The sequence below is a fragment of the Bacteroides sp. AF39-16AC genome, from assembly GCF_003602735.1.
Taxonomy (GTDB): Bacteria; Bacteroidota; Bacteroidia; order Bacteroidales; family Bacteroidaceae; genus Bacteroides; species Bacteroides uniformis.
In genome coordinates this window covers 5,801-63,471 of record NZ_QTLN01000001.1, presented here as the reverse complement: position 1 = coordinate 63,471, position 57,671 = coordinate 5,801, and the positions used below count along the sequence as shown (strand labels likewise).

Here is a 57,671-nt window from a genome sequence, read left to right as displayed (position 1 = left end):
ACAGCTGAAAGAACTGGTGGAATGTGCGCGGCGGAACGAAGTGCTTTTCTATTGGGCTATCCATCCGGGAAAGGACATTCGCTGGAATACGGAAGACCGTGATTTGTTGATGGAAAAGTTCGAAAGCATGTATCGTTTGGGGATAAGGGCCTTTGCCGTTTTCTTTGATGATATTTCCGGCGAAGGGACATCGGCGGAGAAGCAGGTGGAGCTGTTGAATGATATTTATCATAACTTCGTCAAAGTGAAAGGGGATGTTGCTCCGTTGCTGATGTGTCCTACGGAGTACAACCGTCTGTGGACTAAGCTCGAGGGAGGTTATCTCGCGACGCTGGGCGGCAAGCTTCATCCGGACATAGGCATCTTGTGGACGGGCGATAAAGTGGTGGCTTGTATTGATAAGCCTACGATGCAGTTTGTCAATCCGCTGTTGAAGCGCAAAGCATTCATTTGGTGGAATTTCCCCGTGTCCGACTATGTGCGCGACCGCCTTTTGCTGGGGGCTGTCTATGGCAATGGGACAGATATCGATGACGATATAAGTGCTTTTATATCCAACCCTATGGAACATGCCGAGGCTTCAAAAATCGCCCTTTTCAGTATAGCCGATTATGCTTGGAACATGGATGCCTACAAGAGTGATGCATCGTGGAGAAGAGCTGTCCGGTACCTGATGCCCGGCCATGCCGCAGCTCTTCAGGTCTTTGCCTCACACAATTCCGACCTTGGCGGGAACGAACATGATTTCCGTCGTGAAGAGTCAGAACAGATTCGTCCTGCTTTGGAACGGTTGCTGGATGCTTATTGCCGCGAAGGAAAGCGGGAGGTCGCCGCTGCATCGGCTGTAACCGAGGAATGCGAACGTATGATTGCTTCTGCCGACCTGCTGCTGGCTTCCGATGAAAATCCGGCATTAATCAAGGAAATAAGTCCTTGGCTGATGCAGTTTAAGTTGCTGGGTGAATTTGGAAGAGAAGTGCTGTGCATGTTGGCGGCACAGTGTGACGGCAAAAAGACGGAACTGGAGAAAGCCGCTTCTCATGCCAAGGCCCTCCAGGTATTGATGAAGAAAATAGACGCCACTTACAACCAGAACGGATTCCAGCCGGGTGTAAAGACCGGAAGCTGCCATCTGAAACCTGCTTTCGACCGGTTGTATCAGGAGGTGGTTCAACGTACCGGTAAATAGGGGGTGTCTTTTAATCCCGTTTTCGGATTGCTTTTTTAGTAAAATGCAAACGATAGCCTGCCTTTAAGTTTCGCAAGCCCGACTTCTTATGTTGACAAGGTATTCGTAGTCTGCTACGGAAGTGAGCTTGTGAAACTTGAGTAAACCAAATGGAATAAAAGCGTTTTTTTTATTCTTCACTTCCTTCACCTTTTCCTTCAATCCCTCTATTCATAGGCTTTTCCGGTGAAACCGGTTTAATTCTGTGTTCGCTCTCGCGTTTATGTTTCGGGAGTTGTCAATTGCCGGCGGCGAACTTCACTGTAACCGATTTGCAGCATCATTGCAAATTGGTTGCAGCGCTACTGCAAGTTAGTTGCAGCGCCACTGCAAAACTGTTGCAGCGTCACTGCAAAACTATTGCAGCGTTACTGCAAGTATGGTTGCAGTGTTACTGCAAAACTATTGCAGCGTTACTGCAAGTATGGTTGCAGTGTTACTGCAAAACTATTGCAGAATTTTGCAGTAATTATCTGTTGATTTATACATAGTTATATTATAGTGAAACAGATTTGAACTGCAGATGTTTTTGGAGTTGTCGGGAATTGGAAGTGCGAAGAAAAGAGGTTTCATCGGGAAAGCGGCATAGGGTAAAACCGGTTTCACCGGAAAAGCTTGTGGATAGGCAGGTTGAGGGAAAAGGTGAAGGTGGTGAAGGATGAAAACAAACTGTTCAAAACGCATGAATGAGCGGATATTTGCCTTTTTTGAAGAGCAATTATCCTTTTTTAATCTTTTTTGCAGGTAAGTTTGCAGCAAAATTTTTTTAATTAATTCTTAAATACATTCGTATTATGAAAAAGCATGAAACGCTTTTGGTAAGCACAATCCTGAACGGAACATACCGTGGCCGCCGTTTTCTCCAGATGGTGGGAATGGTAGGACTGTTCTCATTCGGTTCGGTTCAGGGCTTACACGCAGAAGCAGTAAATCCTCCAGCAGATGGAACGGAAGTGGTACAACAAAAGAAGAATGTGACCGGAGTGGTGAAAGACAAGACCGGTGAACCGGTCATTGGTGCCAACGTGATAGTGAAAGGCACTACGTCGGGTGTGATAACGGATATAGACGGACGCTTTACGATTTCTGCCGGAGCAGGGCAGGTGATAGAGGTGTCGTTTATCGGTTTCAAGACATATGCTTTTCCGGTAGACTCGAAGTCGGAATATACCGTCGTTCTTCAGGACGATGCCGAGTTGCTGGAAGAAGTGGTGGTTGTGGGATATGGTTCACAATTGAAGCGCTCGGTGACGGGTGCCATCTCTTCCGTAAAGTCCGAGGAGCTTGAAGCGCCCAATGCGGTAAGTGCCGACAATCTGCTGCAAGGCAAGGTGGCCGGTCTTACTATTACGCAGAACTCTGCACAGCCCGGTTCGGGAATGAGTGTGAACATTCGTGGAAAACTTTCTCCCAACGGTTCGAATTCTCCGCTTTACGTCATTGACGGGGTAGTGATAAGCAGTACCGGAAACAAGGCTTCCAGCGGAGGTCCAAATTTGCCGAGCTTGCACGATGGATCCGACCGAAGCCCGCTGGCTACACTGAACCCCAATGACATCCTTTCCATCGACGTGATGAAGGATGCCAGTGCAGCTGCCATTTACGGTTCGTCTGCCGCTAATGGTGTGATTTTGATTACAACTAAGAAAGGTCAGGCCGGGAAGCCTCGTATTTCGTACAATGGCTCTTTTTCCGTGCAGGGTATCAAGAAGTACTATGATGTGCTTAATGCTCAAGAGTATATGACTAATGTCAACCTTTCCAGAATGGAGAATTTTCTTTATCGTGGCAATTTCTTCCCTTACGGGCCGGAACCTGCTCCTGCATCGGGATGGGCGGAAGCGTTTACGGCTGAAGAGATACGCAATGCAAAGACTTACGACCATGTGGACGAAATTACGCGTACCGGTTTTATTCATAATCATAATGTGGCCATTAATGCCGGTTCGGAGAAGTTTAAATTCTATGCTTCGTTTAATTACTATGATCAGAATTCTATTCTGAAAATCAGTGATTTGCAGCGTTTCAGCGGCCGCTTCAATTTTGAGGCCAATTTCAATAAGTACGTTACTCTGAATGTGGCAAGTATGTATTCGCATTTGTCTTCAAACAATCCGTCATCAGGACATACGCGGATGAACCGTAATGAAGCGGTACAGACCAATGCAGCCATTTTCTTTCCATCAAATATGCCGCTGTATGATGAGGAGGGAAAGTTGACTACCTCTATTTCTCCTCTGACACCTAACCCTGCTACTTGGTTTCATATCAAGAACCAGACGGTGACAAAACGTTTGATGTTTTCGCCCAATCTGGAAGTGAAATTCCTGCCGTGGCTCAAAGCAAATGTACAGTTGAGTGTGGACAAGACAGACGAGAATCGTGAGATTTTCGGTTCTACCAAAGGTAAACTGCCTGCACAAGTAGAGGATAACTATGGTGGTTTCTCCAATGCATTCAACGATAACTACGGTATTGAAGAGTATCTGACCTTCGACAAGGATATCGCTAACGGTCATCACTTGAATGCAGTTGTGGGTACGGGATATTACGTTACTACTTCCAGATCTCACAACGTGATGGGGTACAATTTCCCTACGGACGTGTATGAGAATAACAACATTGGTTCTACATCCGATCTTGAGAGGACCAATTTGGGCTCGTGGAAGACTTGGCGTAACAAGCTTTCTTTCTTCGGCCGTCTGAACTATACGTTTAAGAACCGTTACATTTTGGGAGTTACGCTCCGTAACGACGGCTCTTCCGTATTTGCCGATAATCACAAGTGGGGATGGTTTCCCGGTGCCTCTGCAGCATGGATTATCTCTGAAGAGAAATTCATGAAAGACTTTGATGTCTTGAGTTTCCTGAAATTGAGAGTCGGTTACGGTACATCGGGTAATGAAAGTATCTTGACCGGCGGTACTTATCCGCTGACTACGTATGGCAACGCATGGTCGGGAGATTATTACTATTTCGGCGGGGTTTATCATAAGGGTATTATTCAGAAGGAGCAGGGTAATCCTGATTTGAAGTGGGAAACGGACATCACGGTAAATGCCGGTATCGATTTTGGATTCTTCGATGACCGTCTGACCGGTAGTGTAGATTACTACGTGCGCACAGCCAAGGACTTGCTCAATTTCACTCCGCTTCCTGTGACCGGCATGGTGGGCAATATAGCCAAGAATGTAGGTTCTACCCGAAGCAAGGGTATCGAAGTGGCATTGAAAGGTACTATCATAGACAAGAAGGACTGGACATTGACAGCTTATGCCAATGTATCCCACAATCGTTCCAAATGGGTGGAACGCAATCCCGAAGTGGCTATTTCTCCTTGGTTGGATGAAAAAGATGATATCAGCCCGATTTATGGCTGGAAGACGAACGGTATCTTCCATTCTTTGGAAGAGATACAAGCCTACACCTCTAATGGCAAAGTGCTTCAGCCGGATGCCAAACCGGGTAACCTGAAGTATGTAGATGTCAACGGTGACGGTGTGATGGATGACGGCGATATCGTGAAATTGGGTACTTGGGACCCGAAAGCCAACTTCGGTCTGGGTGCCAGCCTGCGCTTCAGAAACTGGATGCTGGATATTGATACGTATGGTGTGCTGGGCAAAAAAGCATACGACTCCTGGAACTTCAGAGGTATCGGAGACGATAATACCAGTGTACGCGTGAAAGACGTATGGACCTCCTACAACCCTACCGGTTGGTATCCGGGCATTGCTGCGGATGTGACTGGCGGAAACAACAAGACCGGTACGCATGACTTTACGCTGAAGAACGTACACTTCTGGCGTTTCAAGGATATCAAGCTGACTTATATGCTGCCTGAGAAGTTCCTGAAGAGAAACAAGATTGCTTCGGATGCTTCCGTATTCGTGGATTTGCAGAATACGTTGATGCTGACCAATTACGAGGGTCTGGACCCGGAAATGGAAATCAACTGCGCACCGTTCCCCATTCCGTTTACAGTCGTATTGGGTGTTAACATTAATTTCTAAACTAAAATACCAAGAAGAGATGAAAACAAAAAAGATAATCAGTTGGGCGGTTGCCTTGTGCATGGGTGTGATGCTCCACTCATGCGACTTGGACCAAAAAGTATTTTCGAGCCTGACAAATTCAAACTTCCCACAGACGGTGGAAGACATAGATGCATTGGTAATAGGCATGTATGCCAATTTCAAGGCCAATTCCGGTGGTGTGTATGATGGCTCTAACGATGGTTGGACCATGCCCATCTACGCCTCCGGTGACGGCTGGTGGGCTTACTCGGAATTCACTTCGGACGAAATGATGCACCAGAGCAACCAGACTTATAAATTCAATTGGTCCGGTGCATGGGATACCTACGGAACATACTCCATTAGCCGTAATATTACCCGTTGTACATTCATTCTGGATCAGCTGGAGAAAGTCGGCGGCCTGCCGGAAGCGGCAAAAGCACAGAAGATTGCCGAGGTAAAGACTTTGCGTGCTTGGTTGATGTTCTGCTTTTATGATTTGTATGGACCGGTATCATGTGTGCTTGAACCGGAGGGATTGAGCAACATCGTTTATACGCCGCGTCCTACGAAAGAAGTCTATTTCAATCGCATGGTAAGCGACTTGCAGGAGGCATTGCCGTATCTTTATGACAAAACGAATGGTACGGAAAATTGGGGTCGCGTGAATAAAGGGATTGCCACTATGCTGCTGATGAAAGCATATATGAACGACCACCAATATGACAAGGCGTTACCTTATGCCGAGAGTATGAAGACGATGGGGTATACGCTTTCTGAAGACTATAAGGATGTTTTCTCCAATGAAATGAATGATGAGACGGTATGGGCCGTTCCGGGTGGAGAACTGGCCGGAAATGAGTATGCTTATTATCTTTTCCCGCCCAATTGCATCACTTTCGGCAAGAATTTCGAGCACAAAGCTTGTCCGACTCATCGCTGGGGAGGCTATCTGATGCCATGGGATTTCTATGACACGTATGACAAGGCGGATGCCCGTTTGGAAGTGATTGCCGATTCTTATAAGGATGCGGACGGTACACTTTATACCCGTCCAGGAGGAGGTGGTGCAAGCGATGACCGTATCCAGCAGGGCGCCATTCCGGTGAAGTATTTGGTGGCCCCGGAGAAGTATGCCAGTGGCAATACGCATATCGTGGCTTTCCGTTATGCGGACGTACTCCTCTCTCTGGCCGAAATAGAGAACGAGCTGAACGGACCTACGGACAAGGCACTGGGCTATCTGAAACAGATTACCGACCGTGTGGGCGTCACGCATACCATTCCGGCAGATATACAATCCAGCAAGGAGAAGTTTAAAGAATTCCTGCTGATGGAAAGAGGGCGCGAGCTCTTTATGGAAGGCTGGCGTCGTCAGGACCTGATACGCTTCGGTAAATACATCGAGTTTGCCAGAAATCGCGGATGTACCGCAGCCAAGGACCACATGGTATTGTTCCCCATTCCGCCGAAAGTGATTACCGAGTCGGGCGGGGTGATTGAACAAAACCCCGGATATTGATAAGGCAGGATGATGATTGGATGCAAACAGTAAGAATCTCCTTCCGTATTCTGTTCTCCGGAAAAGATTGCGGGGGGAGATTTGTCTTTTTTATATGCACTTCGTCTTTTTTGGGAATAAGGTATAAAAAGATTACAAGATGGATTGTTTTCAGGCAAGGTCGTATAATGAGGGTACCTCAGTCGTATACTTAGGTTATCTCACTATACGACTGAGATACCCTAAGTATACGACTGAGATAGGATAATACGTAAATGGTTGATACTTAGTTGTTTGTGGAATGCTGGATTGCATGTATATAAATTCGGACAAAAAGACTGTTTGCACTTGCATGTTTTTTATGGATATTATCAAAATATGGATATACGATGAATTATAGAGTATTGTTGTTAGGACTGTGTGCCTGGGCCTCTTTGCCGGTTCTGGGGCAGGAGAGCAGGGTAGAGGACATCCGCATTGGCGGTTTTGTAGGCGGACGCATCCATACCTGCATCGAGCAGCGGGTGAAATCGCAGGATGTGGAGCATCTGGTAGAGCCTTTCCGTCATCGCGGGGAGACAAGCCTTTGGCAGTCCGAATTCTTTGGGAAGTGGCTGCTGGGGGCCATTTCGTCTTACGAGTATTGCAAGGACCCTGCGTTGCTGGAGCAGATAAAGACCGGCGTGCGGAGTTTCATGCAGACCCAGACTCCGGAAGGCTACATAGGCAACTACAGTCCCGAAGCCCGGCTGACCAACTGGGACATCTGGGGCAGGAAATATTCGGCACTTGCCTTGGTGGCATACTATCGCCTGACCGGCGACAAGGCGGCATTGCAGACCGCTATGCGTTCGGTGGATTACCTGATGAAGCAGTTGCACGAACAGCACGTCGACATTGCCCGTACCGGCAATTACTTTGGCATGGCAAGTTGTTCCATCCTGGAACCGGTGGTCTATCTGTATGACATTACCCGCGAGAGACGCTACCTCGACTTTGCCAAAAGCATCGTGGCGGGCATCGAGCGGGAGGGCAGTTCGCAACTCATAGCCAAAGCGCTGAAAGATGTGCCGGTATCGCGACGTTCGGCTTATCCGGCATCGTGGTGGTCGTTCGAAAACGGGCAGAAGGCTTACGAGATGATGTCCTGCTACGAAGGTCTGATAGAACTGGGGCGTGTGCTGGACGACCCTCTTTACAAGGAAGCCGCCGAGCGTACGGCCGGGAGTATCCGGCGCGACGAGATAAACATTGCCGGTTCGGGTGCGGCCTTCGAGTGCTGGTATGGAGGCAAGGACAAGCAGACTCTGCCGGCTTATCATACGATGGAGACTTGCGTGACGTTCACCTACATGCAGTTCTGCAGCCGTTTGTGGCGCGACACGGGCAATCCGCTCTACGTCGAGGAGTTTGAACGGACGATGTACAATGCCTTGTTCGCCTCGATGAAACACGACGGAGGACAGATTTCCAAGTACAGTCCGTTGGAAGGACGCAGACAGCCGGGTGAGGAGCAATGCGGCATGCACATCAACTGCTGCAATGCCAATGGTCCCCGGGGATTCGCCCTGATTCCGAAGATGGCGGTGGCGACTAAAGAAGACGGTATATTCCTCAATCTCTATGTGCCGATGGAAGCTACGGTGAAGACGGGCAGGAAGAATGCAGTGGCCCTGAAGGTGGAGACCGGTTATCCCGTAAACGGAAAGGTAAGCATCGGAGTGGAACCGCAGAGGGACGAACGCTTTAAACTCTCCTTGCGCATCCCTTCGCAGGTAGACGGGGCGAAGGCCTTTGTCAACGGGCAAGAGCAGGAAGTGCTGCACCTGGGCGGTTATCTCTGCCTGGACCGTATATGGAAGCGAGGCGATGAAGTGACATTGGAATTCGACCTTCAAACCAAAGTTGTGGAGAGCCATAACCACCAGGCAGTGGTGCGCGGTCCGCTGGTATTTGCTCGCGACAGCCGTTTCGACGACGGCGATGTGGATGAGTGTGCCGTCATCAAGAGCGATGAGCGGGGTGTGGTGCAGGCCGCAGTACACGAGAATATGTCCGGTTCATTTGCCTGGATTACGTTGGAAGTTCCCGCTGTGCTGGGCACCGACCTGGAAGATGCCGCCAACAAGACGGCCAAGCCCGTACGCTTCTGTGACTTTGCCTCTGCGGGCAACGACTGGGCCCCGAAAGGCCGCTACAAGGTATGGATTCCGCAAACCCTGCACATGATGACGGAACCTTACCGGAAATATTGATGGAAAAACAGGTAGAAATTCCTTTATAGAGATAAAATATGAGCTATAACAAGAAAATGAATCTGTGCATCGGCCTTCTGCTGGTTCTTCTGACGGCTTGCCAGGGAGCGAAAAAGGAAGTAGAGACACAAACACCCCGCATATCGGTCAGTGAGTATACCATGTTGCATGAGGTAGTAAAGATAAAGCTGGACAACGTTGCTCCGGACATGGAGATGACGGTGGATTTCGGAGACGGAACCGTGGAAACGGGCAGGAACGACGGACTCCTGACGCACGCCTATGCCAAGGAGGGGGATTACACCATCAAGGCGCAGACGGCAACCGGAACATTGACTGCCGGTATACATGTCTGCGACTTGCCGGCGCTCAGCGTTGCCATGCGGCGGTTCAAAGACCCCTCGTACAAGAAGGTGTGGGTCATGGCCCACCGGGCGCATACGCAGGACAAGACCATTCCCGAGAATTCTCTCAGTGCAATAGAGGCTGCCGTGGCCGCCGGCGCTGAAATTCTGGAGTGCGACGTCAGGCATACAAAAGATGGTGTTCTCGTGGTATGTCACGACGAGACCATCGACGCCACTACCACCGGACAAGGCCGGATTGCCGACATGACCTATGACGAAATCCTGCAGTACAACCTGAAAGACCGTGCCGGAAAACCCACCGATGAGAAGATGCCCACATTGGAAGAGTATCTGACCGCCGTACGCGGACGGGCGTATGTAGACATCGACAAATGTACCGGACAAGGTATCTTCGGGAAAGTGGCGGACGTGGTGTGCCGGACGGGTATGATGGAAGCCGTATTCTTCTATAGTGGTGTGGAAGAGGGTACCCGTGAGGTGCTCGGTGTGGTGGAGGATGCCAACGTCTATCCTTGGGTAGGAGGGCACAAGTTGCTGGAGGGATTGCCGCGTACGTTTTTCGTGCAGACATCGTATGCCACCGAAGGCAGAAGCCCCTCTTTGGGCGATTCGGTAGAGTTGGGCATGATTCCCTCCGTCTGCCTGCTGTGGGTGCTCGACCAGGCCATACCCGAATATGCGCTGGACGACAGGCAACTTGACGAACTGTTTGACATATTCCCCACTGTGCGGATGATTCAGACGGACGTGCCTGCCGAGTTGATTGCAGCCTTGGAGAAGAAGGGATTAAGATGAAAAATCAACAAGTGTTTTGAAATATATGAAGAAGATACTGTTTTTGTGCTTCGGGCTTGTGGTCAGCGTTTCATTGACGGCGCAATTACCCGAAAGGAATGCCGGCAACCTGAAAAAATACAAAGCGATATGCCGGCAGCATATTTATAAGAATATGAAGGGTATGTACCGGCAACCGGTCGGTGCGTTGAAGTATCCCTTCCTCGTGCCCGGCAGCGGGCAGTATGCCAACCAGTTGTGGGACTGGGATTCATGGCTGAGCGACATAGCCCTGCGGCAAATCATCGTGGAAAACGGCACCAGTGACGACCGTGAGGAACTGATTGCCTACGAGAAAGGCTGTATTCTCAACTTCCTCAGCTATGGCGGAGGCGACGGGTGGATTCCCATTTGCATCTTTGACAATACGGAAGAGCGCTGGCAGTTGCTGCAGAAAATCAATCCCTGGAAGACCAATATGCACAAACCCGTCCTGGCGCAGCATGCTGCTTTTGTAGTGGAGCAGACGGGCGGTGATGCCGAATGGCTGCGTGAGGGGTTTTATAACTTGCAGACGTTTGTGGGCAAGTACCTCAATTACCATCGCCACAAGGCCACCGGATTGCTCTATTGGGAAAACGATGAAATGATTGGCGTGGACAATGACCCGAGTACCTTCTACCGTCCTCACGGAAGCTCGGGCTCCATCTTCCTCAATGCCTTGATGTATAGGGAACTGCTTGCCATGGCTTATCTGGCAAGACAGCTCCGCATGCCCGATCTGGAAAATCGGTTCACCCGCGAAGCGGAGGAACTGAAAGAAGATATCCGCAAGCATTGCTGGGACCCTCGCGACGGCTTCTACTACAGTGTAGACCTTAACCTGCTTCCGGTGGAAAAGCCCGCTACGCCGGGCTTTCATTACCACACCGGACAACCCCGTACTTACGACTGCCTGATACAACGTTTCAGTGTGTGGAGCGGCTTCATGGCGTTGTGGGCCGGAATTGCCACTCCCGAGCAGGCGCGCGAAATCGTGGAACGGCAATATCGCGATTCCCGTTTGTTCAATGCGGCGGCAGGTGTGCGTTCCCTTTCTCCATTGGAGAAAATGTACGACGTGCGTGCCAGCGGCAATCCTTCTTCCTGGCAAGGACCGGTATGGATATGCGTCAACTACTTTGTTTTCCGGGGACTGCTCCGCTACGGCTATACGGAAGATGCCCGGGAGTTGGCGGAGAAGACCGTGTTGCTGCTGGGACGCGACTATGAGCGTTTCGGTGCGTTGCACGAATATTACATGCCCGACAACGGCGAGCCCATCCTCAACAAGGGCTTCCAGAACTGGAACTTGCTGGTGCTGAACATGGCTGCCTGGCTGGACGGTAAAGAGACGGTGAATGAATTTTAATTTTTATCAAGCAAGAGTATGAAACATTTGTTACTGGCCTGTATCATGGCCGTAATCTGTCTTCCCGCTTCGGGAGAAAACAATAAGAAGTCTAAACCGGGCGGCGCTTCCCTTAAAGTGCTTTGCCTGGGAAATTCCATTACACGGCATGAATATAAGGCTGATATCGAATGGTTCTCGGAGTGGGGCATGGCAGCTTCGAAGGAAGAGAACGACTATTGCCACCAGTTGCAGAAGCTGCTCTGCGCAGAACATCCCGGCACGGTGGTTACCCCGCTCAACATCGCTTACTGGGAACGCAATCTGACGTGCGATATTGATTCATTGATAGGTTCGGCTGTTCGCGGCAAAGACCTTGTCGTGATTCGTCTGGGTGAGAATGTGCAGGATAAGCAGGCGTTCCGTTCGGGCATTCTCCGCCTGGTGGAATATTGCAAACAGAAAGCGGGCAGGGTGGTCATCACCGGTTGCTTTTGGGAAGATGCCGAGAAGGAGCGTGCCATTATTCATGCCGCCCGTACCCACGGTATTTCCTTTATTCCGATTGACTGGATAGACCGTCTGTATGATTCGCGTCCCAAGGTGGGCGATACCCTCTATGATGTGGAAGGAAAGCCTTATACCGTGACCAAGGAGTTTATTATTGCCCACCCTGACGACCGAGGCATGCGAAAGATAGCCGAGGCGATATTCGACACTTTGCGATGATGCTTTCTTGAATGTGACGCCAGGGAGCCGCATTGTTCGGGACTTGATTGATATGAATTGGTTTATAGATTATTGGTATGGAAAATTTGAAAAATATTTTGTGGCTCTGTCTGGCAGGACTGTTATTGGCTGCACTGCCCGCTGCCGCCGGGCAGATTGTTGTGTCCACCCCTTCCTTCGCATTGGTGCTTGATGCTCCGGTAGGAGGCGAACTAAGGTATCTCTACTACGGAACCGGATTATCGGAGGATGATTTGCGGCAGATGAATGTGGCAGGTACGTGCCATCATGTTGCTTATCCTTCTTATGGAATAGGATGGCCCGGTGAATCCGCTCTCCGTATCAGACATGCCGATGGGGCGATAGCCACCCGGCTTTATGTGCAGGATGTGGAAGTGAGGCAAGAGCCGGATGCTATGCTCACCCTTGTGAAACTGAAGGATTGTGTTTATCCCTTCTACGTCAATCTCTGCTACAAGGCATATCGCGATGTGGATGTGATTGAAACCTGGACTGAATTCAGCCATTCGGAGAAGACTCCGGTAACGCTCCTTCAATTTGCTTCGTCTTATCTTCCTCTCCGCAGAGGCGATGTGTGGCTTTCCAGCCTCTACGGTGGGTGGGGCAACGAGGCAAGGTTGCTTCAGGAACCTTTAAAACCCGGCATCAGGCTGATAAAGAATATCGATGGCGTACGCAATTCGCATACTGCTCATGCCGAAGTAATGTTTTCGCTGGACGGGAAACCACAGGAAAACACAGGGCGTACTATCGGCGCAGCCCTTTGCTATACCGGTGACTATAGGCTGAAAATCAATACGGATGACGGCGATTATCACCACTTCTTTGCTGGTATGGATGAGGAAGGTGCTTCCTTCAGGCTGAAAAAAGGCGAGGTATTCCGTACTCCCCCGTTGGCGCTCACCTACTCGGAAGAGGGATTGGGCGGCGCAAGCCGTAATTTCCATAAATGGGGACGGAAACATAAACTGGCCAATGGAGACAAGCCCCGCAAGATACTGCTGAACAGTTGGGAAGGTGTTTATTTCGACATTAATCAGAAGGATATGGAGCAGATGATGGCAGACATAGCCTTGATGGGAGGCGAACTCTTTGTGATGGATGATGGCTGGTTTGGCGACAAGCATCCGCGTGATATTGACAACGCCGGGCTGGGGGACTGGGTGGTGAACCCGAAGAAACTGCCTGACGGCATTGCCGGACTATTGCGTGATGCCGCGAAACATAATATTGGTTTCGGCATCTGGATTGAACCCGAAATGATTAACACACGCAGCGAACTATACGAGAAGCATCCCGACTGGGTGATGAAAGTCCCCGGACAAGACTTCATTACGGCGCGCGGTGGCACGCAGGCGGTGCTTGACCTTACCAACCCCCAGGTGCGGGATTTCATTTTTTATACGGTGGATACCTTGCTGGCCCGTTATCCGGAAATAGAATATATCAAGTGGGATGCCAATATGCCGGTGCTGAACCACGGTTCTGTCCATTTGGACAAGGACGAGCAAAGCCATCTGAGTATTCTTTATCATCAGGGATTTGAGGATGTGTGCCGACGCATCCGTAGAAAATATCCTGATGTGACGATTCAGGCGTGTGCCAGTGGAGGCGGTCGTGTCAATTACGGCTATTTGCCCTATTTTGATGAATTCTGGACCAGCGATAATACAGATGCCTTGCAACGCGTTTATATCCAGTGGGGAACGTCCTATTTCTTTCCTGCTATCGCTATGGGATCGCATATCAGCGCTGCGCCCAACCATCAGACGCATCGCAGCTTGCCCTTGAAATATCGCATTGATGTGGCAATGAGCGGAAGGCTCGGTATGGAGATACAACCCCGGAATATGACGGATGAAGAGAAGAATCTTTGCCGTGAGGCGATTGCTGCTTACAAAGAGATTCGTCCGGTGGTGCAGTTTGGTGAACTTTATCGGCTGGTGTCACCGTATGACGGTCAGGGGGTAGCCTCATTGTTGTATGCCAGCGAAGATAAGTCGAAAGCCGTCTTCTATTGGTGGAAGCTAGAACAGTTTGTCAACCAGCAGTTGCCGCGTGTCAGGATGGCGGGATTGGATGCGGGGAAACAATACCGTATTCGTGAGCTGAACCGCATTGACAATGTCCCTCTCTCCTTTGAAGGAAAGGTACTGAGTGGCTCTTTCCTGATGAGCCACGGACTGGAGATTCCCGGAGAACATAGGGTGGATGCAGATAAAATGAGTGATTATGCCAGTCGGATATTGTATCTGGAAGAGGTGAACCATTAAAATATTAGAAATATGAAAGTTGGATATTTTGCAGTTGTACTGCTTGCATGCTTCCTGCAGGCTTGTTCTTCGTTTGTGGGAAAGGATAGCACGGAGATGGACGGTTTTGTGACCGGACTGATGGACCGGATGACTGTACGGGAGAAACTGGGCCAGTTGAACCTGCCCTCGGGAGGCGATTTAGTGACTGGTACGGTGATGAACGGCGAACTCACGGAAATGATACGGAAGCAGGAAATCACGGGCTTCTTCAATGTGAAGGGAGTACGGAAAATCAGAGAGATGCAACGTATTGCCGTGGAGGAAACCCGTTTGAAGATTCCCTTGATTGTAGGAGCGGATGTCATACACGGTTATGAGACAATATTCCCCATACCGCTTGCCATGTCGTGTAGCTGGGACACTGTCGCCATCCGACGGATGACACGCGTAGCGGCTACTGAGGCCAGTGCCGATGGAATCTGCTGGAATTTCAGTCCGATGGTGGATATCTGCCGCGATGCCCGTTGGGGACGCATTGCCGAGGGGAACGGTGAAGACCCTTACTTGGGCGCTTTGATGGCGAGGGCATACGTACATGGCTATCAGGGCGATGCTATGAAGGCTAATAATGAAATACTGGCCTGTGTCAAGCATTTTGCACTGTATGGTGCTTCCGAGGCGGGACGTGATTATAATACGGTGGACATGAGCAGATTGAGCATGTACAACAATTATCTGGCTCCCTATAAAGCAGTCGTTGAGGCGGGTGTGGGGAGCGTGATGAGCGCGTTCAACCTTGTGGATGGCATTCCTGCCACTGCCAATAAGTGGCTGCTGACCGATCTTCTTCGTAACGAGTGGGGATTTGGCGGTATGGTCGTTACCGATTATTATTCCATCGGAGAGATGAAAACTTATGGCGTGGCCGACAAGAAAGAGGCTTCCGTGCTTGCTCTGAAGGCAGGAACGGACATGGATATGGTAACCGCCGGTTTTCTGGATACTTTGGAGTCGGCATTGGAGGAAGGACTCATTTCTGAAACTGATATTGACCGTGCCTGTCGTAGGGTGCTTGAGACTAAGTATAGAATGGGACTTTTTGACAATCCCTACAAATACTGCGACACGGTACGTGCGGAGAAGGAAATATTTACGCCCGAGCACCGCAAGGAAGCGCGTGAGGTGGCACGTGAAACCTTCGTGCTGATGAAGAACGAGGGAAGTCTGCTTCCTCTTTCTGTGGATAAGAAGATAGCGCTGATAGGACCTATGGCCGATGCCCGCAACAATATGTGCGGCATGTGGAGTCTGACTTGTGTTCCTTCCGACCACCGTTCCCTGCTCGATGGGATGCGCGACGCGATGAAGGGCAGGGGCGAAGTCTTTCATGCCAAAGGCAGCAATATCTATTACGAGGAGGAAATGGAGAAAGGCGCCGTCGGCTTCCGTCCTTTGGAGCGTGGAGACAATGGGAAATTACTTCGGGAGGCGTTGCAGGTGGCTGCCCGTGCGGATGTGATTGTTGCCGCTTTGGGTGAGTGTGCGGATATGTCGGGTGAATCGGCCTCACGTACGGAACTGGAACTGCCGGATGCGCAGCAAGCGTTGCTGAAAGAACTGGTGAAGACGGGAAAGCCGGTGGTGCTGTTATTGTTTACGGGACGTCCGTTGGTGCTTAATTGGGAAACGGCACATGTTCCTGCTATACTGAACGTATGGTTTGCGGGCAGTGAGGCGGGCGATGCCATAGCCGACGTATTGTTTGGGCACGCCGTGCCTGCCGGAAAGCTCACTACCAGTTTCCCACGTGCCGTAGGACAGATGCCGTTATACTATAACCATTTGAGTGCCAGTCGCCCCGATCCGCAAGATGGGGTGTTCAACCGCTACCAGAGTAACTATATTGACCAAAGTAATGAACCGCTTTATCCTTTCGGGTTCGGGCTGAGCTATACGACTTTTGAGTATGGCGATATGCGGCTTGGTTCGGAATGCCTTCCCAAGAACGGAGAACTGGCGGTTTCTGTGGAGGTCACCAATTCCGGTACTTGTGACGGTACGGAAATCGTACAGCTCTATCTGCGTGATGTGATGGCTGAGGTGGCACGTCCCGTCAAGGAACTGAAAGCTTTCCGGCGCATCTTATTGAAGAAGGGGGAAAAGCGGGAAGTGGTGTTCACGTTGACAGAGGAGGACTTGAAATACTACCATTCGGACTTGCAATACGGGTATGATCCGGGTGAGTTTCAAGTGATGGTCGGTCCTAACAGCCGTGATGTCCAGACGAAGGTGTTCAAAGCTGAGTAGTTTTTTTAATCTGAAGAAATGGAATCATGAAAGAAAAGAAATATGGTTTGATTATTCTTTGTGGCTTTCTGCTGTATGCTTTCCTGCCGCTCCGGGCGGGAAAGCGAGTGGGGCAGGGAAGTGACATTGTTTCTGTCATTAAGCATGGCATTCGGAACGATGGGGCTGTGATAGGCTCTGAACTGAATGAACTTGTAACGAGAAGTTACGGGAAGACATTGTATTTCCCCGCCGGCATATATAATCTGTCGGAACCCGTTGTCCTTCCCTACGACTATACGAAGAACGTGAACATCCTCTTTGATAAAAATGCGCTGATAAAGACCGATTTACCGATGGAAGCACTGTTGAAAGTCGGTTATTCGGAGATGACAACGCCCGATGTTACTCATCGGCGCTTCTCTTATGTCGAAGGAGGAATGTTCGACTGTTCTAACGTGGACAACGGGATTATGGTCAACGGTTTAAAGCAGCTGGTTTCCCTGAAATACATCAGTCTGTTTAAGGGGCGCAACACACATATCCGCATCGGCGTTACCGACGACTTCAGAGGAACGGGAAGCAGTGACACCAAAATAGACAATGTGACCATACAAGGCATTTCGTCCAACGAAGAGGTATATGGTATCTATATAGACCAAGCCTGCTGTGACTGTAAGATTTCCAATACCTTTATATACAGTACGAAGTATGGACTCGTGACAAAGTCGGCAGGACATATTTTGAATAACCTGCATATTCTCTCCATGCACACCACTGGCGGTCTGGACTTGGGGTTGAAAGGTTTCCGTTCTACGGAAGGGATACGTGTGGAAGCGGATGGCTTTTTCATTTTTAACGAGGTGTATTATGACACGGTGGACCGTGGCATTGTGGTTGCGGCAGACAGGAATCCTACGTTGGTGCTGGACAAGAACATCTTCTATTCCTATTTGCCGGATTTCGGGACTTCTTTCCTCTATCGGGACCATAAGGCGGCGACTCCGTTTCAAGCGAAGATGTCGAACTGTATCATCGAAGTGGCAAAGCAGGGTTATAAGATCTTTGATGTCAGTCCTGAGGCTATAAAGAATGATGTGGAGGGGAATTTTTCGTTTGTGAATTGTGCAATGAGAAATTCTCACTTGTTAAGTCCTTTCGATTTCTCCCTGATGCAACGCATAAGGGAAAAAAGATGTGATGCGCTGTCCGCACCGGAGCAGGCAGCAGGTGGTCTACAGGCAGTGGATAGCTTGCAGTGGTACGTTTTGGGAGCCGTGTTCGCTTCTCCGTATCGTAATCTGTTAAAGTTGGATTTGGCAAAAGATGGTGTGGCAGAACTGGATTTGCTCTTTGCAGGAGGGGAACCCGAAATACATAGCAGGATGCTTAAAAGCCCGGATAGAACTTCCTTCCAGCTGGGATATGTTGTTAAGGACGAATATTGTATCTTACTGTTGAGAACGCCCCGAGGAAAAGTGTATCCTGCTATTTGTGATGTGTTGGGAAATAGTTGTTTTTTGGCGACTCCTTCCAAAGATAGATATTATAAACCGGAAGATTATGGGGTAGACCAGGACCCCGTCATTCTGCATTGAATTTGTGTAATGGAAGAGCAGGTAATATAGAGCGTGAGCGATGTGTTACTTAAGATACAGTGTCATTTTACTTAACGGTAAAATGACACTGTAAATGCCTGATAAAGGTGTTTATTATTTGAAAAACAATTAGATTATCAGCGTGCTGGCTTTTTAGAATCTGTATCCATATCCCAGCATGATTGCCACATTGTCATCTTTGGCAAACATAAACCTGGCTTCTGCATTCAGATAACTCCGTTCGGAGATGGGTAATGTGATACCTCCTCCCAAATTGAAAGCGAATTTGGTAGAGTTGCTCCGGTCCATTTCCATTTCTTTCCCGTCTATCTCAACACTCTTTTTGCCATAGAAGTTGTTCTGCATGCCGATACCTGCAAGGGGATAGACCGAAAATCCTTGGCCGTCTTCTTTAAAGTTGAATACATAATGGAAATTCACGCTTACATCCAGTCCGGTAACTTTGTCTTTAGGAAAGTAGAACGTTACATCCGGAGCAATCCGGAGATTATTCGCTATCGCGTAACGTCCTTGTACTCCCAAACCGAACCTCTCATAGTTCGTTTGATAACCGATGTTGCCCATCAAAGAGCCTTCACCTTTAACTGTTTGGGCATTTATGCCCACAGATGCCAATGCAATCATGGCCAGCAAGAATAATTTTTTCATAATTAAGGCATTTAGTTAATAAAATATTTATTTAAAAGAAGAATGATCTCCTTTTAATGGAAACAACAAACGTTTGCTTACATTTGTTTGCTATATATTGTTACATATACAAAGACTTTTGATGTTAATATACGAGCGCTTTTCTCAATTTTTTATAAAGCAAAAAATGATGTTAATTCCGTTTTTATGCCTCGAACCATTTTTTTTAATGCTGTGTTTTTAGTATATGGCAGGGATTAAAGTTGGTTACATTTGAATTGCCAGTTTGTAGAGAAAGGAGCAAGTGGTATATTACATTGTCGTAACTGACTGAACCTGCATTGTTACGAAAGGATAAAATATCAGGATTGTTTCATTATTAAAATCTACAGCCATGAAAAGTCTAAGTTTTGATTTGCGGGTCAGGCTAATAGCCAGTTCTGTCATCGGGGCAATAGTTTATTTCTTTTCAAGTTCCCGCAGGTAGGTAAAGTGATAATAAAATAAAGGATCGCAGGATATGCCTTTATATTGGAAATAAGCGGATGATATATCTATCTATATATTTACATGTAAATCTCAGAACTGAGTGTGTTACTTTAAAAAATAGTTTATGTATTTTTTATGGTACATTGTTATCGGGATCGCTTCTCTGTCTTATAACAGAAAGAAAATTGAACTTTAATTATTTTAATCGTTTAAAACCAACTTAATTATGGAAAATAGAAATTCTAGTTTATGGATCGGCCTGGGAATAGGTACGGTCATCGGTACTCTGGCTTATCGTTTCTCACGTACTTCAAAAGCCAAGAAATTGAAGGAAAAAGTATGTAACGTTTTTCATAAGATAACCGGTCAGACGGAAGACCTGTTAGATGAAGCTAAGGAAAAAGTGGCGGATACCGGAAAAGTTGTAGTGGATAAGGTAGCCGATAAAGTTCAAGATGGCGCTGATGCTGTAAAGGACGCATTGAAAGATGCGAAGAAAGATGTCAAACAAGGAGCTGAAAAGGCCAAGACAGAAATAAAGGAAGGGTATGAAGATGTAAAAAAAGAAGCAAGTAAAAAACTTGATTGATTTTTTTATATATCATTCTGTTAGTAGTAATATCTTATATAAAGAAGAATTATGATTGGATTTGTAATATGGATTATAGGATTGGTCTTAACTATCAAAGCTGCTCTAGAGATATGGCGTATTCATGCGCCGGCGGAAAGAAGGTTAATAGCCATTATCCTGGTAGTTTTGACCAGTTGGGTAGGATTGTTGTTCTATTACTTTTATGGTAAGCCTCGTATGGCACAGTGGCTGGGGACCGGTCTTGAAAGGTATTGATGGTCACATAGCTGTTTATGCTGAATAGATAGGAATATCCCAAAATAAAAATGTGTTGGTTGATAGAAGTGACCGATTTATTTTTGTTTTGGGATGTTTGTATAGGAGTATACAAAGGTAATGTCAAAAGTATATGAGACTTGTCATTATGATAATATTTTAGGCACGGATTACGCGGGGTAAATTAAAACCGTGAAATCCGTACCTAAAAGAATGCACAGAGAGAGAGGTCTTTTCTTCTTGTCTGTCTTACCAATATTTTTCGATTCTATCATAGCCGAAAACGTGACTACGTTCATCTTTAATATCTTGCAGCTTATGACAAATTATTTGCGCTCCGATCATGCTGAAAGTGATTCCGTTTCCGCCATATCCCAGATCGAAAAATATTCGTTCCTTGCCGGGCCAATTGCCGATGAAAGGTAGCCCGTCTTTGGTGCTACTGAAGGTACCGCACCATGCCATTTCTGTTTTGAAAGGGATATCGGGGAATAGTTTTCTGATTTTTCTCTCCAAGATACGGATTTTCTTTCTGAGTAGTGAGTCACGGTGTTCTGGATCGCTGAACTTTTCATCCTCACCACCTACAATAATACGGTTTCCGTCGGTGGTACGGATATAAAGATATGGATCGGCTGTTTCCCAGATCAGGCAATGTTCCGGCCAGAGATATTCGGGGGCTACCGGATGTGATATGAGTGCATAAGTAGAAGTCAAATCCATAATTTTCTGGGGAAGGAATTGTCCGGCCTCAAATCCGGTGGCTACGATTGCATATCCGCACTTAATTTTATTTCCTTTGTCTGTTATCATGATACAGCCATCAGATGTTTCAGTGCACTTTTTTATGTTGGTATGGGTAAAGACCTTCAGATCGTTCTCCTTCATATGATAGGTGAGCAGTCCGGTTGCAGCTCTGTAGGCATCCATCTGTGCGGATGTTTCATTCACCAGGGCATTGCCGGGCACTTTCACCTTATATCGTTTTCTGATTTCTTGTTTCTTGAGCAGATTGACCGGCAATTCATGCTTTTGCCGTATTTCGTATTCTTGTTCCAGAAGTTTGTTGTCTGCCGAGCTGCTGGCATAAAAGATGCTGGACAATTGCTCAAATCCGGCATCGACACCTGTTTCCTTTAGTACTTTCTTTATATCAGAAATGGATTGCAGGCATGCATGATAGGCAGTTGTGGCGTTTTCTTCGCTGATGATTTTTGCCATCCGGCAGAGGGGTACGTCTATTTCATATTGTAGTAAAGCGGTACTTGCAGCAGAGCTTCCGGTTGCGATGCTGCGTTTGTCAATCACGCAACATTCTATTCCGGCACGACACAATTCGTGTGCCATCAAAGCGCCTGTTATACCCGAACCTACGATGACGATATCTGTTGACAGATCATCCTCCAAAGGGTGGAAATAGTCCAATAGGGAATTTCTGACGATCCAATAGGGTAAACCTGAATGTAAGTCCATAATATATTTTGTTAATTCCCCCTTACTTTCTTCCTGTTGAGAAACAGGAGTGAAGTAAGGGGGGGAGTGAGAAATGGGAAAGCCGTTTTATTGAAATTTGCTTTCCGTTTACGGTAGTAGATTATTTGCCTTCTTCGATAGTACAAATGCTGACACGGTTCCAGTCCGGTTCGGAGAACATATCACCGATTCCTTGTCCTTCGGCGGTAATGCGGGTGTCGTTAATCTTGTATTTTTTTACAAGTATGGACTTCACAGCTTGAGCACGTGCTTTTGCCAGTTTCTCATTGAAAGCGAGGTTACCTTCGGGAGAGGCATATCCTTTGATGACGACTTTAGCTTCAGGATGTTTTTTCATGTAAATGGCTACACGTTCCACATTAGGCAGTTGGGAAGCATCAACCACGGACTTTCCTTGTCTGAAGGTAATGATGGATTCTGGAATGCGGTTGGTTTTTACCACGGTTTCTATGTTGGCAGCTTGGGTTCTGCAATCTGCCAGCTCCTTTTGTAAGTTGTTGGCCTGTTGTACGGCATTGCTCAGTTGCATGTCCTTGTCGCTCAGTTGTGATCGCAGACGGTTGACTGCATTATTTAGCTCGCCTACTTCTACTGGGTCGTAAGGCTTCACTGTTGTGAAATGATGTGAGCCGTTGCTACACATGAAATGGTAGGTCAGTCCGGCAGTCAGTTCAAAAGTGGCATTGTTGGCGTTGAAACGGCTTTTAGTTTTGCTGAAGTCTCCTTGCATATCATATACGATAGCTGGTTTGATACCGAGTGTCCATGCTTTTTCCTCACCTAGGTTGAAGTTCAAGTTTAGACCAAGGCGTGTAGACCAGGAATTTGTATCACCGGGGCCATTCTGATAGTAATGTAGCCAGCCGATACCTGTCAGAGTCTCGATTTCAAAAATGCGTGGTTCGCCCATATAACCTCCAAAGAGATTCATCAGGTTGACTTTACCGAGTAAGCTCACTTCGGAAGCATCAAATGCAGTTTTGCTGGCTGAGGTATTTACATATCCCATACCTTGAATACCTAGACCGAATATAGGAGTAAGTTGTTTTCCGATTCCGAATCCGAAGGCCGGTCGGGCATTTTTTAAGAAGGAGCTGTGAGTCAAAGGGGTTACAGCACCAGCTTTCAGTTCAATAGACCAGTTGTCACCAGGGCGTGTGCCTTCAAGGGCCGTACGGTCATTTTGCGCATGCATGGTAAGAATACTCATGCTTAGTGCTAAAACAAAGATAGATTTTTTCATAATTAAATAAATTAATAGTGATACAATAAATATGTCACACACGTTGTACTGTCTGTTGTGTAGTTATGACTGTGCATAATCTAATGAATTACTTTGTCATAACCTTTGTTTAAAAAACAGCCCGTTAAAAAGGATGGTTCGAAAAATAGAAATGGATTTAACATCTATTTAAGAAGTCGGATGGTACCAGAAGCCTGTATTGGCAGTGAAAGCACATCATAGATATATAAGGTGCAAATTCTTGGATTTATATATAACGGCATCAAATATAACTTTATATATACATGCGTTTTTTAACACAAATATCTGTTGAAATGACAAATATTCATCAAACAAATATTCTTTCAATGCTGTTTTTTTATAGAGATACAAATCATAGTATTAATTAAAAACCTGACAATTATGAAAAAATTAAGTTTCGCAGGACTGAAGGGTAGAGTGTCCTGGGGCAGTGTTTTCGGCGGTGTCATGACTGTATTGGCAATATCCGTGTTACTGTCTATTTTAAATTCAAGTATTGGTTTGTTTATGTTTGATCCATTATCAGATCACCCGGTTGCGGGCATCGGCACTGCTGTTGGAATCGGATCCGCTATCATTCTGGTTGCCGGCATGGCTGCAGGAGGCTTTGTGGCCGGGAAACTGGCCGGTATGGACGGAATGATACACGGATTTCTGGTCTGGGCGACCACACTGATTGTGGCTGTGGTACTGGGAATTTTTCTGGCTGTCGGTGCGGCAAAAATGACGGTGAATACTCTTGGAGCGGTCTCGTCCGTTACGGGCAGCGTTTTGTCTGGAACAGGTGATACCGTTGGAAACGGAGTTGCTGCATTATCAGAAGACGCAAAGGAACTGTTCGGAGAAATCGATTTTAATGCAACCCTGAAAGAAGGGAATATACCGCAGAATATCCGTACCGCACTTCTAAAAAGCGACGTGAAGGAACTTCAGCCGGATTACCTGCAGAAGCAACTGGCGGAAGTGAAGGATGACCTGGAAGCGTCCGTAAAAAAAATAGTACGTTCCCCACAACAAGCGGATGAGAGCATTGACAGTTTCCTTGACCGATTGAAACAACGTACAGAAAATATCAGCAAAAATATAGACCGGAATGATTTGGCTAAAGCTATAGCAAACAACACCAATATGTCAAAAGCAGAAGCAAATAAAACTATTGACCAATATATGAACCTGCTGGAAAATGCACGTATGGAAGCCGGCAAACAGATAGACAAACTGGAGGTGACCCTGAAGAAAGCTGCACAGGAATGGAAAGAAATCAAGCATGAGGCACTCGTGGCTGCCGATAAGGCAACGGATGCCGCAGCGAGGTCCGCACTGATTTCGTTCCTTGCAATTCTCTCCGGAGCGGTATTGTGCTGTATTGCAGGTGCCTACGGTAGCAGGAAGACCCAAGAAAGGGTGGATATCTGACAGTATTTCATTAAATCAAGTAAGAAGTTCGGTCCCCCAAACAGTATGACAGGTTGATGTCATTTTTAAGCATGTTATATCTTTTCTGAAATCGGGCCAACTGATATCCGCATTATAAAAGGCAATGACTAACTTGCATTGCCTTTTTAAATTTAAACTATTTTTATTATTTTTGCGGGTAACATTTAACTTAACACACTTTTACTACAAATGACATACTTTCAGATTTTAAAGAGGGTGCTTTTTCTGTTCCCTTTACTAATAGCCACTTTTACTACTTGCAAGGGTCAAATTTATAAATACCTGGGCATAGAGGACGGACTAAGCAACCGGAGAATTTTCCGCATCCAGAAAGGCGGGCACGGGTACATGTGGTTCCTTACCCAGGAAGGGATAGACCGTTATGACGGAAGCAAGATTAAACATTATGCCGTCTTTGACGGAAGTATGGAGGTGGCGCCGCAAATCAACCTGAACTGGCTATATACCGACAGCAGGCACAGGCTGTGGGTTGTGGGTAGAAAAGGACGCATATTCCGGTACGACACCGCCCGTGACCGTTTTGTTATGACCTACAAGCTTAACGGCCTGCAGGATGACGTAACATCAGGCACCGTCAATTGTACCTATATGGACAGTAATGACCGTATCTGGCTCTGCCATGGTGACAGTATTATACGCTATGATACCCGCGCAGGCACTACGGACAGAATAGACTCCCCTGCCTCGAACGATATTACTGCAATCACGCAGACCGACAGTACAAACTTTTTTATAGGGACATCAAACGGGTTACTGCAAACCATAGAAAAGGAAGGTGTCCTGGAAACTGTGGTCGGAACATATACTGACAGTATCTGTATACCGGTAAGTGAGCTTTATTTCCACCAAGATTCAAAGAAACTGTTCATAGGAACCTTCAAGGAAGGAATTATAGCATACGGAATGAACACGACTTCAACCATCATCGCGGACGGTCCGCTACAGAACGTGGCAATCAAACGAATCACCCCCTTTGGAAAGCGGCAACTGCTGGTAGCCACGGGAGGCAGGGGAGTATACAAGATTGACGTTGATTCTCTCTCCGCCCGGCCTTATATAACCGCCGACTACAGCAATTATAACGGTATGAACGGGAACAACATCAATGATATTTATGTGGATGGAGACGGACGGATATGGATGGCCAATTATCCTACCGGGATTACAATACGCAACGACCGTTACAGAAGTTACAAATGGCTCAAGCATTCACCGGGCAACAACAGTTCGCTGGCCAATAACCAGGTCCATGATGTAGTCCGGGACGGCGAGGGTGACCTGTGGTTCGCCACCAGCAACGGGATCAGCCTGCTTCACAGCGCAACCGGTCAGTGGACTTCCTTCCTTAGCAGTTCCGAGCACTTGAAAGGCGATGACAATAATATCTTCCTGAGCCTCTGTGAGGTATTACCCGGCATTATCTGGGCAGGTGGGTATACATCAGGTATATACAGGATTGACAAGAAGAAAGGCACGGTGGAATACATCTCACCTTCCTCCCTGGCAGGAATAAGCCCTGACCAATATATCAGTGACATAATAAAGGACTCCGGAGGGGATATATGGTCAGGCGGATACTGTAATCTCAAACGCATCAACCCTGAAAGCGGTGACATACGACTCTACCCGGGACTGGGGTCCATTACCGCCATACTGGAAAAGGACGCGGAACACATCTGGGTAGGTACAACTATGGGATTATACCTGTTGGACAAGCTCCGGGGAGATTACCGCCGCATAGATTTCCCGGTCGAGACAGTCCATGTCAGTACTTTGTATCAGGCTGCGGACAGCACACTATATGTGGGGACCAGAGGAGCGGGACTGCTTGTATATGACGGTGCAAACGATAAATTTATACATCAGTACCACATGGAAAACTGTGCCCTTGTTTCTGATAACATTTATATTGTCATTCCAAGACCGGATGGCAGCTTGCTGCTCGGTACGGAAAACAGCATAGTTACTTTCCTGTGTGAAGACCGGACTTTCCAAAACTGGACGGCGGAACAAGGATTGATGAGCGTATGCTTCAATGCCGGCGCTGCAACCCAGTATGGGGACAGTCTTGTGTTCGGAAGCAATGATGGCATCGTCATATTCCCGGTTGACTTGCAGATTCCCGTTCCACAGTTCTCACAGATGCTCCTGAGGGATTTTGCAGTCTCTTCATGTCCGGTCTATCCCGGTGAGGAAGGGTCACCGTTAAAAAAGGATATTGACGGTAATTACAAACTTGAACTGGCTTATGACCAGAGCAGCTTCTCCCTGGAAGCAATATCCATCAACTATGATTATCCTTCAAACATTCTGTACTCATGGAAATTGGAAGGCGCCTATAACGGCTGGAGCCACCCGTTGCAGGACGGGCAGATACAGGTCACCGGTCTTTCCCCAGGCAAGTACATCCTGCGTATCTGTGCCATATCCAACGAAGAAAAATACAAAGTTTATGAGGAGAAAAGTATTGAAGTGGTTGTCGCCCGTCCACCATGGGCGAGCGCATGGGCCATAGCGGGATATGCACTTCTTGCCATATCAGCCGTTACAATAGCAGTCAGGATCGTCATGTTGCGCAGACAAAAAAGGCTATCGGAGGAAAAGACACGCTTCTTCATAAATACCGCCCATGATATCCGTACTCCCCTCACCCTGATAAAAGCTCCTTTGGAAGAAGTGGTGGAAAGGCGGCAGGTAAAAGAGGAAGGGACGGATAACGTGGGAGTGGCCTTGAGAAGCGTGAATAACCTCCTGCAATTAGTTACCGACCTGATCAATTTCGAAAGGGCGGACGTTTACACCTCACAATTGTATGTTGGCGAATATGAGCTGCACAGCTACCTGGAAAGTACTTGCGAAACTTTCCGGACATATGCGTCACAGAAAAACGTCAACCTCTCATGTGAAAGTAAGTTCCCTTTTATGAATGTCTGGTTTGACAGGGACAAAATGGATTCTATACTGAAGAATCTATTGTCAAATGCCTTGAAATATACTCCCCGAAATGGTAATGTCCATGTTTGTGCCTACACTGAACAGAATACATGGAGCATAGAGGTAAGTGATACGGGGATCGGAATTCCCGCCGGGGAGAGGAAATATCTGGGCGGAAGGTTTTTCAGGGGCAGCAATGCCGTTAATCAGAAAGTGCCGGGAAGCGGAATCGGCCTGATGCTGGTCTGCAAACTGGTTCGCTTGCATAAGGGAAGGATCATTATATCAAGCACGGAAGGGGAAGGTACCTGTGTACGTGTTACATTCCCCATGGGAAACAGGCATTTGCGCAAGGCACGTTTCATAACAGTGGCAAAGACGGAAGATGCAGCCCCGCCACAACCGGAAACGTGTTCTGTCGAACTGCGCATGGAAACGATGAAAAATGGCAAAAGTTCATCACGTATTCTTGTAGTGGAGGACAACGATGACTTGCGGGGATACATTGAGAGACTCTTGGGACAGGACTACCACGTCCAATCATGCACAAACGGACGCGACGCGTTGGTCGTGGCAAGGGAATATAACCCGGACCTGATCCTTTCGGATGTCATGATGCCGGAGATGGGCGGTGATGAACTATGTGCAGCCATCAAGTCGGACATTGAAACCTCCCATATTCCGGTTATCCTGCTGACGGCACTCAGCGATGAGAAAAATATGCTCAAGGGGTTGGACAAGGGAGCCGATGCATATATAACCAAGCCTTTCAGTGTGAATGTGCTCAAGGCGAACATCAGGAGCATACTGCGCAACCGGATATTGCTCCGAAAAACATATGCCGGACTAAAATCTGGTACCGGCCCGTTACCTGAAGGATGCAGTAACGCATTGGACTGGAAATTCATTGCCACCGTGAGAGAATGTGTTATGGAACATATTACCAGTCCTGATTTCAACGTGGACACCCTCTGTGAAATCCAGCACATGAGCCGTTCGAGTTTCTTCAACAAGCTCAAGACATTGACAGGATACGCACCGGCCGACTACATCCGTTCCATCCGCCTGCAACATGCGGCAAACCTGCTAATCCAGGAAAGGTGCACGATAATAGAAGTTGCGGATGCAACCGGATTCAGTGATGCAAAATATTTCAGGGAAGTATTCAGGAAACATTATGGTGTAAGCCCTAGTGAATACCGCAAAGTAGCAATGGGAACGCATCCGAAAGAAAGCCTATCCGATTATCGGTGCCATGGGGGAGGAAGTGTGGGAAGCCGTTGATGAGTTGATAAAAAACAGAGAGAGTACTATCGACTTGATACTGGTCGTTACATCAGGTAGGGTGAATGCTTAGGGTGGGTTCCACACTATTGTCAATATGATTACGTGATTACTCCGATCACGGTGGATAAGATGGTCATGCGGAGCGGCCTCTCTTCCTCGACCATCGTGTTGGACTATGTGTAGAACTGGCATGAATAGACAATCATATTGAGTGAAAGAGGTATGGAAAAATATTGAAAATCCGGGCAGCCGCATAGGGATTGCCCGACTTTTTTAAGATGGATATTCAGGTGTGGGGTTGGCAGGTCAGTCCACGGGCTCGCCGCCATAGCGAAGGCGGCAGATAGCCTCGTGGATTTCACACATGATATGCAGCCGTAGCCGCTTGCTGATATGTTGGCTGTCGGAACGCATGAAGAGTTTTTGAACGATTTGACCGTACACTTTTTGGACGAGAAACGAAAACCAAAGGAATTAAGACTCCATGAGGTGGCACCGTTGGACGCGAAATTTCGGGCGGAAATCGGGGACTGCAAGACCGCCTCACCGGATATATTCCGATACGGGATTTGCACGAAGCGGTGCGACATGGCACCCACACTGAGAAAGTTCAACAGGCTGGGAGACTTGCGACTGGTCTGTGCGCCGCTTCTCAATGAGCGATGGATTGTCTCGCCGCCGGTTGCGCGACCGGATAATGCCCGGTTCCCGCCGCCGGAAGTGAAGACGAGGATACCGTTTAAAAAGAAAAAACAGAGTATGAACATTTAACTCTTTGATATATGGAAAATGAACAGAATGGAACGCTAAAAGACGGCAGTGTATATGTAGTCATGGGATTATGTTACAGAGATTCCAGCGTCTGTCGGAAGTGGTGTATTGCCTGTGAAATGAAACAGAACCGTTCTCGAAGGATGATACCTATACCCGCCGGCTCACTCCGGAAATGTGGGAGGAAATAAAGTTATCACCCGTAGTGGTGGCTGATATGCTGGATGATTTGAGGCACGGGAACAAGTTCTATACGGGCGTTGAAACGGATAAGGGGGGCTTCTTTTCAGCCGGAACTATGAAGGGAACCACCAATATGGGGCCTTTATGGAGGAGAATATCGAGAGATGTTTCTTTGAGCCGGACTTTGAAGGAAAGTCGCTGACCGTGTATGAACTTCGGGGATGGCCTTCGCTGATGGCGGGGAAGATAAACCTCTGTTATGATGATAACGATACCCTGTTACTATTGGAGAAGATTCCACCGGATGCCTTCCTTGATAAATCGGCTCTTAAAAGCGTACAGACAGAGGTGTATGACCTTTCACTCACGTGGGAGAATTATGCCCGGCTGCCGGACAATGAGAAGGGGCTTGGCCTGTTCCAGAGCGTGGATAACTATGACCGGATGACCTTGCTTCATATCATGGACAAGGGTTATCCGAGGGACGGACTGATGGATGAGTATCCTGATAATTTCAGTTTCTATGAGAAATTTGAAAGGATAGAAAGAGCATTACTGGGCCGGAACAGATGGAATGTTTATGACGAGATGCAGGACAGAGCAAAGAAACTGGTCGGAAAACTGTTGCGCGAGCAATTTTCCGATACACGGCAGAAGGTGGAGATAAAGGAAAAAGTAGTTTTACGGAACAGTAAAAGTATAAGGATATAAGGGATAACGGAAAACAAGTGAGGGTTGGAAGGCGCATTGCCGGCGGATGTCGGTGATGTGCCTTTCACCTTTATATCGGGATTCTGAAAGTTTTTACTTTGAGTAAATATGGGGAAAGAAATGACATGACAATATTTCAGGGTATGTTTTAGGGGACAATGTACGCCAATGGGTGACTTTGATTCCGGAAGTTTTGTCGGATGTGGAAATGTGCTTTACTTTGCTTCACAAATAGTAAAATCATAAATCAAATTTATTATGGAGTTAGTTGTAATTGAGAAAAATGCGTATTTACGGTTAAAACAGCAGGTTGAGGATTTATTCACACAGATTGAAGCTGTTAAAAAGAAATTTGGAATTGTTGAAAAGGAAAAATGAATGGATGCCCAGGAGGTTTGCTTGGCTTTGAATATCTCCAAACGAACTTTGCAAAGCTATAGGGAATACGGAATTATTCCGTGTTCTTTTATAGGTGGCAAATATATGTATAAAGAGAGTGATTTGGTCAGAGTATTAACTCAAAAAGCAAGATAACATATGGATGGAGTAATCACAAAGCAGTCAGAAGAGTACATAATGATGATGAGGATACTTAAGAAATGTTCTAAAGAGGTACTTGAATTTCAAGATTTGCCTGTTCCTATCGCCAATGAGGTTTATATGACTGGTGAACAGGTATGTGGCGTGTTGCATATATCAAGCAGAACTTTGCAAAAGTTACGTGATGAAAAGGGGATAGCTTATACTGTTATAGGTGGTAAGTTTCTTTATCCTCTTTCTAAAATTGCAATTGTTATTGGAAGAAAATTATAAAAGTTATGTTCGTTAAATCAAGCGTTTGATTTGTATTTATGCCATTTTTTTACTACCTTTGTAAAAGGAAGAGTGTAACAGGAAGAAAGTTGCAGCATATTTGCGGTGAATTATTCGGTGTCATAGGAGTAGAGGCTTTTGGTAAGATGCTGATAATGAGTAGGGGAAATAAAAGTTAATCGTTCCCTGTCTCTCCGCAGAGCTCCAAAGACAAAAAGGATTCAAAGTATGACAAATCCCGTAAAACCTTGATTTTACGGGATTTTTTATTTCTCTTCTCGGACATCTATCAGTAATTCGGGTTATATAATCAGTAATCTGGATACCTATGTAATAATAATACCCGCTACTTTTGTATCGCTATAACAATTGGATTTATATGTTTCAACTAAATAATATATCGTATGAAAAGATTGGTGTTGTTTATGATGGCAGTTATGCTGTTGTCTATTACTGTTAACGCACAGAAAAAAGGTGGTAAGACACTGGTAGCTTATTTCTCGGCAACGGGAACAACGGCAAGGGCTGCCAAGTTGGTGGCAGAAGCTGTTGATGGGACCCTCTACGAAATACAGCCTGCGAAAAAGTACACGGCTGCTGATTTGGACTGGCACGACAAAGCTTCGCGCAGCAGTGTGGAGATGTCGGATTCCAAATCACGTCCTGCATTGTATTCTAAATTGGGAAGTCTCGCGGAGTATGATACCATTTATATAGGTTTTCCTATTTGGTGGAATTTGGCTCCAAGAATCATCAATACATTTATAGAAAGCGGTGATTTTGCAGGTAAAACGGTTATTCCATTCGCCACTTCGGGAAGCAGCAGTATTTCTAATGCAGAAAAGGAATTGCAGACGAATTACCCCGGCATAAACTGGGGAAAAGGCAGGCTGCTGAATGGAGCGAGCCGGGAAACTGTCAAGCAATGGATTAAGAAATGAATTTCCAACCGAAACTTAAAGAAGTAGAGATGAAGAACATGGTAAAAAACATATGTGCGGCGATGGTTATTAGCCTTTGTGCTGCAGGACATTTGTCTGCAACAGAAAATAATCCTAATAATGATAATAAATTTATGGAAGAGAATTTGAATCTGACTCAAGAGTGGGACAAGACATTCCCACAGAGTGATAAAGTAGACCATAAAAAGATAACTTTCCACAACCGTTACGGCATTACACTTGCCGCCGATTTGTATGTACCCAAGAATGTGACGGGTAAATTGCCTGCCATTGCCATCAGTGGCCCATTTGGTGCCGTGAAGGAACAAGCTTCGGGCTTGTATGCGCAGACATTGGCAGAACGTGGATTCCTGACGATTGCTTTCGATCCATCCTATACGGGAGAAAGTAGCGGCCAGCCCCGTTATGTGGCTTCGCCGGACATCAATACGGAAGATTTCAGTGCAGCGGTCGATTATCTTTCCACCCGTGACGATGTAGATGCAGAGCGCATCGGCATTCTCGGTATTTGTGGATGGGGAGGCATGGCGCTTAATGCAGCGGCTATCGATACTCGCATCAAGGCTACAGTTACGGCAACCATGTACGACATGAGCCGGGTCAATGCTAACGGTTATTTCGATTCTATGAATGCCGATGCACGGCATGAATTGCGGCGCCAGCTTAATGCTCAGCGTACGGAGGATTATAGAAACGGTACATTTGCTCTTGGAGGAGGTGTAGTAGACCCGTTGCCTGCCGATGCTCCACAATTTGTGAAGGACTACCATGCCTATTATAAAACACCGCGCGGCTATCATAAGCGGTCACTCAACTCTAACCACGGATGGAACAAGACTTCACCGCTTTCGTTCATCAATATGCCTATCCTTTCATATAGTGATGAAATCCGTAGTGCAGTGTTGATGCTGCACGGTGAGAAGGCCCATTCACGTTATTTCAGTGAAGATGCTTTTAAAAAGTTGCAGGGTGATAATAAGGAACTGCTGATTATTCCCGGTGCAAACCATGTAGACTTGTATGACAATATAGAGGTAATTCCATTCGGCAAAATAGAGAGATTCTTCAATGAAAATCTTCGATGACCGCCTTTAATGTGTTAGGAACCGGACGTACTTTTCTTTAGCCTGGTTCAGCAACTCCTCTTTCAGGCAGATGTCTTTCCGGAAAAGCGAATGCTCCGGGAAGATTTCTTTTTTCTTGGACGCCTTGTTCCAATTTCCTACTACATGCCCCTTATAGAGAAGTACCGGAAAGAACAATCCGTTGTTGGTGAAAGCTTTGGAATAGTCCTCTTTGGGTAGGACGTCCGTCCGGTCCTTGTATCCTATCAGGTATTCATCGTAGGAGGGAAGAAGGTGCAGGTTACCGGTCGCCTTTCCAGATGTCCGGCAGGAGTCATGGATGTACCATGTCTGGCTGTTCCATTGTTCGGACATCAGTTCCGGTTCTATCAGAGAAATGGCTTGCCTTGCTTCCGTTAAAGGCAAACCAGACCACCAGGAGAAGTCTTGCAGGGTAGCAGGGGCATGGCTGCGGAAATAGGCTGTAGCCAGGCGGGCCAGCGCTTCTTCTTTCGTCAGTTCGGGGGTAGGTGGAACTCTTTCGTCCAGAAGGGCATAGGTGTGTTGCCGTCCATGGCATTCTCCGCTGCACACAATTCCTTCGACTTCGGCACGCGACATAAAGCGGGTCATGTGGTAGTTGTCTGCAAGCAGTCCCGAACGTTCAAAATGTTCCGCAATCTCTTGTTTCGTCAGGCTTCGCTTCCCGCTGAGGATATTCCCAAGTATGGTGTAGCTTCTGTCATATTGCTGTTCCGTGATTTCCAGACCATGTCCTTTTGCATAAGAATCATTGGCAGATTTGATGCGTTGTGCAGAGAGTTTCAGCATCCAACGAATGTCTTCTGCTGCTACCAGGTGCCATGTGGGACGCATTACGTGGGTTCTCAGTATTTCCCCTTGATGCAGGGCTTTTTCCACGGCTTGAATTCCCGGTGACTTCAGCCGCATACCTACGGCCCATTTCACCATTGTATAGTCTTGTGCCTGCATGGCGCCCATCCAGGAGACCAGTTCTTTCGGGTGGCCGAAGAGTGGAGTGGACAGTTGCTGGTTCTGTAAGCGTATTTCAGGGATTCTCATGTCGGTATGGTATTCGTTTGTATCAATAGGAATCGCAAAGATAAGAAAAGCAGGTCATCGCAGGGTATATCGTGTCCGCAATTATATTCTTTTGTTTCTTTTAACAGCTACTAATATAGCTATCTTTTATTTTTGCAACACACAAATTTGGAAAATATTCATAATTAAACAACCATAAGAACTTTTTTATGACTATGAGAACAAATTGTATTTTATTGTTAGTTATTTTGTTGGGAGCCTTTCCCTTAAATCGTGTACATGCCGATGAATCTGGAAGCATAATTCTGTACACTCCTTACACAAAAATTTCCGTGACGCCCGGAGCGTCCATTGATTACAGCATTGATTTGATTAACAACACGGACGGGGTTACAAATGCAAATCTCTCGGTCAGCGGATTGCCGGGCAGTTGGAAGCATGAAATCAAGTCAGGCGGCTGGACCCTCAGCCAGCTTTCTGTACTGTCCAAGGAAAAGAAAACGTTCAATTTGAAAGTGGAAGTTCCTCTAAAAGTAAATAAAGGAAGTTATCATTTCACAGTATTTGCCGGAGAAACCAAACTGCCGCTGGAGGTGATCGTGGCCCAGAAAGGAACTTACCAGACCGAGTTCACTACCGACCAGCCCAATATGCAGGGCAATTCCAAGTCCACCTTTACCTTCAATGCCACTTTGAAAAACCAGACGGCCGACCAGCAGCTGTATGCGCTGATGGCCAATGCCCCCAGAGGCTGGAGTGTCGTGTTCAAGCCTAACTATAAGCAGGCCACTTCTGCCCAGGTGGAAGCGAACAGCAGCCAGAATGTGAGTATAGAGATTGTCCCTCCCGCCAATGTGGAAGCCGGCAATTACAAGATTCCGGTACGTGCGGCTACTGGTACGACTTCTGCCGACTTGGAGCTGGAAGTTGTTGTCACGGGTTCCTACGAGATGGAATTGTCCACGCCCAGAGGATTGTTGAGTACCGAAATCACAGCAGGAGATGTGAAGCGTATCGAGTTGGTGGTCCGGAATACCGGTTCTTCATTGTTGAAAGATATCCAGCTTTCTGCCAATAAGCCCGTGGACTGGGAAGTGTCTTTTGAGCCTTCGAAGATTGATATGCTGAAGGCGGGGGAAACGGCCAATGTCGTAGCTACCATGAAAGCATCCAAAAAGGCATTGCCCGGAGATTATGTGGCTACCATGACGGCCAAAACTCCTGAAGTGAATACAGACGCCCAATTCCGCATTGCCGTGAAAACCCCGATGATATGGGGATGGGTGGGCGTTTTGATAATAATCGTTGCCATAGGTGCCGTATGCTATCTGTTCCGTAAATATGGAAGGAGGTGAGCATGGACGAGCGAGTGATTGCATTGACAGACTTGACCAAGCAGTATGGGCGCTTCACTGCCGTAGACCGCATTTGCCTGACTATCCGTAAAGGGGAGATTTTCGGATTATTGGGGCCAAACGGCGCCGGCAAGTCAACTACCATCCTGATGATGCTGGGACTGACGGAACCCACTTCCGGCTCTGTGGAGATTTGCGGTATCGACTCTACCAGGCATCCTATCGAGGTAAAGCGGAAAATAGGCTATCTGCCCGAAGATGTGGGGTTTTATGATGACATGACCGGTCCGGAAAACCTTATATATACTGCGCGTCTCAATGGCATTTCGGATGCCGAAGCGAAAGTCAAGGCGCTGGAGCTGATGGAGCATGTGGGGCTTGCCGGACAGATGAAAAAGAAGACCGGGAAATATTCGCGCGGTATGCGCCAGCGATTGGGGCTGGCAGACGTGCTTATCAAAAATCCGGAAATTATAATCCTGGATGAACCTACTTCGGGAATAGACCCTGCCGGTGTTCAGGAGTTCATCGAGCTCATTAGGCAGTTGAGCCGGAAGGAGGGACTGACCGTCTTGTTCTCTTCCCACCACCTGGACCAGGTGCAGAAAGTTTGCGACCGCGTGGGACTGTTCAACAGTGGGAAGCTGGTCACCTTGATTGATATGTCTGATTTGAAGGACAAGCATCAGGAATTATCTGATATTTATAACCATTATATGGAGGAAGGAGGAGAAAGGCATGAATAAAGTCAATTATCCTTTTCGGGTAGTCGTCAACAAGGAAATATCCGACCATGTGAAAAGTTGGCGGTTCATTATCTTGATGGGAATCATTTTGCTTACGTGCATGGGCTCACTCTATACCTCGCTTACCAACATAGGTGCCGCCATCAAGCCCAATGACCCGGACGGTTCGTTCCTTTTCTTGAAGTTGTTCACAGCCTCGGATGGCACATTGCCTTCTTTTGTGCAGTTTATCAACTTTCTGGGGCCGTTGTTGGGGATTGCGCTGGGATTCGATGCTATAAATTCGGAACAGAACAAGGGGACGTTGAGCCGTATGCTGTCACAGCCTGTTCATCGTGATTGCATTATCAATGCCAAGTTCGTGGCTGCATTGATTGTGATAGGTATCATGCTGTTTGTACTGGGATTCCTCGTAATGGGCTGCGGGTTGATAGCGATAGGCATTCCTCCCACAGCAGAAGAATTTTGGAGGATTGTATTCTTTCTCATAATCAGTGTGTTCTATGTGGCATTCTGGCTGAATCTGGCCATTCTGTTTTCGCTTTGCTTCCGTCAGGCGGCCACCTCGGCATTGGCTTCGGTGGCGGTATGGTTGTTTTTCAGCGTGTTCTATACGATGATTGTCAATCTGGTTGCCAAGGCATTGAGCCCTTCGCAGCTGGCATCTCCTTATCAGATAGTCAGTTACCAGAAATTTATTCTCGGTCTGATGCGTCTGGCACCTAGCGAACTGTTCAATGAGGCGACCACAACGCTGCTGATGCCTTCCGTCAGAAGTTTGGGGCCGCTTACTATGGAGCAGGTTCAGGGGGCCATTCCCAGTCCGCTGCCATTGGGACAGAGTCTTTTGGTGGTGTGGCCGCAGCTCACCGGACTGATTGCAGCTACTGTCATCTGTTTTGCTCTTTCGTATGTCATATTTATGAGACGGGAAGTCAGATCACGGTAATGATAAGTATGTTTTATTGAGTGTTGAAAGTCCGTTCCGGCATTGGTTGCTTGAACGGACTTTTAATATTATTTGCCCGAACATTTGGTAATTCCAAAAACTTCCCTTACTTTTGCGCCCCGAACAAGGAGAGGTGCTCGAGTGGTTGAAGAGGCACGCCTGGAAAGCGTGTATACCCCTAAAGGGTATCGGGGGTTCGAATCCCCCTCTCTCCGCAACAGTTCTGAATAAGATGGAAAACTAGCGGGTAAAGGTCTACAAATCTATGATTTGTAGACCTTTTTTGCTTGTACTCCGTTTGCTTTGAAAGACTTGGAAACTATGTCTTTGTAAATTAATTATAGATAATGAAAGCTGGATGACATCTCCTTTCATAATAAGGCGATGGGATAATGCATTGCCACTGCAAAGCAAGTGCATGCTTTTTGCAGTGCTACTGCATTCAGCTTTGCAGTGGCGCTGCAACACATATGCAGTGTCACTGCAGCATATATGCAGTAGCGCTGCAACACGTTTGCAGTCACACTGCAGCAGATGTGCAGCGACGCTGACCCGGTAGGTGTGTACGGGATTGTATCATGTTTCGTTAAGAAGATATTATAAAGTATCCTTTGAATGTCGTATTTTTGTCTATCCGTAATTTAGAGTAGTCAAAGAAAACTATGAAACACACTCGTATGAAACTAAAAACAGCGGTAAAGAACCTTCATGAAGGCTGGAAATTCCGGCAGGCGAGACTGACCAATTGGTATCCGGCTACAGTTCCGGGAGTAGTCCACACGGACTTACTGCAGAACAAGATTATTGAAGACCCGTTTTTCCGGTTGAACGAACGGGGATTGCAATGGATTGACAAGGAAGACTGGGTTTATGAAACTTGCTTTACTCTTGCTGCCGACATGATGCGGAAAGAGAATATGGAGCTTGTGTTCGAGGGGCTGGATACTTACGCTGACGTTTATTTGAATGATGAATGTATACTGAAAGCGGACAATATGTTTCGCCGCTGGTCTATCCCCGTTAGGCAGTACATCAGGGAGGAGAATAATATATTGAAGGTGTACTTCCATTCGCCGGTAAAGATAGACGTCCCCAAATGGGATGCACTTCCCTACCAGTATCCGGCATCCAATGACCAGTCTGAAAACGGGGGCTTGTTCAACAAGAAGATAAGCATTTTTGCCCGTAAGGCGGGTTATCATTATGGCTGGGACTGGGGCCCACGTCTGGTTACCTCCGGCATCTGGCGTCCGGTGTATATCAGGGCTTGGAGCGATTTGAGAATCAACGATGTGTTTATCGAGCAGAAGGAAGTCGGTGCAGGCAGGGCCGTGATTGCCGGACATGTGGAGCTGGATGCCGATAAGGATATGAATGGAGTGTTGGTCACGATAACGGATGAGGTTACTGGAAGAGTGCTTGGCGAGTGGCAAGCGGATTTGAAGCGAGGCACCAATCAGGTGACCGTTGATTTTGTCCTTCACAAGCCGAAGCTGTGGTGGAGTAATGGACTGGGGGAGCCTTTCCTTTATCGTTTCCGTACGGATATCATTGCAGGTGGGGAATTGTTGGACTCTAAAACCGAAAGGGTGGGCATACGCTCTTTGAAGGTGGTGCATCAGCCGGATAAGGACGGGCATACTTTCTATATAGAGCTGAACGGGCGTCCGGTTTTTGCCAAAGGAGCCAATTACATCCCTTCGGATAACTTCCTGCCGCGCGTCACTCCCGAGAATTATAAAAGGACGATTCTCGATGCCGCCGGTGTAAACATGAATATGTTGCGCGTCTGGGGTGGAGGTATCTATGAGAACGATGTCTTCTATGATTTGTGTGATGAGTATGGAATCATGATTTGGCAGGACTTCATGTTTGCCTGCAGCATGTATCCGGCAGAAGGCGCCCTACTCGATAATATCCACCAGGAGGCGGTGGACAATGTGAAACGTTTGCGCAATCATGCCTGCATTGCTTTGTGGTGTGGAAATAATGAATGCCAGGATGCCTGGCTGGGCTGGGGCTGGAAGTGCGAGATAGAACGGCAGAACAAGGAATATGCCGACAAGATTTGGGCACAGTACCGGCAGCAGTATCATGTCACCTTACCCGGGGTGGTCAAGGAGTATGCACCCGGAACCTTCTATTGGCCTTCTTCTCCGTTCGCATTCGAGGGAGAGATGTCCGGTACTACTGACGGGGACCGTCACTATTGGAGTGTCTGGCATGGTAAAGCACCCATTTCTGATTATGACAGCGAGAAATCCCGCTTTTTCAGCGAGTACGGTTTTCAGTCTTTTCCAGAGTTCGAGTCCGTCAAGCGCTATGCTCCTTACCCCGAAGACTGGGATATACGTTCCGAGGTGATGATGTCCCATCAGCGTGGTGGCGACCATGCCAACGGGCTGATTGAGACTTACCTGTTGAATGAATATAAAAAACCGCGTGATTTCCGGGCATTCCTTTATATGAACCATGTGCTGCAGGGAGATGCCATCAAGACGGCCATCGAGTCGCACCGCCGCCAGATGCCGTATAATATGGGGACGCTTTTCTGGCAGCACAACGACTGTTGGCCCGTAGCTTCCTGGGCGAGCCGTGACTATTACGGACGCTGGAAGGCGCAGCACTATTATGTCCGCAAGGCCTATGATGACATCCTGATTTCTTCGGTAGTGGAGGGGGATGATTTGATAGTATATGCAGTGTCCGACCGCTTGGAGAATACTTCCGGCCGGCTGCAGCTCCAGGTCTGCCAGTTCGACGGAACCGTGGTTCATCACTGGGACAAGTCTGTCGGCATCTCCGGTAATGACAGCCGTGTCTGTTTTTCCGCACCGCTTGCCAAGTTGCTGGAGGGGGCAGATAGAGGAACGGTATATGTCCGCGTAGACTATACGGACAAATCGGGCAGGGTGTACCATAACAACTACTGTCTGAGCAAGCAGAAGGATATGGATTATCCGAAGGTGGATTTGCAGACTGAAGTCCATTCCATTGAAGGTGGATATGAAGTGATGGTTTCGTCAGACAAGTTTGCCCGTGCCGTATGCTTGTCCGTTGCCGACAATGAAAGTGTGTATAGCGACAATTATTTTGATGTCCAGCCGAAGAGCAGCGTGCAGGTGCAGGTCAGGACGCGATTGTCTGCCGAAGCGTTCAACGGTTCGTTGAGGCTGACTTGCCTGAACAATGAATTCTGATACTCGCCATCTGGACGTTGGCATGCTTCTTCCGTCCGGATGTTTTTTACATAAAGATAATATGCTGCTTCAGTATAGCTGATATTTGTGTCCTCAGCTGATTGGCATTGATAGGTTTAGCCATATATGCGTCGAAGCCGTTTTCCATGACCTGCTGTTCATCAGAAGCATAGGCAAAGGCGGTGACGGCTATGATGGGGACTTGTGTAGAGTATTTGCGTATTTCCCTGGTCGCTTCGTAACCATTCATCACCGGCATGTTGATGTCCATCAAAATAAGCTGCGGGTCGTATTCCCTGAACATATTCACGGCTTCCTGACCATTCCACGCATGTATCAGATTGTAGTCTTTTCGTAGGATGGACTCAATCAACCGGAAGTTGCTGTCATGGTCTTCGGCAACCAAGACGGTGATTTTCTGCTTTTTTACTTTTATAGGTTCGGTCTTGCTTTCTGCCTGCCGGATGCGGCTTGCCGGCACATAGGGGAGGGTGAACCAGAAGGTAGAGCCTTCGCCGGGCTTGGAAGTCAGTCCGATATTGCCTCCCATGTGCTGTACCAACATCTGGCAGATGGATAATCCCAGTCCGGTGCCTTGGGCAAAATTGTTGAGCTTGACAAAGCGGCCGAATATGCTCTCTTGTTTGCCTTCGGGGATACCGCATCCCGTATCGGATACGTAGAAATAAAGCATCTTGTCGTCTTGCAGCTTGTAGCCAAAACGGATACTGCCTTCTTGGGTAAACTTGATGGCATTGGTCACCAGATTGATGACGAGTTGAGACAAGCGGTTACGCTCGGAATGAATGTGGCATTCGGGCAGTCCGGGCTCAAAGGAGAGGGTGACATTCTTTTCGGGCGATAGCTTCAGGCAGAGCGAACTTTCCAGCTCTCTCATCACTTTGTTCAATTCAAAATCCGTATCAATGAATTCCATTGTGCCTGCTTCTATCTTTGACAAGTCCAGAATGTCACTGATGAGTTGCAGCAGCAAAGTATTGTTGTTCTCAATGATGCTGACGTATTCTTGTTTTTCTTCCTCCTCTTCGGTGGAAGCCAATATTCCGGAGAATCCCACAATGGCATTGAGCGGCGTACGGATTTCATGGCTCATGTTGGCGAGGAATGCGGATTTCAGTTTATTCGACTCTTCCGCACGGTTCTTGGCGGAAACCAGTTCCGTCTCCATCTTTTTCCGTTCGGTGATAACCAGCGAAGAGCCCACCAGGGTCAGCGGCTTATTGTTCTCGTCGTAGGTTTCTACGGCGGCCTGGGCCTCCACCCAGTCGAAGTGTTTGTGTCCGTCGGCATGATTGATGACGCGGTATTCCTCCTTGACTTTCTGGATACGTCCCTCAATCAGGTCTGTATAGGCTTGTTTCACTTTTTCCAGGTCTTCCTTGTGTATTTTGGAGAAATACTGGCTGTCGGGTACGGACAGCTGTTCATCGTCCATGATACCGGCATTATTGCTGAGCTCTATCGGCTTGTTGACATCGCAGAGTATGGTGTGTGTCCGGAGGTTCCATTTCCATGGTACGATGTTGGCAACGTCGAGTGCCATGGAAAGTTTCCGGTTTGTCGACCTCAACTGTATTTGGGTGTGGTGCAACTCGGTGCTGTCAACGCAGAAGACGTGCATGTATTCGCCATTGTCGCTTGCCTTGACTACAATGTCGTAGAAAGTGTCTATCTTCTTGTAATAATAGGGGAAAGTTACGGAACGTTTCTCCTTCAATGCAATATTCATGAAATGGAGGAACTCGTTCATGGATTCGGGAAATAATTCGCTTCCCCGCTTGCCGACAGCCTCTTTGCGCATGATAAATCTGTCTTCGAAGAAATTGTTGACATCTATATATAAGGTGTCAGTAATGCGCCCTTTTTCATCTTTTATAAGTTTCTCATACATGTATAGGATGGGCATGTTGTTTATCAGATTTCGGTATTTGAGATTGCTGTCCAGTTGTTGCTGTTGTAATCTTTTGATTCTACTCAGTGACTGTAGGCGGAGATATTGGAAAAAGAACAGCAGAGTTATGATTGCGGCAGTGATACTGATAATGACATATTCGTACTTCTCCCAGAAGGTGGGAGGCATGTTGTAGAATATGGTACCCTTGGGGCATAGCTTCGGATTCAGGTCACGCTGCAGAAGGGATTTATAGTTGAATACGGGGGCTCCGTCGTCGGGATAGTATAACGGGATGTTGCGTGCCGGGGTACCGTTCAATATCTTGTGGATGGTTTCCAGTAGCCGGGCATTATAATTCTCTTTGTTGTAAATGTATCCGCCTACAATCCCCCCTTCTTCTTCAATACCGATGGCCCTTAGCGAAAACAAAGGGATGGGGGCGGTAGAGATGACCCGGTGGGAGTTACTCCTCATGATATTGTCATGGGGAGAGCTCTTGTACAGCCAGGATGAAAAGATGACTCCGGTAGTATGGGGACTCACGTGGTTCAGTATATTGAAAAGGCTGTCCGTCCGGATGTCCTTCGCACTCAAGAACTGGTAATCCAACTCCGGGTACTTTTCACGGATAATCTCGGACAAGTCATAGTCGTTCTGCTGGCAGATGTATGTTTCATCCCCTATATACATGACCTTATCCATTTTGGGGATGAGTTGCTTCATGAGTTGCAGGTTCTCGTTCAGGTATACACTGGATTGCATTAAGGTCAGATTGTACTTCTTCTGTAGGTCACTGATGGGAATACGCTCTGTGCGGGGCAGGGCGTGCTCGCGTATCATTGTTTCCTTAGGACCGGTATAATCCCTCTCACCACATAATATCATGGGGATATCGGGCCACTGCCGGTTCAGTTCATCGCACATGATGAAACTTCCGCATCCGATAAGCACGATAAGTTTAGGGTTCTTGTAACTCTTGAACAAGCTCTCTTTGAATGTCTCCAGTTTATTTTCCTCGTCAAGTGTCAGCATTTTCATGTGTGCGGTGTATACTCCGATGTGGCTGTTCTGTGATGCCATGTTCACAATGGAGGTGATGAAATCATTACTCCAGGGATTGGCTTCTGTATAAGTGTTGATTATCAGAATATCGTCGACGTCTGTTGCGAGAGATTTTCCATATAGGGTGTCTGTGCAGGTGAACGAGCAGAGTATTGCAATTACTGCTCCCAGTATGTATTTCATATCCTTTGGACCGTTTTTAATGTTTGCTATTGTGAAAATTCTTACAAATGTAGGGGTTTCCCGGTGGATAGACAAAGAAAAAGATGAATTTAAGCGGGATATGGAAAAATAAAGCGGAGCAACATATTGCAATGTCACTCCGCTTCTCATTGAGATGTTGAAAGATGTGTTTTCAGGAGATTTAGTTGTTTTCTTTTTTAATGTCTATGGTCATGAACCGTTCACCGTCATATAGACTTTTGACACGGATGTTCAGTCCTTTTTTCTCTTTCAGCTGTTCCGCTATATTGTCCAGCTTGAAGGAGGCCAGTCCGGTGCCCAGCGTGAGCTGGCTGTCATTGTAGGCATTGTGGCGGAATTCGAGATTGACGTAATCCGGTTTGTCGTTTTCGCCGGTGGATGCTTCATTGATGACCAGGTTCAGCATGTGCTTCTTGTCTTCGTTGTTGCTGTGGTAGAATTGATATTTGATGTTCAGATACTCGCCCGTAATCCATAAATCCGTGGCGTTGATGTTGTCATCTCCGATACTGTCTGCCTTTTCGGCAGGCATGGAGTAGATGTCTTTGGTCAGAATGTTTTCGATGTGCTTTATTTGGGCATTGTATTCGTAGCCTGGAAGTTTCTCTTCCAGTTCGCGGAAGTAGATGAAAGCCCTCTGGCCGTCTATTACGGCATAGTCGTGAACATAGGTTGTGTCACTGGGATATAGTTTACTGCCTTCGTCCAGTGAGAAATAGTAGTCTTTTCCTTCGATGACCTTTACCGTACCTACGGCGAACAAAGTGTCATATTTGTCATCCCAATCGTCCAGGCATGATTGCAATACAATGGCAGTCAGGAATAAAAGCATGGATGCTGCCAATGTCATTCTCAGTTTCTTCATAAGTGGTAGGTTTTAGCTCTTTTCTGTTTAAAACTTATTTTTGTATTCAGAAAATGCGGTGAAAAGCTAAATACTGCGTAGTATACTGTTAAAGAAATGAAAGTATGATTTTCTTCTCTGCCTGATGCAGTATTTTTGCGCCGATTGCATTTATAGGGTAAACACGTGTTAAAAGAGAGAATGGAAGAACAGGAATTGGCAGAACGCTGTAGGCAAGGAGACAATCTTGCCCGCAAAGAACTGTATGAGCGCTATGCGGGACGCATGCTCAGCGTATGCCTCCGTTATGCAGGTGACCGGGAGACTGCCCAAGACCTGATGCATGACGGTTTTCTGAAACTTTTTGATTCTTTCGATAAGTTCACTTGGCGGGGAGAGGGTTCTCTGCGGGCATGGATGGAACGCGTAATGGTGAATACGGTGTTGCAGTATTTGCGGAAAAATGATGTGATGAATCAGTCATCGGCCTTGGAGAATGCACCCGAAGCTTATGAGGAACCGGAAGGTTCGTCAATAGATGTCATTCCTCAAAAGGTACTGATGCAGTTTATCAGTGAATTGCCTGCCGGCTATCGTACCGTATTCAACTTATATATTTTTGAAGAGAAATCCCATAAGGAGATTGCTCGACTATTGGGAATTAATGAAAAATCCTCTGCCTCGCAGTTGACGCGTGCTAAAGCGACTTTAGCGGCAAAAGTACGTGAGTGGATGAAAAGAAATGATTAAATGAAGGAACGTATGGAAGATGAATTGTGGTTGAAAAAGATAAAGGACAAGCTGGAAGACTATTCCGAACCGCTGCCGGTTGCCGGATGGGAGCGGTTGGAGAAGGAATTGTCCGTTTCCGGAGCTCCGATAACCGGACCGCATAGGATGATACCTTTCCGTCGCTGGGCGGTGGCCGCGGCAGCTGTGTTGCTGGTGGCGGTTTCGTCCGTCAGTCTGTGGCTGTTGCAGAGTCCGGTAGGGAATGAAATGCGGCATACGTCAGTGCCCGCTTTGGCTGTGGCTCCGGACGTCTTGCCGGAACAGACAGTACCTGCCATACGGACTAATTCCATAGAGCCTGCTTATCGGGCACATGGAAATGCATCGGCGCCCAATAAGGAGGCAAGTCACCCTTTGGTTGCACAACATATCAGAATATCGGTTGGCGAAGAACAGCAGGAGGAAATGCTGCCGGTTGAAACTGCAGATGAGGTTGTCGGTATTGGACAGCAGGCGGAAGAACCGGTAGTGGAAGATACGGACCATGAAACTACAATGCAGGCCGAGGAACCGGAGACAAGGGAAGACCGCTATCGTCCGTCAGGCCGGGACAAACTGCATCTTCCGGAAAAAAACAGTTCTGGTAGGGATGCTAAAGGATGGGCGGTTGGCTTGTCCGTAGGAAATACGGGAGGTTTTTCATTGGCGAATGAAGGGGAAGCGAATGTGATGTCGGACTACATGCCTGGAAGTCCTATTTATGGCGGTAACGTAGATTTATCCTCTACGGCCAATGGCATTGTTACTATTCCCGACGGGCAGGAACTGGTTTTTAAGGATGGTATGCCCTATCTGCAAAGACGCGAAAAGAAAATTGCGGATATAGACCATAAACAACCGCTCAGTTTCGGTGTTTCGGTGCGGAAAAACTTGGCGAAGGGTTTCTCTGTGGAAAGCGGGCTGACGTATACCTATCTTGCTTCTGACGTAAGGTATGAGGGCAGCTCGGAAAAGATAAGCCAGAAGCTGCATTATATTGGCATTCCGGTACGGGCCAACTGGAACTTTGTGGATGCAAAGAACTTTACGATGTACGTTTCGGCGGGGGGTGCCATTGAAAAATGTGTGTATGGCAAGATTGGTACTGAGAGTGAGACTGTGAAACCGGTACAGCTTTCTGTCATGGGTGCTGTCGGTGCCCAGTATAACATAAGCAATAGGGTGGGCCTGTATGTGGAACCGGGAGTATCTTATTTCTTTGATGACGGTTCGTCGATACAGACTATACGCAAGGAGAACCCGTGTAACTTTACGTTGCAGGCCGGTATACGTCTTACTTATTGATAGCAGGACAGACATGTTTTTGTCCACTTTCTTGTAGATTCAGAATTTTCTTAATAACTTTCGGCCGTGTTTCTTCGTTGGTGGATGAAGGGACACGGTTTTTTATTGATTGAGAAGAAAGAAAGTAGGTCGGGACATGCCCGGCAATATAACAAACACGTAGTAAAATAGACAAAATGAAGATTAAAAAGAAAGTAGCCTTAAGCGGGCTATTGCTTTGTTGTGCAATCACGGCAAAAGCACAAGTGTGTATTACTCCCCAGGTGGAGCAGCGTGCCAGGGAGTTGGTTTCTCAAATGACGCTGGAAGAAAAAATCGATTACATTTCCGGTCCCAAATCTTTTTATATCCGGGCTGTACCCCGGCTTGGCATACCCGAAATCAGGATGGCCGATGGTCCGCAAGGCATACGTAACAATACTCAAAGTACCTTGTATCCTTGTGGCATCTTGTCGGCTTCGACATGGAACCGTAAGTTGGCTAGAGAGCTGGGACATGGTTTGGCCCGGGATGCAAAGGCCCGTGGGGTAAGTATTCTGTTGGGGCCTGGAGTCAATATCTACCGCTCTCCTCTATGCGGGCGAAACTATGAGTATTTTGGTGAAGACCCTTATTTGACGGGCGAAACTGCTAAAGAATATATCTTGGGAGTGCAGGAAGAGGGAGTTATGGCTACGGTGAAGCATTTTGCGGCCAATAACCAGGAGTGGAGCAGACATCATGCCAGCTCAGATGTGGATGAACGCACGCTGCAGGAAATTTATTTTCCCGCGTTCCGAAAAGCTGTGCAGGAAGCAGGAGTAGGGGCGGTTATGGATAGCTATAATCCGCTGAACGGGGTACATGCCACCGAAAACAGCTGGCTGAACATTGATGTATTACGCAAGCAGTGGGGATTTAAAGGTATCTTGATGTCCGACTGGACATCTGTATATTCCGGTGTGGGAGCCGCTAATGGAGGGTTGGATTTGGAAATGCCCGTCGGTAAATTCATGACCAGGGAGATTCTTATTCCGGCAATAGAGAATGGTATCGTGAAGGAAGAGACCATTGACGCCAAAGTCCGGCATATACTCCAGACATTGATTGCTTTTGGAGCACTTGATACTCCGAGAGAAGATAAATCTATCGATAAAGACAATGCACAGTCTAAGGAAATTGCACTTGACTTGGCGAGAGAAGGAGTAGTCTTATTGAAAAATGATAACGGTACGTTGCCTTACCGGAACGGTAGAACATTGGTAATCGGGCCTAATGCCGATATTATTCCCACAGGAGGAGGAAGCGGATTTGTCACCCCTTATTCGGTAGTGTCACTCTATGACGGTATGGTTCAGTTGAAGGGCGGCAGACAGATAGAGCTGCTGTCTGACAGCATTCTTTATAAGGATATGTCCCAACAGATTTATACGGATGGCAGTTTTACGCAAAACGGTTTTAAGGGCGAATATTATAATACTCGTAATCTTACCGGAGAACTCTTTCAAGCTGCCATAGAGCCTGCCATAGACCATGCCTGGAAATACGGTGCACCGTTCGACGGCATGCCGGTAGATCAGTTTTCTGCCCGTTGGACGGGAGTTTACAAGGCTGACAAGGATGGAACTGTCAAGTTCCAGCTGGCTGGCGATGACGGATACCGTCTGTTTGTAAACGATAAGCTGATTACCGGAGATTGGGGGAACCATTCATTCAGTACCCGCAGTGCATTTATGCAGGTCAGTGCAGGGGAGATATACCGGTTGCGTATTGAATATTTTGATAATGTGGGTGAGGCGACTGTCAGTTTCCAGGCAGGAATGATGGATGAGGAGCGTTTGGCCTCTTCACTGAAGCATGCCAGGAATGTTATTGTATGTGCCGGGTTCAACAGCAGTACAGAAGGTGAAGGGTTCGACCGTCCGTTTGCATTGTCATACGGGCAGGAATATCTCATTAATAAAGTGGCTTCACTTCATGATAATGTGGCTGTGGTGGTGAATGCCGGAGGTGGAATAGATTTCCGCAATTGGGGGCAGAGTGTACAAGCTATTTTGATGGCATGGTATCCGGGGCAGGAGGGTGGAAAGGCCCTTGCCGAAATCATTACGGGCAAGCTTTCGCCAAGTGGCAAACTACCAGTCAGCATCGAGGAAAAATGGGAAGATAATCCGGTATATGGTAATTATTATGACAATCGCAATGTACCTCATAAACGGGTGCAGTATGCCGAAGGTGTTTTCGTAGGTTATAGGGGATATGACCGGAACGGAAAGCAACCGCTCTATCCTTTCGGGTATGGACTGTCATACAGTAGTTTTGAATATAGTAATCTGAGTGTTGAGAAGACGGGGGGAAGCCGGGTTACGGTAAGCTTTGACATCAAGAATACCGGAAAGATGGATGCTGCGGAAGCGGCTCAGGTATATGTGCGGGATGTGGAATGTTCTGTTCCGCGTCCATTGAAGGAGTTGAAAGGCTACGATAAGGTTTACTTGAAGAAGGGTGAAACCAAGCGCGTTCGGATATTGCTGGATGAGGAAGCCTTTGCCTACTATGATGTGGAATCACATCGGTTTGTAGTGGAAAAGGGGACTTTTGAGATTCTGGCAGGTCCTTCTTCAGCTGATTTACCATTGAAGGCAACTGTTGTTTTATGATAAAATAAATATCAAAACAAGAATGGCAGTATGAAAAAGATAATAATACTGATGGTTTGTCTGTGGGGACTTGGTAACACCTTTACCTCGGCACAAACTACGGAGAAGGAGAAATTCATCTCAAGCTTGATGAAGCAGATGACGCTGGATGAAAAGATAGGCCAGCTTGCACAATGCACCTACCGAGGGAATTTTACCGGACCCGACGGTGGAAATATTCCTAAAGAAGAGTATGTCCGGCAAGGCAGAATAGGCTCTATGCTGAATGTGATAGGAGTAAAGGATATACGCCGTTATCAAGAGCTTGCTTTGCAATCGCGTTTGCGCATTCCTTTAATTTTCGGACTGGATGTTATCCACGGCTATCGTACCGGATTTCCGCTTCCGCTTGCCGAGGCTGCAAGTTTCGATTTGGCCATGATTGAGGAAGCTGCACGCTACAATGCTTTGGAAAGTGCCGCCGATGGTTTGAACTGGGTTTTTGCCCCGATGGTGGATATTTCGTGGGACGCACGTTGGGGACGCGTCATGGAAGGGGCCGGTGAGGACCCTTATTATGGTTCTCGGGTAGCGGAGGCGCGTGTCAGAGGCTTGCAAGGAGACGATTTGGCAGACACGACGACTGTCATGGCATGTATGAAACATTTTGCCGGATATGGTGCACCGATAGCAGGAAAGGAGTATAATAGTGTGGATATGTCAATGGGCCACTTTGCCAATTTTTATATGCCTCCCTATAAGGCGGCCATAAAGGTAGGAGCAGCTACCGTGATGAGTGCTTTCAATGATTTTAATAATATTCCTTGTACTGCCAATGATTTCTTGCTCAACCGGCTATTGAGAGAGCAGTGGGGATTTAAGGGATTTGTTGTGTCCGATTATAATTCGGTAGAGGAATTGGTGAACCACCGTTATGCTGCTGACAAGAAAGATGCCGCAGCCAAAGCGCTGAATGCTGGTCTGGACATGGAGATGGTAAGTACCTGCTACTTGACTTATCTGAAGGAGCTTGTTCAAGAAGGGAAAGTAAAGGAGAGTGTGCTTGATGATGCAGTACGGCGTATTTTGGAGAAGAAATATGAGTTGGGATTGTTTGAGGACCCTTTTCGCTACTGTAATCCGGAAAGAGCAGCCAGAATACTCAATGCACCCGAAGTCCGCAATGCTTCGCTCCGTATGGCCGAGCGTTCCGTTGTATTGCTGGAGAATAGGGAATCCGTACTTCCGTTGACGGCGCAGACGAGGAAGATAGCCTTGATAGGAGGACTCTCAAAATCCCAATACGATATGGCAGGCGCTTGGGCCGCCACTACGGACCGGAGCAAAGTGGTGACCTTGTATGATGCACTGGTCCGGAAAGGACTGGAGGTGAACTATGCTGAAGGCTATGATATGAAGAGCAATCAATTGACCGGACTGCAGGAAGCATTGCAGGCTGCTGAGGCTTCGGATGTCATTGTTGTGGCGGTAGGCGAGAGATTCGGTCAGAGTGGCGAGAAGGCTTCCAAAGTGAATATAGCCATACCCGAGGGGCAGCAGAAGCTGGTGTCGGAACTGGCAAAGACTGGAAAACCTGTCATTGCTCTTGTCATGTGTGGGCGTCCGGTAATCTTCAATGAGATAAGGGAACATGCTGATGCGGTACTGTGTACTTGGTGGCTGGGAAGTGAGGCCGGCAATGCCATATGCAATGTGTTGTGGGGAGAGTATAATCCTTCGGCTAAATTGCCCATGACATTTCCTGCACACGTAGGACAGATTCCCATTTATTATCAGAATAAGAGCACCGGCCGCCCTACCGCATTGAAACAGACCTATAAGGCATCTTATATCGATGCTTCCACTGAGCCTGCCTATCCTTTCGGATATGGGCTTTCGTACACGGATTTTGGATATTCTGATTTGAAACTGCTGCCGGGCAAGGCTGCAGGCGTCCATACGGAGGTGTCGGTAAAAGTGACTAATACCGGTAAGTGTGCAGGAGAGGAAGTAGTTCAATTGTATGTGCAGGATAAGGTAGCCTCTGTTACGCGTCCGATAAAGGAATTGAAGGGCTTCAGGAAAATTCATCTGAATGTGGGTGAAAGCAAAACTGTAGCTTTTCAGATAACTGACGATGCACTGGGATTCTATGACAATGAGATGAATTATATGGTAGAACCTGGTGATTTCGTCTTTATGGTGGGTGGCAGTAGTGATGATGTACAGCAGATTACCTATAACTTGAAAGAATAGGATTCTTACCCTATAAATGAAAAGCAAGGCTGTCTGGAATCATATCCGGACAGCCTTGCTTTTCTGTTTTAGTTGGTTATCACATTCGTGAAATACTCTTTGAACAGTTTTTCTGCCCGTTCCAGTTGTTCCGGAGTATTTTCCTTCACTTCTTTCAATTTGTAATCCCATCCCATGGCTTCGTATTTGTGAACACCCAGACGGTGATAAGGAAGTATTTCCACCCGTTGTATCTGCTGGTATTTGCCAAGACTTTCACCCAGCAGGCGGGTGTCTTCTTCCGAATCGCTGTAACCGGGGACCAGTACATAGCGCAGCCAGAAGGGGTGTTCATGTTCTTCGAGCCAGGCAGCGGTGCGGAGTGTCTGTTCGTTGCTTCGTCCCGTCAGCGTACGGTGGCGTTCGGGATTGAATTGCTTGATGTCCAGCAGCACGAGGTCAGTCAGGCTAAAGAGCTCTTCCACCTTTTCATTCCAGATGCCTCCGTTACTGTCCAGACAGATATGGATGCCGTTCGCCTTCAGCTCCTTGAAAAGAGGAATCAGCGCTTCTGCTTGCAGGGTAGGCTCACCGCCGGAGAAAGTAATACCTCCTTTCTTCCCGAAGAATGCCTTTTGGCTGATAGCCATTTGCAGAATCTCTTCCGGAGTGGTGGGAGTGCCTCCTTTTACATCAATCGTATCCGGATTGGCACAATACAGACAACGGAACGGACATCCTTGCAGGAAAACGACGAGCCGGAGACCCGGCCCGTCGAATGTTCCCATACTTTCGTAAGAGTGTACGTTTATCATATTACATCCTTTCGTGGAATGAACGGCTGATGACTTCCAACTGATGCTCGCGGCTCAACTTCACGAAGTTCACGGCATAGCCGGAAACGCGGATGGTGAGTTGCGGATACTTTTCAGGATGTTCCATGGCATCTTCCAGCATCTCGCGGTTCAATACGTTTACGTTCAAGTGGTGGGCACCTTTGGTGAAGTAGCCGTCCATCATGGTTACCAGGTTCTCTACACGTTCTTCCGGTGTCGGGCCCAGTGATTTGGGAACAATGGAGAACGTATTGCTGATGCCGTCCTGCGAGTCGCGGTAGCGCAATTTGGCTACGGAGCTCAAGGAAGCGATGGCACCGTTCTTGTCACGTCCGTGCATTGGGTTGGCACCCGGAGCAAAGGCAACACCTTTGGCGCGTCCGTCCGGAGTGGCGCCGGTCTTCTTGCCGTACATCACGTTGGATGTGATGGTCAGCAAGGAAAGGGTGGGACGGGCATTCTTGTAGACGGGCAGCTTCTTCAGTTCTTCGCTGAAATAGTAAACGAGGTCTACTCCCAGGTGGTCCACACGGTCGTCATTATTGCCGAAGCAGGGGAATGAACCTTCAGTGTCGAAACCTTCGGTCAGGCCGATTTCGTTGCGGCGTGCAGTGACTTTGGCATATTTGATGGCGGACAGTGAGTCTATGGCGATGGAAAGGCCGGCAACACCGTATGCCAGATTGATGCGTGGGTCGGTATCGATGAATGCCATCTGGGCTTTCTCATAATAATACTTATCATGCATGTAGTGGATGATATTCATGGCCTCGTTGTAGACACGGGCTATTTCAGTCAGTACCTTCTTGTAGTTGGCCATAACTTCCTCAAACTTCAGTGTCTCGCCGGTCAATACGGGAATACCTTTCACCATGACAGTTCCGGTGTTTTCGCAACGGCCACCGTTGATGGCAAGTAGCAGGGCCTTGGCAAGGTTGGCACGTGCGCCGAAGAACTGGATTTGCTTGCCGATGGCTTGGTAGGATACACAGCAGGCAATGCCGTAATCGTCGCAGTTGCGCACTTCGCGCATCAGGTTGTCGTTTTCGTACTGAATGGAGCTGGTATCTACGGAAACCTTGGCGCAGAAGTCTTTGAAGCCTTCCGGCAGTTCGGGACTCCACAATACGGTCAAGTTCGGTTCCGGAGAAGGACCGAGGTTGTATAGCGTCTGCAAAAAGCGGAAAGAAGTCTTGGTGACCTTCACGCGTCCGTCGTTGAAGCGTCCGCCGATGGCTTCGGTCACCCAAGTCGGGTCGCCGGCAAAGATATCATTGTACGACTGCATGCGCAGATGGCGTACCATACGTAGTTTGATGACGAACTGGTCTATCAGTTCCTGTGCAAACGTCTCGTCAATCTTGCCGTGAGCCAAATCGTATTCGATGAAAATGTCGAGGAACGAAGATACGTTACCCAGTGACATGGCTGCTCCGTCCTGCTCTTTGATGGCAGCAAGATATGCCATGTATACCCATTGCACGGCCTCTTGAGCTGATGTAGCCGGATGGCTGAGGTCGAGTCCGTAATATTCGCCCATAACCTTGATGTCCTTCAAAGCTTTGATTTGTTCCGCCACTTCTTCGCGTAGACGGATGCGTGCTTCGGTCATCGGGCCGGTGAGGTTGCGCAAGTCCTCCTGCTTGGCTTCAATCAGACGGTCGATGCCGTAGAGAGCCAATCGGCGGTAGTCGCCGATGATACGTCCGCGGGCATAGTTGTCGGGCAATCCGGTAAGGAATCCCAGTGAGCGGAAGGAACGGATTTCTTCGGTATATACATCGAATACGCCGTCGTTATGTGTTTTGCGGTAATGGGTGAAGATGTCTTTTACTTTATCGTCCACTTCCACTCCGTTTTCACGGCATGCTTTTGCTACCACGTTGATGCCTCCGAAAGGTTTGATGGATCGTTTCAACAGTTCATCAGTCTGCAAACCGACAATAAGTTCATTGTCCTTATCAATATACCCGGCTTTATGAGAAGTGATGGTAGATACGGTGGTATTGTCCAGTGAACGGACGCCATTGTTGTTCCTTTCTTCTTCGAGAGCCTTCAGACAGATGTCCCAGATACGTTTGGTACGTTCGGTAGGTCCCTGCAAGAAAGATGCATCCCCGGTATAGGGTGCGATGTTTTTACTGACGAAATCACTGACATTGATTTCTTTATTCCAAAGCCCATTGGTAAAGGTTTTGTTCAATTCCATAAAATTTGTTTTTGTTAGTAGGTTAGATAATGTTATCCTTTAGAGCGCGCAAAAATACTGAATAAATTCCGTAATTTTATAAGAGAGATTCCCCTTTTTATGTTGAACAGCATAAAATAACTATTATTAGGTAGTGAATGTCCGGGGGAATAGAGATGCTAATACCTTCTTTATGTGTGGTTTACGAACAGAAACAAGAATCGGATAATAATCTGCATTATTTACAAATAATGTAGGTTTAAGAACAGTCGTATTCTGAACCTAATTCAGTCGTATAGTGAATGCCATTCAGTCGTATACTGAATAGGGTTCAATCGTATACTGAATGTGACTCTTTGTAAGCATACTGATATTCAGTAAGTTATAAAATATTATCTTGCCATTGATAAATTTTAACAAATAGCCAAAATGCCGTTATGTTCGTTCCGTAGTGGGTATAAACAAGAATTTTGGTATAATTGCTCTGTTTTTGTGCAGAAAAGTTTGTAGAATAAAAAATGATTTGTATCTTTGCACCGCTTTAAAAGAAAAGCACTTCTGAAAAAGAAGTTTTGGAGAGGTGGCAGAGTGGTCGATTGCGGCGGTCTTGAAAACCGTTGTGCTGCGAGGCACCCGGGGTTCGAATCCCTGTCTCTCCGCTGAACGTTACGGACAAAACCGGACAACGAACAGACAAGTCCCACAAATTCAATGATTTGTGGGGCTTTTTTTATCCCCTTGTGTCTGCCTTAAAGTACATTTTTTCGCCCCTAAAAGACAAGGTTTCTAACCTAACTCGTACCCCCGACAAACAAAATCAAAAAGGGGGTACAGATAGTCGGAAATTGGCGAACTTCTGTCGGTGTTTGGCGAGCCTGCATAAAACTCATTTTTAAGCATTTGCAGTATTTTTGTAACTAAAAAGTGAGTATATGAAATCGACATTCAACATTTGCTTTTACGCAAAGAAAGACAAGCAGAAAGCGGGCGGTGCGTACCCCCTTTTCGCCCGTATCACAGTGGACGGTGTGGCAAGCCGTTTTAATACTAAATTGGACGTGTTGCCTGAAATGTGGGACGGTAAGGCTGGCAAGGCTATCGGACGCACAGCGGAAGCCGGACGTATCAACCGTATGTTAAGCGATATAAACGCATCGCTGAACACCATCTACCACGAAATGCAGCGGCGTGATAATTACGTTACTGCCGAGAAAGTTAAAAACGAGTTTTTGGGACACAGCGAGAACCACGAAACCATCCTTACATTGTTCCAAAAGCACAATGAGGACGTGAAACAGCTTGTTGGCATATCCAAGACGATAGCGACCTACCGCAAGTATGAGGTTACACGCCGTCACCTTGCGGAATTTATACAGAGTAAATATAACCTTTCTGATATTTCCATCCGGGAAATAACCCCGATGTTTATTACCGATTTCGAGTTGTATTTGCGTACAGCCTGCAAGTGCGGTTACAACACTACCGCCAAGTTCATGCAGTTTTTCAAGCACATCATCATCATAGCCCGAAACAATGGCATACTGGACAAAGACCCGTTCGCCAGCTATAAAATCCGGCTGGAAAAAGTGGACAGGGGCTATTTGACGGAAGACGAGATAAAAATCATCCTCAAAAAGAAAATGGCTTCCGAGCGTTTGGAACACGTCAGGGACTTGTTCATCTTTTCCTGTTTCTGCGGTCTGGCTTACAGTGATGTCGCCAACCTGCGGCAAGAGAATATCCGAAAGTCATTTGACGGTAATCTGTGGATAATGACGAAGCGGCAAAAGACCAACACGGACGTGAATGTTCCCCTGTTGGATATTCCCAAAATGATATTGAAGAAATACAAAGGCAAGCTGCCGGACGGAAAGATATTACCTATAATCAGCAACCAAAAGCTGAATGCCTACCTGAAAGAGATTGCCGATGTGTGCGGGATTAAAAAGAACCTCACATTCCATCTTGCAAGACATTACAGATTATTTTTCTCTTTGAAAATTAACAGCTTGCGGAGATCGATTTCTTGACAGGTAACGATTTAGAAACCTGCGAGATTCTGTATTTCGCCTCATTTTGCACTATTTCAAAAGAACGCTTTTCCTAAATGCAAAGGTAATATTATTTTTTGAAAAACATATTACTGTAATAATTTAGTTTCAATTTTTTTCGCCATATTTTTTTATGATTTTGATATTATATGATGCAAAATCGCTATCTTTGCCAAATGAATAATATTACATAGGATGTCACTAATCATAGCATTACATTTAGGTGAAGGTATTATAATGGCTAGCGATAGCAGAACAACATTCTGTACCACCATCAGAAAGGAAGATGGAACCATTGTTCAAAACAATGGGGTTCATTATAGTGATTCTTCATATAAAACTTTTTTAACTCCCAAAGGAGTTGGAATATCTACTTGTGGTCAAGCTAGCATAAATAACAAGCCCATCGCTGGGTATATAGAAAGTTTTATAAATGAGTATAAAGATGGCAACGTTGAAACAATTAAAGACGCAATAACCCCATATTTTAAAGCATTGTGCCCAACGATCGACACACACTTTATAATAGGAGGGTATATAAATTCAGAAAAGGCATATGAACAGAAATTATACAGGGTTTTGACCGCCATAGATAAAATAGAAACCATTGATACCAATATTCAAGGAGCAATATGGGATGGAGAGATAGATGTACTTGGCAGGGTATTGACTACAATGTGTACAAAAGAAGGGGCAGTTCTGCCCGATTATCCTATTCCTTTTAATCATTTTACGATACAAGATGCTATTGATTTTGCAAAATACGCAATTCAAACAACCATAGATACGATGAAATTTCAACAACGAGGAAAAACCGTTGGAGGTCCTGTTGACATACTTATAATAAAACCTAACAATGCTTTTTGGATAGCAAGAAAAGAACTTCACAAATGATAGATTATGAATAAATGGCCAAGAGATAGATACACAGGTCCCGGTGGTGGACTTTACACAGGTCCCGGTGGCGGACTTTACACAGGTCCC

General features: G+C 47.0%; 36 protein-coding genes, 2 tRNA genes and 2 pseudogenes (1 of these 40 cut by a window edge). 31 read left to right on the top strand and 9 right to left on the bottom strand.

Annotated features, from left to right (window positions below; genetic code table 11):
* From DW039_RS00240 to DW039_RS00190, 10 genes are all read left to right on the top strand, one after another.
* Window positions 1–1,189 carry the 3' portion of a beta-N-acetylglucosaminidase domain-containing protein gene (locus DW039_RS00240; protein ID WP_120138124.1) on the top strand. Its footprint begins 620 nt before the window's first position, so only the last 1,189 of its 1,809 coding nucleotides appear in the window; its start codon lies beyond the left edge, outside the window; the stop codon is at window positions 1,187–1,189.
* A gap of 833 nt (window positions 1,190–2,022) precedes the next feature.
* The gene (locus DW039_RS00230) at window positions 2,023–5,241 is read left to right on the top strand and encodes a TonB-dependent receptor (RefSeq protein ID WP_044467426.1); all 3,219 of its coding nucleotides are present in this window, start codon (window positions 2,023–2,025) and stop codon (window positions 5,239–5,241) included.
* 19 nt (window positions 5,242–5,260) lie between these two features.
* On the top strand, window positions 5,261–6,766 hold the full coding sequence (locus tag DW039_RS00225) for a RagB/SusD family nutrient uptake outer membrane protein (RefSeq protein ID WP_044467427.1): 1,506 nt from the start codon (window positions 5,261–5,263) through the stop codon (window positions 6,764–6,766).
* Between the two features lie 368 nt (window positions 6,767–7,134).
* Window positions 7,135–9,000 (top strand): beta-L-arabinofuranosidase domain-containing protein, encoded by a 1,866-nt coding sequence (locus tag DW039_RS00220; RefSeq protein ID WP_044467518.1) that lies wholly within the window; start codon window positions 7,135–7,137, stop codon window positions 8,998–9,000.
* Between the two features lie 38 nt (window positions 9,001–9,038).
* The gene (locus tag DW039_RS00215) at window positions 9,039–10,163 is read left to right on the top strand and encodes a glycerophosphodiester phosphodiesterase family protein (RefSeq protein ID WP_044467517.1); all 1,125 of its coding nucleotides are present in this window, start codon (window positions 9,039–9,041) and stop codon (window positions 10,161–10,163) included.
* Window positions 10,164–10,188: 25 nt separating this feature from the next.
* Window positions 10,189–11,553, top strand: a complete 1,365-nt coding sequence (locus tag DW039_RS00210; RefSeq protein ID WP_120381549.1) for a trehalase family glycosidase — start codon at window positions 10,189–10,191, stop codon at window positions 11,551–11,553.
* Between the two features lie 18 nt (window positions 11,554–11,571).
* Complete coding sequence (locus DW039_RS00205) at window positions 11,572–12,261, top strand: SGNH/GDSL hydrolase family protein (protein ID WP_044467515.1); 690 nt, start codon at window positions 11,572–11,574, stop codon at window positions 12,259–12,261.
* Between the two features lie 77 nt (window positions 12,262–12,338).
* Window positions 12,339–14,555 (top strand): alpha-galactosidase, encoded by a 2,217-nt coding sequence (locus DW039_RS00200; RefSeq protein WP_044467514.1) that lies wholly within the window; start codon window positions 12,339–12,341, stop codon window positions 14,553–14,555.
* Window positions 14,556–14,567: 12 nt separating this feature from the next.
* Window positions 14,568–16,844: a beta-glucosidase BglX gene (gene bglX, locus DW039_RS00195; protein WP_044467513.1), complete on the top strand. Its 2,277-nt coding sequence runs from the start codon at window positions 14,568–14,570 to the stop codon at window positions 16,842–16,844.
* A 26-nt stretch (window positions 16,845–16,870) separates the two neighbouring features.
* Window positions 16,871–18,421, top strand: coding sequence for a right-handed parallel beta-helix repeat-containing protein (locus tag DW039_RS00190; RefSeq protein WP_044467519.1), 1,551 nt, complete (start codon window positions 16,871–16,873; stop codon window positions 18,419–18,421).
* A 153-nt stretch (window positions 18,422–18,574) separates the two neighbouring features.
* Here the strand turns inward: DW039_RS00190 and DW039_RS00185 are convergent, their stop codons facing one another.
* Window positions 18,575–19,090, bottom strand: coding sequence for an outer membrane protein (locus tag DW039_RS00185; RefSeq protein ID WP_016272745.1), 516 nt, complete (start codon window positions 19,088–19,090; stop codon window positions 18,575–18,577).
* 694 nt (window positions 19,091–19,784) lie between these two features.
* On the opposite strand from DW039_RS00185, the gene DW039_RS00180 reads away from it, so the two are divergent.
* Complete coding sequence (locus DW039_RS00180) at window positions 19,785–20,147, top strand: YtxH domain-containing protein (protein WP_016278370.1); 363 nt, start codon at window positions 19,785–19,787, stop codon at window positions 20,145–20,147.
* Window positions 20,148–20,198: 51 nt separating this feature from the next.
* The gene (locus DW039_RS21175; protein ID WP_007665878.1) at window positions 20,199–20,405 is read left to right on the top strand and encodes a hypothetical protein; all 207 of its coding nucleotides are present in this window, start codon (window positions 20,199–20,201) and stop codon (window positions 20,403–20,405) included.
* A 249-nt stretch (window positions 20,406–20,654) separates the two neighbouring features.
* Here the strand turns inward: DW039_RS21175 and DW039_RS00170 are convergent, their stop codons facing one another.
* Together DW039_RS00170 and DW039_RS00165 are read right to left on the bottom strand one after the other, a co-directional pair.
* Window positions 20,655–21,878, bottom strand: coding sequence for an FAD-binding oxidoreductase (locus DW039_RS00170; RefSeq protein ID WP_044468546.1), 1,224 nt, complete (start codon window positions 21,876–21,878; stop codon window positions 20,655–20,657).
* 121 nt (window positions 21,879–21,999) lie between these two features.
* Window positions 22,000–23,142 carry an OmpA family protein gene (locus DW039_RS00165; protein ID WP_016272741.1) on the bottom strand — a complete coding sequence of 381 codons (1,143 nt, stop codon included), beginning with the start codon at window positions 23,140–23,142 and terminating at the stop codon, window positions 22,000–22,002.
* A gap of 402 nt (window positions 23,143–23,544) precedes the next feature.
* Between DW039_RS00165 and DW039_RS00160 the strand changes: the two genes are divergently transcribed.
* Both DW039_RS00160 and DW039_RS00155 read left to right on the top strand, forming a co-directional pair.
* Window positions 23,545–24,579, top strand: coding sequence for a hypothetical protein (locus DW039_RS00160; protein ID WP_044469184.1), 1,035 nt, complete (start codon window positions 23,545–23,547; stop codon window positions 24,577–24,579).
* Window positions 24,580–24,789: 210 nt separating this feature from the next.
* Window positions 24,790–28,839 (top strand): response regulator, encoded by a 4,050-nt coding sequence (locus tag DW039_RS00155; RefSeq protein WP_120381548.1) that lies wholly within the window; start codon window positions 24,790–24,792, stop codon window positions 28,837–28,839.
* Window positions 28,840–29,015: 176 nt separating this feature from the next.
* On the opposite strand, the gene DW039_RS21055 is transcribed toward DW039_RS00155, so the two are convergent.
* Entirely contained in the window at window positions 29,016–29,498 is a 483-nt protein-coding gene (locus DW039_RS21055; RefSeq protein ID WP_195657462.1) for a hypothetical protein, read from the bottom strand.
* A gap of 290 nt (window positions 29,499–29,788) precedes the next feature.
* Here DW039_RS21055 and DW039_RS00140 point away from each other — a divergent pair.
* From DW039_RS00140 to DW039_RS00120, 5 genes and pseudogenes are all read left to right on the top strand, one after another.
* A pseudogene (locus DW039_RS00140) lies at window positions 29,789–30,507 on the top strand (DUF6047 family protein).
* A 378-nt stretch (window positions 30,508–30,885) separates the two neighbouring features.
* Entirely contained in the window at window positions 30,886–31,041 is a 156-nt protein-coding gene (locus DW039_RS00135; RefSeq protein ID WP_016272734.1) for a helix-turn-helix domain-containing protein, read from the top strand.
* 3 nt (window positions 31,042–31,044) lie between these two features.
* A complete protein-coding gene (locus tag DW039_RS00130; RefSeq protein WP_227212685.1) occupies window positions 31,045–31,320 on the top strand; it encodes a helix-turn-helix domain-containing protein in 276 nt (91 codons plus the stop codon).
* A 404-nt stretch (window positions 31,321–31,724) separates the two neighbouring features.
* A complete protein-coding gene (locus DW039_RS00125; RefSeq protein WP_016272732.1) occupies window positions 31,725–32,261 on the top strand; it encodes a flavodoxin in 537 nt (178 codons plus the stop codon).
* A 29-nt stretch (window positions 32,262–32,290) separates the two neighbouring features.
* Window positions 32,291–33,367 carry an alpha/beta hydrolase gene (locus DW039_RS00120; RefSeq protein ID WP_035457791.1) on the top strand — a complete coding sequence of 359 codons (1,077 nt, stop codon included), beginning with the start codon at window positions 32,291–32,293 and terminating at the stop codon, window positions 33,365–33,367.
* 6 nt (window positions 33,368–33,373) lie between these two features.
* Here the strand turns inward: DW039_RS00120 and DW039_RS00115 are convergent, their stop codons facing one another.
* Window positions 33,374–34,429: a winged helix DNA-binding domain-containing protein gene (locus DW039_RS00115; RefSeq protein WP_057089084.1), complete on the bottom strand. Its 1,056-nt coding sequence runs from the start codon at window positions 34,427–34,429 to the stop codon at window positions 33,374–33,376.
* A gap of 188 nt (window positions 34,430–34,617) precedes the next feature.
* Between DW039_RS00115 and DW039_RS00105 the strand changes: the two genes are divergently transcribed.
* From DW039_RS00105 to DW039_RS00085, 5 genes are all read left to right on the top strand, one after another.
* Window positions 34,618–35,763, top strand: coding sequence for an NEW3 domain-containing protein (locus tag DW039_RS00105; RefSeq protein ID WP_016272729.1), 1,146 nt, complete (start codon window positions 34,618–34,620; stop codon window positions 35,761–35,763).
* Window positions 35,764–35,765: 2 nt separating this feature from the next.
* On the top strand, window positions 35,766–36,509 hold the full coding sequence (locus DW039_RS00100; protein ID WP_035457716.1) for an ABC transporter ATP-binding protein: 744 nt from the start codon (window positions 35,766–35,768) through the stop codon (window positions 36,507–36,509).
* Complete coding sequence (locus tag DW039_RS00095; protein ID WP_005831677.1) at window positions 36,502–37,458, top strand: ABC transporter permease; 957 nt, start codon at window positions 36,502–36,504, stop codon at window positions 37,456–37,458. Before DW039_RS00100 ends, DW039_RS00095 begins: the two co-directional genes overlap by 8 nt.
* A 127-nt stretch (window positions 37,459–37,585) precedes the next feature.
* Window positions 37,586–37,673: transfer RNA gene (locus DW039_RS00090), tRNA-Ser, on the top strand.
* A 447-nt stretch (window positions 37,674–38,120) separates the two neighbouring features.
* On the top strand, window positions 38,121–40,658 hold the full coding sequence (locus DW039_RS00085) for a glycoside hydrolase family 2 protein (RefSeq protein WP_117749039.1): 2,538 nt from the start codon (window positions 38,121–38,123) through the stop codon (window positions 40,656–40,658).
* 46 nt (window positions 40,659–40,704) lie between these two features.
* Here the strand turns inward: DW039_RS00085 and DW039_RS00080 are convergent, their stop codons facing one another.
* The gene (locus DW039_RS00080) at window positions 40,705–43,818 is read right to left on the bottom strand and encodes an ATP-binding protein (protein ID WP_117588490.1); all 3,114 of its coding nucleotides are present in this window, start codon (window positions 43,816–43,818) and stop codon (window positions 40,705–40,707) included.
* 181 nt (window positions 43,819–43,999) lie between these two features.
* A complete protein-coding gene (locus DW039_RS00075; RefSeq protein ID WP_005832500.1) occupies window positions 44,000–44,704 on the bottom strand; it encodes a NigD-like protein in 705 nt (234 codons plus the stop codon).
* Window positions 44,705–44,884: 180 nt separating this feature from the next.
* Here DW039_RS00075 and DW039_RS00070 point away from each other — a divergent pair, with 180 nt between their 5' ends.
* From DW039_RS00070 to DW039_RS00055, 4 genes are all read left to right on the top strand, one after another.
* Window positions 44,885–45,433 (top strand): RNA polymerase sigma factor, encoded by a 549-nt coding sequence (locus tag DW039_RS00070; protein ID WP_005831669.1) that lies wholly within the window; start codon window positions 44,885–44,887, stop codon window positions 45,431–45,433.
* Window positions 45,434–46,759, top strand: a complete 1,326-nt coding sequence (locus DW039_RS00065; protein WP_035448882.1) for a porin family protein — start codon at window positions 45,434–45,436, stop codon at window positions 46,757–46,759.
* Between the two features lie 176 nt (window positions 46,760–46,935).
* The gene (locus DW039_RS00060; RefSeq protein ID WP_005832495.1) at window positions 46,936–49,398 is read left to right on the top strand and encodes a glycoside hydrolase family 3 protein; all 2,463 of its coding nucleotides are present in this window, start codon (window positions 46,936–46,938) and stop codon (window positions 49,396–49,398) included.
* Between the two features lie 30 nt (window positions 49,399–49,428).
* Entirely contained in the window at window positions 49,429–51,633 is a 2,205-nt protein-coding gene (locus tag DW039_RS00055; RefSeq protein WP_052573209.1) for a glycoside hydrolase family 3 N-terminal domain-containing protein, read from the top strand.
* A 68-nt stretch (window positions 51,634–51,701) separates the two neighbouring features.
* On the opposite strand, the gene pflA is transcribed toward DW039_RS00055, so the two are convergent.
* Together pflA and pflB are read right to left on the bottom strand one after the other, a co-directional pair.
* Entirely contained in the window at window positions 51,702–52,427 is a 726-nt protein-coding gene (gene pflA, locus DW039_RS00050; protein WP_005831659.1) for a pyruvate formate-lyase-activating protein, read from the bottom strand.
* Window position 52,428: 1 nt separating this feature from the next.
* Entirely contained in the window at window positions 52,429–54,657 is a 2,229-nt protein-coding gene (gene pflB / locus DW039_RS00045) for a formate C-acetyltransferase (RefSeq protein ID WP_005832491.1), read from the bottom strand.
* A 553-nt stretch (window positions 54,658–55,210) separates the two neighbouring features.
* Here pflB and DW039_RS00040 point away from each other — a divergent pair.
* The 3 genes and pseudogenes from DW039_RS00040 to DW039_RS00030 all read left to right on the top strand — a co-directional run bounded on the left by DW039_RS00040 (window position 55,211) and on the right by DW039_RS00030 (window position 57,581).
* Window positions 55,211–55,295: transfer RNA gene (locus DW039_RS00040), tRNA-Ser, on the top strand.
* Window positions 55,296–55,568: 273 nt separating this feature from the next.
* A pseudogene (locus tag DW039_RS00035) lies at window positions 55,569–56,612 on the top strand (site-specific integrase); the annotation flags it as partial.
* 270 nt (window positions 56,613–56,882) lie between these two features.
* Window positions 56,883–57,581: a hypothetical protein gene (locus tag DW039_RS00030; RefSeq protein ID WP_119957752.1), complete on the top strand. Its 699-nt coding sequence runs from the start codon at window positions 56,883–56,885 to the stop codon at window positions 57,579–57,581.
* Window positions 57,582–57,671: the final 90 nt, after the last annotated feature.

Bases quoted from the DNA above. Each gene is read 5' to 3' on its own strand.
- DW039_RS00030 (WP_119957752.1), top strand. From the start codon at position 56,883: ATGTCACTAATCATAGCATTACATTTAGGTGAAGGTATTATAATGGCT.
- DW039_RS00180 (WP_016278370.1), top strand. From the start codon at position 19,785: ATGGAAAATAGAAATTCTAGTTTATGGATCGGCCTGGGAATAGGTACG.
- DW039_RS00060 (WP_005832495.1), top strand. From the start codon at position 46,936: ATGAAGATTAAAAAGAAAGTAGCCTTAAGCGGGCTATTGCTTTGTTGT.
- bglX (WP_044467513.1), top strand. From the start codon at position 14,568: ATGAAAGTTGGATATTTTGCAGTTGTACTGCTTGCATGCTTCCTGCAG.
- DW039_RS00080 (WP_117588490.1), bottom strand. From the start codon at position 43,818: ATGAAATACATACTGGGAGCAGTAATTGCAATACTCTGCTCGTTCACC.
- DW039_RS00120 (WP_035457791.1), top strand. From the start codon at position 32,291: ATGAAGAACATGGTAAAAAACATATGTGCGGCGATGGTTATTAGCCTT.
- DW039_RS00065 (WP_035448882.1), top strand. From the start codon at position 45,434: ATGAAGGAACGTATGGAAGATGAATTGTGGTTGAAAAAGATAAAGGAC.
- pflA (WP_005831659.1), bottom strand. From the start codon at position 52,427: ATGATAAACGTACACTCTTACGAAAGTATGGGAACATTCGACGGGCCG.
- DW039_RS00220 (WP_044467518.1), top strand. From the start codon at position 7,135: ATGAATTATAGAGTATTGTTGTTAGGACTGTGTGCCTGGGCCTCTTTG.
- DW039_RS00170 (WP_044468546.1), bottom strand. From the start codon at position 21,878: ATGGACTTACATTCAGGTTTACCCTATTGGATCGTCAGAAATTCCCTA.
- DW039_RS00075 (WP_005832500.1), bottom strand. From the start codon at position 44,704: ATGAAGAAACTGAGAATGACATTGGCAGCATCCATGCTTTTATTCCTG.
- DW039_RS00085 (WP_117749039.1), top strand. From the start codon at position 38,121: ATGAAACACACTCGTATGAAACTAAAAACAGCGGTAAAGAACCTTCAT.
- DW039_RS00105 (WP_016272729.1), top strand. From the start codon at position 34,618: ATGACTATGAGAACAAATTGTATTTTATTGTTAGTTATTTTGTTGGGA.
- DW039_RS00215 (WP_044467517.1), top strand. From the start codon at position 9,039: ATGAGCTATAACAAGAAAATGAATCTGTGCATCGGCCTTCTGCTGGTT.
- DW039_RS00135 (WP_016272734.1), top strand. From the start codon at position 30,886: ATGGATGCCCAGGAGGTTTGCTTGGCTTTGAATATCTCCAAACGAACT.
- DW039_RS00115 (WP_057089084.1), bottom strand. From the start codon at position 34,429: ATGAGAATCCCTGAAATACGCTTACAGAACCAGCAACTGTCCACTCCA.
- DW039_RS00185 (WP_016272745.1), bottom strand. From the start codon at position 19,090: ATGAAAAAATTATTCTTGCTGGCCATGATTGCATTGGCATCTGTGGGC.
- DW039_RS00210 (WP_120381549.1), top strand. From the start codon at position 10,189: ATGAAGAAGATACTGTTTTTGTGCTTCGGGCTTGTGGTCAGCGTTTCA.
- DW039_RS00125 (WP_016272732.1), top strand. From the start codon at position 31,725: ATGAAAAGATTGGTGTTGTTTATGATGGCAGTTATGCTGTTGTCTATT.
- DW039_RS00155 (WP_120381548.1), top strand. From the start codon at position 24,790: ATGACATACTTTCAGATTTTAAAGAGGGTGCTTTTTCTGTTCCCTTTA.
- DW039_RS00095 (WP_005831677.1), top strand. From the start codon at position 36,502: ATGAATAAAGTCAATTATCCTTTTCGGGTAGTCGTCAACAAGGAAATA.
- pflB (WP_005832491.1), bottom strand. From the start codon at position 54,657: ATGGAATTGAACAAAACCTTTACCAATGGGCTTTGGAATAAAGAAATC.
- DW039_RS00230 (WP_044467426.1), top strand. From the start codon at position 2,023: ATGAAAAAGCATGAAACGCTTTTGGTAAGCACAATCCTGAACGGAACA.
- DW039_RS00070 (WP_005831669.1), top strand. From the start codon at position 44,885: ATGGAAGAACAGGAATTGGCAGAACGCTGTAGGCAAGGAGACAATCTT.
- DW039_RS00160 (WP_044469184.1), top strand. From the start codon at position 23,545: ATGAAAAAATTAAGTTTCGCAGGACTGAAGGGTAGAGTGTCCTGGGGC.
- DW039_RS00225 (WP_044467427.1), top strand. From the start codon at position 5,261: ATGAAAACAAAAAAGATAATCAGTTGGGCGGTTGCCTTGTGCATGGGT.
- DW039_RS00055 (WP_052573209.1), top strand. From the start codon at position 49,429: ATGAAAAAGATAATAATACTGATGGTTTGTCTGTGGGGACTTGGTAAC.
- DW039_RS00100 (WP_035457716.1), top strand. From the start codon at position 35,766: ATGGACGAGCGAGTGATTGCATTGACAGACTTGACCAAGCAGTATGGG.
- DW039_RS00165 (WP_016272741.1), bottom strand. From the start codon at position 23,142: ATGAAAAAATCTATCTTTGTTTTAGCACTAAGCATGAGTATTCTTACC.
- DW039_RS21175 (WP_007665878.1), top strand. From the start codon at position 20,199: ATGATTGGATTTGTAATATGGATTATAGGATTGGTCTTAACTATCAAA.
- DW039_RS00205 (WP_044467515.1), top strand. From the start codon at position 11,572: ATGAAACATTTGTTACTGGCCTGTATCATGGCCGTAATCTGTCTTCCC.
- DW039_RS00200 (WP_044467514.1), top strand. From the start codon at position 12,339: ATGGAAAATTTGAAAAATATTTTGTGGCTCTGTCTGGCAGGACTGTTA.
- DW039_RS00190 (WP_044467519.1), top strand. From the start codon at position 16,871: ATGAAAGAAAAGAAATATGGTTTGATTATTCTTTGTGGCTTTCTGCTG.
- DW039_RS00130 (WP_227212685.1), top strand. From the start codon at position 31,045: ATGGATGGAGTAATCACAAAGCAGTCAGAAGAGTACATAATGATGATG.